This is a genomic window from Micromonospora sp. TSRI0369 (assembly GCF_001905625.1).
In the GTDB taxonomy this organism is placed as follows: Bacteria; Actinomycetota; Actinomycetes; order Mycobacteriales; family Micromonosporaceae; genus Micromonospora; species Micromonospora echinospora_A.
The window spans coordinates 493507-550851 of the sequence record NZ_LIVU01000003.1; the positions used below are offsets into that span (position 1 = coordinate 493507).

45 protein-coding genes and 2 riboswitches (1 of these 47 only partly in view) are annotated in these 57345 nt (G+C 74.0%); of the genes, 16 read left to right on the forward strand and 29 right to left on the reverse strand.

The window, feature by feature from the left end; genetic code table 11:
- The 5 genes from AMK25_RS11045 to AMK25_RS11065 all read left to right on the forward strand — a co-directional run.
- A protein-coding gene (locus tag AMK25_RS11045; protein WP_073828134.1) for a cellulose-binding domain-containing protein crosses the window boundary here: on the forward strand, positions 1-416 show its final stretch. Its footprint begins 1219 nt before the window's first position; 416 of the gene's 1635 nt are visible here — the last part of the coding sequence; its start codon lies off the left edge, out of view; its stop codon occupies positions 414-416.
- Between the two features lie 191 nt (positions 417-607).
- Positions 608-1417: an ABC transporter ATP-binding protein gene (locus tag AMK25_RS11050; protein ID WP_073828136.1), complete on the forward strand. Its 810-nt coding sequence runs from the start codon at positions 608-610 to the stop codon at positions 1415-1417.
- A 28-nt stretch (positions 1418-1445) separates the two neighbouring features.
- On the forward strand, positions 1446-2435 hold the full coding sequence (locus AMK25_RS11055) for an ABC transporter substrate-binding protein (RefSeq protein ID WP_073828138.1): 990 nt from the start codon (positions 1446-1448) through the stop codon (positions 2433-2435).
- 5 nt (positions 2436-2440) lie between these two features.
- Positions 2441-4543 carry an iron ABC transporter permease gene (locus tag AMK25_RS11060; protein WP_073828140.1) on the forward strand — a complete coding sequence of 701 codons (2103 nt, stop codon included), beginning with the start codon at positions 2441-2443 and terminating at the stop codon, positions 4541-4543.
- 45 nt (positions 4544-4588) lie between these two features.
- A complete protein-coding gene (locus AMK25_RS11065) occupies positions 4589-5491 on the forward strand; it encodes a siderophore-interacting protein (RefSeq protein ID WP_073828143.1) in 903 nt (300 codons plus the stop codon).
- Positions 5492-5544: 53 nt separating this feature from the next.
- On the opposite strand, the gene AMK25_RS11070 is transcribed toward AMK25_RS11065, so the two are convergent.
- From AMK25_RS11070 to AMK25_RS11085, 4 genes are read right to left on the reverse strand one after another with little or no spacing between them, the layout of a single operon-like run.
- Positions 5545-7329, reverse strand: a complete 1785-nt coding sequence (locus AMK25_RS11070; RefSeq protein ID WP_073828145.1) for an IucA/IucC family protein — start codon at positions 7327-7329, stop codon at positions 5545-5547.
- A complete protein-coding gene (locus AMK25_RS11075; RefSeq protein ID WP_073828148.1) occupies positions 7326-7922 on the reverse strand; it encodes a GNAT family N-acetyltransferase in 597 nt (198 codons plus the stop codon). The genes AMK25_RS11070 and AMK25_RS11075 overlap by 4 nt, the downstream gene beginning before the upstream one ends.
- The gene (locus AMK25_RS11080) at positions 7919-9205 is read right to left on the reverse strand and encodes a lysine N(6)-hydroxylase/L-ornithine N(5)-oxygenase family protein (protein ID WP_073828151.1); all 1287 of its coding nucleotides are present in this window, start codon (positions 9203-9205) and stop codon (positions 7919-7921) included. Before AMK25_RS11080 ends, AMK25_RS11075 begins: the two co-directional genes overlap by 4 nt.
- 26 nt (positions 9206-9231) lie before the next feature.
- On the reverse strand, positions 9232-10788 hold the full coding sequence (locus AMK25_RS11085) for a pyridoxal phosphate-dependent decarboxylase family protein (protein WP_073828153.1): 1557 nt from the start codon (positions 10786-10788) through the stop codon (positions 9232-9234).
- Between the two features lie 228 nt (positions 10789-11016).
- Here AMK25_RS11085 and AMK25_RS11090 point away from each other — a divergent pair, with 228 nt between their 5' ends.
- Complete coding sequence (locus tag AMK25_RS11090) at positions 11017-13053, forward strand: penicillin acylase family protein (protein WP_073828155.1); 2037 nt, start codon at positions 11017-11019, stop codon at positions 13051-13053.
- A complete protein-coding gene (locus AMK25_RS11095) occupies positions 13050-13607 on the forward strand; it encodes a GNAT family N-acetyltransferase (RefSeq protein ID WP_073828158.1) in 558 nt (185 codons plus the stop codon). Before AMK25_RS11090 ends, AMK25_RS11095 begins: the two co-directional genes overlap by 4 nt.
- 12 nt (positions 13608-13619) lie before the next feature.
- Here the strand turns inward: AMK25_RS11095 and AMK25_RS11100 are convergent, their stop codons facing one another.
- The gene (locus AMK25_RS11100) at positions 13620-15845 is read right to left on the reverse strand and encodes a hypothetical protein (RefSeq protein WP_073828161.1); all 2226 of its coding nucleotides are present in this window, start codon (positions 15843-15845) and stop codon (positions 13620-13622) included.
- Positions 15846-16009: 164 nt separating this feature from the next.
- Here AMK25_RS11100 and AMK25_RS11105 point away from each other — a divergent pair, with 164 nt between their 5' ends.
- Entirely contained in the window at positions 16010-16927 is a 918-nt protein-coding gene (locus AMK25_RS11105; RefSeq protein ID WP_073828163.1) for a redoxin, read from the forward strand.
- 22 nt (positions 16928-16949) lie between these two features.
- Positions 16950-18179: an epoxide hydrolase family protein gene (locus AMK25_RS11110; RefSeq protein WP_073828165.1), complete on the forward strand. Its 1230-nt coding sequence runs from the start codon at positions 16950-16952 to the stop codon at positions 18177-18179.
- Positions 18180-18234: 55 nt separating this feature from the next.
- Here AMK25_RS11110 and AMK25_RS11115 read toward each other — a convergent pair whose 3' ends face one another.
- Positions 18235-19200: a golvesin C-terminal-like domain-containing protein gene (locus AMK25_RS11115; protein ID WP_073828168.1), complete on the reverse strand. Its 966-nt coding sequence runs from the start codon at positions 19198-19200 to the stop codon at positions 18235-18237.
- Positions 19200-19352, reverse strand: coding sequence for a hypothetical protein (locus tag AMK25_RS32375; RefSeq protein ID WP_174533668.1), 153 nt, complete (start codon positions 19350-19352; stop codon positions 19200-19202). The genes AMK25_RS11115 and AMK25_RS32375 overlap by 1 nt, the downstream gene beginning before the upstream one ends.
- A gap of 209 nt (positions 19353-19561) precedes the next feature.
- Between AMK25_RS32375 and AMK25_RS11120 the strand changes: the two genes are divergently transcribed.
- On the forward strand, positions 19562-20821 hold the full coding sequence (locus tag AMK25_RS11120) for a glycoside hydrolase domain-containing protein (RefSeq protein ID WP_073828170.1): 1260 nt from the start codon (positions 19562-19564) through the stop codon (positions 20819-20821).
- Positions 20822-20875: 54 nt separating this feature from the next.
- Here AMK25_RS11120 and AMK25_RS11125 read toward each other — a convergent pair whose 3' ends face one another.
- Positions 20876-21766 (reverse strand): SGNH/GDSL hydrolase family protein, encoded by an 891-nt coding sequence (locus AMK25_RS11125; protein WP_073828173.1) that lies wholly within the window; start codon positions 21764-21766, stop codon positions 20876-20878.
- Positions 21767-22462: 696 nt separating this feature from the next.
- Here AMK25_RS11125 and AMK25_RS11130 point away from each other — a divergent pair.
- Positions 22463-23251, forward strand: a complete 789-nt coding sequence (locus tag AMK25_RS11130; protein ID WP_241826322.1) for a hypothetical protein — start codon at positions 22463-22465, stop codon at positions 23249-23251.
- Between the two features lie 63 nt (positions 23252-23314).
- On the opposite strand, the gene AMK25_RS11135 is transcribed toward AMK25_RS11130, so the two are convergent.
- The 13 genes from AMK25_RS11135 to AMK25_RS11195 all read right to left on the reverse strand — a co-directional run bounded on the left by AMK25_RS11135 (position 23315) and on the right by AMK25_RS11195 (position 38255).
- The gene (locus tag AMK25_RS11135; RefSeq protein WP_073828178.1) at positions 23315-25168 is read right to left on the reverse strand and encodes an AfsR/SARP family transcriptional regulator; all 1854 of its coding nucleotides are present in this window, start codon (positions 25166-25168) and stop codon (positions 23315-23317) included.
- A gap of 101 nt (positions 25169-25269) precedes the next feature.
- Positions 25270-26226 carry a Gfo/Idh/MocA family protein gene (locus tag AMK25_RS11140; protein WP_073828180.1) on the reverse strand — a complete coding sequence of 319 codons (957 nt, stop codon included), beginning with the start codon at positions 26224-26226 and terminating at the stop codon, positions 25270-25272.
- The gene (locus AMK25_RS11145; RefSeq protein ID WP_073828182.1) at positions 26210-27055 is read right to left on the reverse strand and encodes an inositol monophosphatase family protein; all 846 of its coding nucleotides are present in this window, start codon (positions 27053-27055) and stop codon (positions 26210-26212) included. Before AMK25_RS11145 ends, AMK25_RS11140 begins: the two co-directional genes overlap by 17 nt.
- The gene (locus tag AMK25_RS11150) at positions 27052-27585 is read right to left on the reverse strand and encodes a flavin reductase family protein (protein ID WP_073828184.1); all 534 of its coding nucleotides are present in this window, start codon (positions 27583-27585) and stop codon (positions 27052-27054) included. The genes AMK25_RS11145 and AMK25_RS11150 overlap by 4 nt, the downstream gene beginning before the upstream one ends.
- A complete protein-coding gene (locus AMK25_RS11155) occupies positions 27582-29075 on the reverse strand; it encodes an amino acid adenylation domain-containing protein (protein ID WP_073828186.1) in 1494 nt (497 codons plus the stop codon). The genes AMK25_RS11150 and AMK25_RS11155 overlap by 4 nt, the downstream gene beginning before the upstream one ends.
- Positions 29076-29141: 66 nt before the next feature.
- Positions 29142-30254 carry an acyl-CoA dehydrogenase family protein gene (locus tag AMK25_RS11160; protein ID WP_241826323.1) on the reverse strand — a complete coding sequence of 371 codons (1113 nt, stop codon included), beginning with the start codon at positions 30252-30254 and terminating at the stop codon, positions 29142-29144.
- A complete protein-coding gene (locus tag AMK25_RS11165) occupies positions 30247-31407 on the reverse strand; it encodes an acyl-CoA dehydrogenase family protein (RefSeq protein WP_073828192.1) in 1161 nt (386 codons plus the stop codon). Before AMK25_RS11165 ends, AMK25_RS11160 begins: the two co-directional genes overlap by 8 nt.
- The gene (locus tag AMK25_RS11170) at positions 31404-31658 is read right to left on the reverse strand and encodes a phosphopantetheine-binding protein (RefSeq protein WP_073828194.1); all 255 of its coding nucleotides are present in this window, start codon (positions 31656-31658) and stop codon (positions 31404-31406) included. The genes AMK25_RS11165 and AMK25_RS11170 overlap by 4 nt, the downstream gene beginning before the upstream one ends.
- A gap of 4 nt (positions 31659-31662) precedes the next feature.
- On the reverse strand, positions 31663-32910 hold the full coding sequence (locus AMK25_RS11175) for an alanine racemase (protein ID WP_073828197.1): 1248 nt from the start codon (positions 32908-32910) through the stop codon (positions 31663-31665).
- A complete protein-coding gene (locus AMK25_RS11180; RefSeq protein ID WP_073828200.1) occupies positions 32903-34402 on the reverse strand; it encodes a class I adenylate-forming enzyme family protein in 1500 nt (499 codons plus the stop codon). Before AMK25_RS11180 ends, AMK25_RS11175 begins: the two co-directional genes overlap by 8 nt.
- The gene (locus AMK25_RS11185) at positions 34399-35643 is read right to left on the reverse strand and encodes an acyl carrier protein (RefSeq protein WP_073828203.1); all 1245 of its coding nucleotides are present in this window, start codon (positions 35641-35643) and stop codon (positions 34399-34401) included. Before AMK25_RS11185 ends, AMK25_RS11180 begins: the two co-directional genes overlap by 4 nt.
- 77 nt (positions 35644-35720) lie before the next feature.
- Complete coding sequence (locus AMK25_RS11190; RefSeq protein ID WP_073828205.1) at positions 35721-36941, reverse strand: inositol-3-phosphate synthase; 1221 nt, start codon at positions 36939-36941, stop codon at positions 35721-35723.
- A gap of 39 nt (positions 36942-36980) precedes the next feature.
- Entirely contained in the window at positions 36981-38255 is a 1275-nt protein-coding gene (locus AMK25_RS11195; protein WP_241826324.1) for a DegT/DnrJ/EryC1/StrS family aminotransferase, read from the reverse strand.
- A 105-nt stretch (positions 38256-38360) separates the two neighbouring features.
- On the opposite strand from AMK25_RS11195, the gene AMK25_RS11200 reads away from it, so the two are divergent.
- From AMK25_RS11200 to AMK25_RS11210, 3 genes are read left to right on the forward strand one after another with little or no spacing between them, the layout of a single operon-like run.
- Entirely contained in the window at positions 38361-39476 is a 1116-nt protein-coding gene (locus tag AMK25_RS11200) for a glycosyltransferase (protein ID WP_241826325.1), read from the forward strand.
- A 10-nt stretch (positions 39477-39486) separates the two neighbouring features.
- Positions 39487-40926, forward strand: coding sequence for a condensation domain-containing protein (locus tag AMK25_RS11205; protein ID WP_073828209.1), 1440 nt, complete (start codon positions 39487-39489; stop codon positions 40924-40926).
- 37 nt (positions 40927-40963) lie between these two features.
- Positions 40964-42199: an MFS transporter gene (locus tag AMK25_RS11210; protein WP_073828212.1), complete on the forward strand. Its 1236-nt coding sequence runs from the start codon at positions 40964-40966 to the stop codon at positions 42197-42199.
- A 21-nt stretch (positions 42200-42220) separates the two neighbouring features.
- Here AMK25_RS11210 and AMK25_RS11215 read toward each other — a convergent pair whose 3' ends face one another.
- On the reverse strand, positions 42221-43249 hold the full coding sequence (locus tag AMK25_RS11215) for a ribonucleotide-diphosphate reductase subunit beta (protein WP_073828214.1): 1029 nt from the start codon (positions 43247-43249) through the stop codon (positions 42221-42223).
- Complete coding sequence (locus tag AMK25_RS11220) at positions 43240-45636, reverse strand: ribonucleoside-diphosphate reductase subunit alpha (RefSeq protein ID WP_073828216.1); 2397 nt, start codon at positions 45634-45636, stop codon at positions 43240-43242. Before AMK25_RS11220 ends, AMK25_RS11215 begins: the two co-directional genes overlap by 10 nt.
- Positions 45637-45751: 115 nt before the next feature.
- A riboswitch (cobalamin riboswitch) is annotated at positions 45752-45962 on the reverse strand.
- A 119-nt stretch (positions 45963-46081) separates the two neighbouring features.
- Here AMK25_RS11220 and AMK25_RS11225 point away from each other — a divergent pair.
- Positions 46082-46909 (forward strand): PrsW family intramembrane metalloprotease, encoded by an 828-nt coding sequence (locus AMK25_RS11225; RefSeq protein ID WP_073828219.1) that lies wholly within the window; start codon positions 46082-46084, stop codon positions 46907-46909.
- Between the two features lie 28 nt (positions 46910-46937).
- Here the strand turns inward: AMK25_RS11225 and AMK25_RS11230 are convergent, their stop codons facing one another.
- The 5 genes from AMK25_RS11230 to AMK25_RS11250 all read right to left on the reverse strand — a co-directional run bounded on the left by AMK25_RS11230 (position 46938) and on the right by AMK25_RS11250 (position 51001).
- A complete protein-coding gene (locus AMK25_RS11230) occupies positions 46938-47423 on the reverse strand; it encodes a LysE family translocator (RefSeq protein WP_241826326.1) in 486 nt (161 codons plus the stop codon).
- Between the two features lie 3 nt (positions 47424-47426).
- On the reverse strand, positions 47427-47939 hold the full coding sequence (locus AMK25_RS11235) for an acyl-CoA thioesterase (RefSeq protein WP_073828221.1): 513 nt from the start codon (positions 47937-47939) through the stop codon (positions 47427-47429).
- A gap of 130 nt (positions 47940-48069) precedes the next feature.
- A riboswitch (cobalamin riboswitch) is annotated at positions 48070-48277 on the reverse strand.
- 250 nt (positions 48278-48527) lie between these two features.
- Positions 48528-49166, reverse strand: a complete 639-nt coding sequence (locus AMK25_RS11240; protein ID WP_073828223.1) for a copper resistance CopC family protein — start codon at positions 49164-49166, stop codon at positions 48528-48530.
- 33 nt (positions 49167-49199) lie between these two features.
- Entirely contained in the window at positions 49200-50402 is a 1203-nt protein-coding gene (locus tag AMK25_RS11245) for a Dyp-type peroxidase (protein ID WP_073828637.1), read from the reverse strand.
- Positions 50403-50428: 26 nt separating this feature from the next.
- On the reverse strand, positions 50429-51001 hold the full coding sequence (locus tag AMK25_RS11250; protein WP_073828225.1) for a copper chaperone PCu(A)C: 573 nt from the start codon (positions 50999-51001) through the stop codon (positions 50429-50431).
- A 215-nt stretch (positions 51002-51216) separates the two neighbouring features.
- Here AMK25_RS11250 and AMK25_RS11255 point away from each other — a divergent pair, with 215 nt between their 5' ends.
- Positions 51217-51621: a Fur family transcriptional regulator gene (locus AMK25_RS11255; RefSeq protein WP_073828227.1), complete on the forward strand. Its 405-nt coding sequence runs from the start codon at positions 51217-51219 to the stop codon at positions 51619-51621.
- Between the two features lie 112 nt (positions 51622-51733).
- Here the strand turns inward: AMK25_RS11255 and AMK25_RS11260 are convergent, their stop codons facing one another.
- A complete protein-coding gene (locus AMK25_RS11260) occupies positions 51734-57193 on the reverse strand; it encodes an ATP-binding protein (protein ID WP_073828230.1) in 5460 nt (1819 codons plus the stop codon).
- Positions 57194-57345 lie beyond the last annotated feature (152 nt).

Here is a 57345-nt window from a genome sequence, read left to right on the forward strand (position 1 = left end):
TCAGCAACGGCACCCAGAACGGCAACGGCGACCGCAACGGCTTCAAGCTCGGCGGCGAGGACATCGCTGTCAACCACACCGTTCGGCGCACCATCGCGTACCGCAACGGCAAGCACGGCTTCACGTACAACCGGAACCCGGGCACCATGACGATCTCGAACAACCTGAGCATCGACAACACCGAACGCAACTTCTCGTTCGACGCCGGCACCTCGGTCTACCGGAACAACACCTCCTGCCGCTTCGCCGGCAGCGGGTCGAACGACAAGACGGTCGGCAACGTGGACGGCTCGAACCAGTTCTGGTCCGGCTCCAACGGCTCCCGGTGCGCCACGTACTCCGGCGCTCTGGCCTGGTCCTTCGCCTCCGACGGCCGCCTCACGGTGACCCTCGGCGGCCGCGCCGTCTCCCTCTGACAGTCCGCGCCCTCTCTGCGTCGATCATGAGGTTGGCGGCGGGATCGGAGATCGACAAGGCCGTCAACTTCATGATCGACCGGGTGGGGCGGGGTGGGTGGGGGAGCGCGGGGCCGGAGATCCGACCGAAGGACCGGCTTGACAGGATGATCGAGTCTTAGGTTAGCCTAACCTGCGTGACGAGCGAAGCGGTGCGGGCCGACGGCCTGACGGGCAGTGAGCTGCGGCTGGGCTACCACGGCAAGACGGTGGTGCACGACGCCGCCATCACGCTGCGGCCCGCGGCGGTGACCGCGCTGGTCGGCCCGAACGGCAGCGGCAAGTCGACGCTGCTGCGCGGGCTGGCCCGCCTGCACCCGCTGGAACACGGCGAGGTCGTGCTCGCCGACGGCACCCCGGCCCGGGCGCTGTCCGCCCGGGACTTCGCCCGCCGGGTCACGCTGCTGGCGCAGAGCCGCCCCACCCCGAGTGGGGTCACGGTGCGCGACGTGGTCGGCTACGGCCGGCACCCGTACCGGCAGCGGTGGCGCGCCAACGACACCGACGGGCCCGCGGCGATCGACCGGGCCATGAGCGTGACAGGTGTCGACGGCATGGCCGGCCGCCCGGTCGACGAGCTGTCCGGCGGCGAGCTGCAACGTGTCTGGCTGGCCACCTGCCTGGCCCAGGACACCGCGATCCTGCTGCTCGACGAGCCCACCACCTTCCTGGACCTGCGCTACCAGGTGGAGATCCTCGACCTGATGCGCGAGCTCGCGGACACCGCCGGCGTCGCCGTCGGTGTGGTGCTGCACGACCTCAACCAGGCCGCCGCCGTCGCCGACCAGGTCGTGCTCCTGCACGAAGGCCGGGTCCGCGGCACCGGCACGCCGCACGAGGTGTTCACCGAGGCGGCGCTCACCGAGGCGTACGGCATCCGCGTCGAGGTGATCGTCGACCCGGTCACCAACCTGCTCTCCACACGTCCCGTCGGCCGGCACACGACCCGCATCCCCGCCTGACCGATCCCTGCACACAGAAGAGAAACCGATGTTGCGTACCCGCCTGACCCTGCTCGCCGCCGCCGCGGCGAGCGCGCTGCTGATCGCCGGCTGCGGCACCACCGAGGAGCCCGCCGCCGCACCGTCCCCCTCCGACGCCGCGCCCACCGGCCCGGTCACCGTCACCGACAGCCGGGGCAAGACCATCACCCTCAAGAGCCCCGCCACCAAGGTCGTCGGCCTGGAGTGGGGCGAGGTCGAGATGCTCGTCGGCCTCGGCGTGATGCCGGTCGGCGTGGCCGACCCCAAGGGGTACGCCACCTGGGTGACCGCCGCCCCGCTCGACCCGAGCGTCAAGGACGTCGGCACCCGGGGTGAGCCGAGCGTCGACTCCATCGTCGCCCTCCAGCCGGACCTCGTGGTGATGGAGGCCGAGCGCGGCTCCGCCGTCGTCACCCAGCTGGAGAAGTACGTCCCGGTGCTGGTCACCAAGGGCAGCGACGCCTCCGACAACATCGGCCGGATGCGCTCGGACCTGAAGATGATCGCCACCGCCACCGGGCGCACCGCGCAGGCGGACAAGCTGCTCGCCGACTTCGACGCCGCGCTCGCCGACGGCAAGAAGAAGATCGCCGACGCCGGTGCGGCCGGTAAGCAGTTCGCCATCGCCGACGGCTGGAAGGAAGGCAGCACCGTCTCGATCCGGATGTTCGGCCAGGGCGCGCTCGTCTCCCAGCTCGGCATCCAGCTCGGCCTCAAGAACGCCTGGACCGGCAAGACCGACGAGATGTGGGGCCTGGGCCAGACCGACGTCGAGGGCATGAACGTCCTGAAGAGCCAGGACCTGCACTTCTTCTACAACGCCTCGGACGGCACCGACGTGTTCGCCGACGGCCTCGCCGGCAACGCGATCTGGCGCTCCCTGCCGTTCGTCCAGCAGAACAAGCTGCACAAGATGCCCAACGGCATCTGGACCTTCGGCGGCACGCTCTCCGCCAAGCAGTACATCGACGAGCTGGTCAAGGTCTACACGGCTTGAGCGCGATGACCGCCCCCGCCCCGCCGGGGCCGGCCACCCGGCCGGCCCCGGTCGGGCCGCCGCCCGCCCGGCGCCGCCGGGTCGCCGGCGCGTTCGCCCTCGCCGCGGCGCTGCTCGTCGCGATCACCGCGGTGCACGTCACCCAGGGCACGTCGTCGGTGGGGGCGCTGGACCTGCTCCGGCTGCTCACCGGTGGTGACGACGAGGCCGCCCGGATCCTTGTCGCCTCCCGCCTGCCCCGGCTGCTCACCGGCCTCGCCGTCGGCGTCGCGCTCGGTTTCGCCGGCGCCGCGCTGCAGTCGACCACCCGCAACCCGCTCGCCTCGCCGGACACGCTCGCGGTGAACGCGGGCGCGCACCTGGCGATCGTCTCCACCGCCGCGTTCGGGATCGCGCTGCCGGCGCTGCCCTCGGGCGGCCTGGCGTTCTGCGGCGGCCTCGCCGCCGCCTCCCTGGTCATGCTGCTCTCGGCCGGCGGCCAGGCCGCCACCACCCGGCTCATCCTCGCCGGCTCGGCCACCGCGATGGCGCTGGCCTCGGTGACCATGCTGCTCCTGCTGCTGTTCGAGCAGTCCACCATCGGCCTGTTCGCCTGGGGCAACGGCTCGCTCGTGCAGGGCGACCTGGTCGCGTTCACCCAGCTCGCCCCCGTGATCGGGATCGGCGCGCTGCTGCTCGTGGCGCTCGGGCACCGGCTGGACCTGCTCGCCCTCGGCGACGACACCGCCACGGTGCTCGGGCTCAACGTACGCCGCACCCGGCTGACAGTGGTGCTGCTCGCCGTGCTGCTCTCCGCCGCGGCGGTCACCATGGCCGGGCCGATCGGCTTCGTCGGCCTCGGCGCGCCGGTGATCGTCCGGCTGCTCGGCAAGTGGGTGCCCGAGGTGCACCGGCACCGGGTCCTGATGCCGCTGGCCGGCATCGTCGGCGTGGTCATCGTGCTCGGCTCCGACGTGCTGCTGCGGGCCGTGCTCGGCGGGCAGGCCGGCGTCGACGTGCCGACCGGCGTGGTGACGACGCTCTTCGGCGCGGTGCTGCTGATCTGGCTGGCCCGCCGCCACCGCGACGCCGGGCCGACCCGGCAGGCGCCGGGCGGTCACGCCGCCGTACGCTCCCGCGGCTTCGTCGCCACAGTCATCGCGGTCTGCGCGGTCGTCGTCACCGCCGCGCTGGTGCTCGGCATGCTCGCCGGTGACACCTGGGTGCTGCTCGGCGACATCGTCAACTGGGTGCAGGGCCGCACCGGACCGGCGTACACCTTCGTGCTGGACGCCCGCTGGCCGCGGGTCGCCGCGGCGCTGCTGGCCGGCGCCGCGCTGGCCCTGGCCGGCACCACAGTGCAGGCGGTCTGCCGCAACCCGCTCGCCGAGCCGGGCATCCTCGGCATCACCGGCGGCGCCGGCATCGGCGCGGTCTCGCTGCTGACGTTCGCGCCGATGGCCGGCGTGCTCGCGCTGTCCGGCGCCGCCGGTCTCGGCGCGGTCGCCGCGTTCGCGCTGGTCTACGGCCTGGCCCGGCGGCGGGGACTCAACTCCGACCGGCTCGTGCTGATCGGGTTCGCGGTCTGGCAGGGCGGTACGGCGATCATCACGTTCATCGTGGTGTCCTCCGACCCGTGGAACACCGGCAAGGCGCTGACCTGGCTGTCCGGCTCCACCTACGGGCGTACCGCCCCGCAGGTCCTGCCGGTGCTGATCGCGCTGCTGCTGGCGCTGCCGCTGGTGGCCGCCGTGCGCCGCGAGCTGGACCTGCTGGCGCTCGACGACGACACCCCCCGGGTGCTCGGCGTGCGCCTGGAACCGGCCCGGCTGGTCGCGCTCGGCCTGGCGGCGCTGCTCACCGCCACCGCCGTGTCGGCGGTCGGCGTGATCGGCTTCGTCGGCCTGGTCGCGCCGCACGCGGCCCGCGCGCTCGTCGGCGGGCGGCACACCCGCGTCCTGCCGGTCGCGGTGCTGCTCGGCGCCACCCTGGTCAGCCTCGCCGACACGCTCGGCCGCACCGTGATCGCGCCCGCCCAGATCCCCGCCGGACTGGTCACCGCGCTGATCGGCACTCCGTACTTCGTCTGGCTGCTGTGGCGTTCGCGCGCCGCCGCAGCCGCCCGTTAGCCCGTTCACCGACGCGCCGCCCGCCGGCCGTGAGAGGAATAACGCATGACCAGCACCCTGGCCGTCGCGCCCTGGCGCGTCTTCGCCGTCGAGGTCCGCGCGCTGCGCCGCCTCGGCCCGTCGTTCCTGCGCGTGACGCTCACCGGCCCGGACCTGGACCGGTTCGCCGACAACGGGTACGACCAGCGGATCAAGCTGGCCCTGCCGCCGGTCGACGGCGCGTCCGGGGAGCTGCCCGACGGGCCGGACTGGTTCCAGCGGTGGCGTGAGCTGCCGGACGGGCTGCGCAGCCCGATCCGCACCTACACGGTCCGCGCGGTCCGCCCCGAGGCGTACGAGGTGGACGTGGACATGGCGCTGCACGGCGACGGCGGCCCGGCCACCCGCTGGGCGCGGCGTGCACGCCTCGGCGACCGGATCGCTGTGGTCGGCCCCGATGCCGGGTGGGACGGCCCGCACGGCGGGGTCGAGTTCCAGCCGCCGGCCGGCGCGACGCTGCTGCTGGCCGGCGACGAGACCGCCGCGCCGGCGATCTGCGCGATCCTGGAGCGGCTGCCCGCCGACGTGCGCGGGCACGCGCTCGTGGAGGTGCCGGAGGCCGGCGACGAACTGCCCTGCCGGGCCCCGGCCGGCGTCACCGTGACCTGGCTGCCCCGGGCCGGCGCCCCGCACGGCAGCCGGCTCACCCAGGCCGTGACGAGCCTCGCCGGCCGGCTGGTGCCCGTACCGGTCGCGGCGGGCGCCGCGCCGCTGGCCGAGGTGGACGTGGACCGGGACATCCTCTGGGAGGTGCCGGAACGGCCCGACGGCGCGGCGGTCTACGCCTGGCTCGCCGGGGAGGCGGCGGTGATCCGCGGGCTGCGCCGGCACCTGGTCACCGAGCGGGGCATGGACCGGCGCGCGGTGGCGTTCATGGGCTACTGGCGGGCCGGTCGCGCGGAGAACTGATCGTCCCCACCGCCGTTGGAGCGGGCCGGCGCACGGCGCGCCGGCCCGCTTCGTCATCCGCGCGGCCCGTACGGGGCGAGCGGGTTGACCAGCGTGCCGGCGAACTGCAACGCGGCCGACGGGTCGGACAGGTCCACCATCTGCTGGTTGTTGCGCAACTGGAGCCGGTTGAGGCAGGACAGCGTGAACTCCGGCGCGAACAGGTCGTGCCGGCGCATCCGGTCGGCCAGGTGCGGCACGGTCTCGGCGTAGCCGGTGGCGCACGCGGCGACCGTACGCCAGAACTCGTCCTGGTCGAGCACGCCCTGGGTGTGCAGGGCGGCGCTGAGGTGCCGCAGGAAGCAGTCGAAAACGTCGGTGAAGATGGACAGGATCTTCTCGTCCTCCGGGATCGCGGCCTGGATCCGCCGTGCCCGCTCCGGCAGGTCCGCGTCCGGGTCCATCACCACGATCTCCTCGGCGATGTCCTTGAAGACGACCCGTTCGACCACGCCGTCGCGCAACACCAGGATGACGTTCTCGCCGTGCGGCATGAACGCCAGGTCGTAGGCGTACAGGCTGTGCAGCAGCGGCACCAGGTAGGCGTCCAGGTAGCGGCGCAGCCAGTCGGCCGGGGTCAGCCCGGACTCGTCGATCAGCGCGGCCGCGAGGGACCGCCCGTCGCGGTCCAGGTGCAGCAACGACGCCATGGTGGCCAGCCGCCGCCCCGGCTCCAGGGCCGGGACCGGGCTCTCCCGCCAGAGCGCCGCCAGCATCTTCCGGTACGGGGAGTACCTGTCGGTCGCCGCCTCGTACTGCCGGTGCCGGTAACCGATCGCGGCCCGCTCCCGGATGATCGACAGGCCGGTGCGCTTGAGCACCGGGTCGTTCTCGATCAGCCCGGCCAGCCAGTCGTTGATCGCGGGCGTCGCCTCCATGTACGCGGCGGACAGGCCGCGCATGAAGCCCATGTTCAGCACCGACAGCGCGGTCTTCACGTAGTGCTTGGCCGGGTCGCTGACGTTGAAGAAGGTGCGGATGGACTGCTGCGCGAGGTATTCGTCCGGGCCTTCGCCGAGGCAGACCAGCCGGCGCGCGGCCACCTCACCGGCGAACGTGACGGCGAGCTTGTTCCACCACTGCCACGGGTGCACCGGCACGAGCAGGTAGTCGGCCGGGTCCAGGCCCAGCCCGGTGAGCGTGGCGGTGAACCCGGCCAGCGTCTCCTCGCCCAGCTCGGCCCGCACCAGCGTGTCGTAGTCGAGGTCGTCGGCGCAGGTGAACGTGGTGTGGTCGCGGTGCGCGGCGAGCCAGAGCAGCCGTACCGGCGCGGCGGCCTCCGGGGCGTACGCGTGGTATTCGTGCACGCCGAAGCCGATGCGGCCGTTGTTCGCCACGAAGCAGGGATGACCCTCGGTCATGCCGGTCTCGATCGCCTGGAACCCGGCGGCGGCCAGCTCGGCGGCGCTCACCGCGGGCTTGGCCAGCTTGTACGCGGTCCCGGCCAGCGTGGAGGTGATCTCCTCCAGGTAGACCGGCAGGATCGCGTCGGTGAGGCCGAGCGCGGCGCGCAGCTCCACGCAGAGATCCACGGCGTCCGGCGGCAGGTCCGCGCCGTCGCGGCGGCGCACGATGCTGTCCGGGTCGATCTGCCAGTGGTCCAGCGCCAGCCGCCGCGCGGCGAACCGGTACTCGACGGCGCCGTCGTCGCTGCGGACGAGCCACTGGCCGGGGCCGCTGGGCTCGGGGGTGATCAGGCGTTCGTGGGCGAACTCGGCGAGCGCCTTGCGCACCAGCAGCCGGTTGGCCGTCGCCCACGCCTCGGGGGTCAGGTGGTCCACTGATGCGCTGGCGTTCACGCCGGTGCCCCTTCCTGGGTGGCGGGCGCGCCGGTGGCGGCCCGGAACTGGTCCCGGGTGCAGACGCTGAGCAGCGCCTCCTTCTCGGGCTTGCGGATCGGACCGACGACCGTGAAGCCGACGGCGGCGTTGAGCGCGTGCACTGCGGTGTTGCGCACGTCCGGCTCGACCACCACGCGGCGGGTGGCGGGGTCGGCGAACAGCCAGGCCATCACCGTGGTGATGACGGCGCGGGTGAAGCCGTGCACCGGCGTGTCGGCTGGTGCGCAGAGGAAGTGCATGCCGACGTCGCCGGGCTCCGGGTCGTACAGGCCGGCCAGCTCGACGTGGGCCGGGTCGTACCGTTCGGCCAGGAACGCCGGGGTGCCGCGCCACGACCCGAGGTACGCGTCGTGGTGCGGGTGGTCGGCGATGCGCCGGTACTCGGCGGCGACGGCGTCCACGTCGGCGTCCTGCATCAGCCAGAACGCGGACTTGGGATGGGTGACCCAGCGGTGCAGCAGCGCCGCGTCGGCGTCCGGGTCCAGCGGGCGCAGCGTGAACTCGCCCAGCGCGTCGTCGACGCGGGTGAAGGTGGTCGTGCGCTCGCTCATGCCGGCGCTCCGGCGGGCGCGCCGAACTCCTGGAACGCGATGGTCTTCTCCACCGGGTAGTGCTCCCGGCCGGTCATCTCCCGGATCAGCCACGAGTTGCGGTACGGGCCCATGCCCAGGTCGGGCGAGGTGATGCTGTGCGTGTGCGTGCCCCCGTTCTGCAGGAACACCCGGCGGCCGGTGTGGTCGACGCTGTAGTTGCGGGCCACGTCGAAGCGGCCGTGCGTGTCGAAGCGCAGCCGGTCGCGTACCGGCGCGAGGAACTCCGGCACCCGGTAGTGGTAGCCGGTGGCCAGCACCAGCCCTTCGGTCTCCAGCGTGAACGCGCGGTCCTGCTCGGTGTGGCGCAGTCCGAGCCGGTAGCGGCCGTCGGCGTACGCCGCCTCGACCAGCTCGGTGTTCGTCAGCAGGCGGGTCGGCGCCGGTCCGTGCAGGCTCTTGGCGTACAGCAGGTCGTAGATGTCGTTGATCAGGTCGGCGTTGATGCCCTTGAACAGCGGCTTCTGTGCGGCCTCCAGCGCGTAGCGGGTCGGCTCGGGCAGCGCGTGGAAGTAGTCCACGTAGTCCGGCGAGGTCATCTCCAGCGTCAGCTTGGTGTACTCCAGCGGGAAGAACCGCGGCGAGCGGGTAACCCAGGTGAGCTGGTAGCCGTACGTGTCGATGTCGCCGAGCAGGTCGTGGTAGATCTCGGCGGCGCTCTGGCCGCTGCCGACGATCGTGATGCTGTCCTTGGCCCGCAGCGCTTCCCGGTGCTCCAGGTAGCGCGAGTTGTGGATCAGGTCACCGCCGAGTCCGGCGCAGGCCGGCGGCAGGTACGGCGGCGTGCCGGTGCCGAGCACGAGGTGCCGGGCCCGGTGGGTGACCGGCCCGTCCGGCGTGTCGGCGCGCACCACGTACCGGTCGTCGGTCTCGTCGTACTCGACGGCGGTGACGGCGTGCCGGAAGCGCAGGTTCGGCAGCTTGGCGGCGGCCCAGCGGCAGTAGTCGTTGTACTCGGCGCGCAGCGGGAAGAAGCTCTCCCGGATGTAGAACGGGTAGAGCCGGCCGGTCTCCTTCAGGTAGCTGAGGAACGAGTACGGCGAGGTGGGGTCCGCGAGCGTCACCAGGTCGGCGATGAACGGCGTCTGGAGCCGGGTGGATTCCAGCAGCATGCCGGGATGCCAGTCGAAGCTGTCGCGGGCCTCCAGGAACAGCCCGTCGAGGTCGTTGATCGGTGCGGTGAGGCAGGCCAGGCCGAGGTTGTAGGGGCCCAGCCCGACGGCGATGAAGTCGTGGGTCGACATGGGGTTCTCGTTCTCCTCGACGGGGGTCAGCCGACCGGGCAGGACAGCTCGGCGGCGGTCGCGGTCCGGGCGTACCAGGCGGCGTGGTCGGCGATGAGGTCCAGCACGTGGGCGATGTCGTCCACAGTGGTCTCGGGGTTGAGCAGCGTGAGTTTCAGGTGGTGCGCGCCGTCGACCTTGGTGCCGGCGACCAGGGCGGCGCCGGAGGCGGCCAGCGCCTCGCGGGCGTGCAGGTTGGCCTCGTCGGCCAGGTCGGGGGCGAGCCCGGGTGGCCGGTAGCGGAAGACCACTGTGCTCAGCTGCGACGGCGCGGCCACCTCGAACCGGGGATCGGCGTCGAGGCGCCGCCACGCCTGCCCGGCGAGGTCGACGACCTGGTCGAACAGCGTGCCGACCGCGTCCGGCCCCATGATCCGCAGGGTCAGCCAGAGCTTGCAGGCGTCGAACCGGCGGGTCGTTTGGATGCTCTTGTCGACCTGGTTCGGGATGCCCTGCTCGACCGCGCGGGCCGGGTTGAGGTAGTCGGCGTGCCAGGTGGCGTGGCGCAGTGCCCGGCCGTCGCGTACCAGCAGCGCGCTGGAGCTGACCGGCTGGAAGAACGACTTGTGGTAGTCGACTGTCACCGAGGTGGCCCGCTCGATGCCGTCGAGCAGGTGCCGGCGGGTGGGGGAGACGAGCAGCCCGCAGCCGTACGCGGCGTCGACGTGCATCCAGACGCCCGCGTCGGCGCAGATGTCGGCGATCTCCGGCAGCGGGTCGATGCTGCCGAAGTCGGTGGTGCCGGCGGTGGCGACGACGGCCATCACCACCTCACCGTCGCGGTGGCAGCGGTCGATCGTGCGGGCCAGCTCGTCGGCGCGCATCCGGCGGGTGGCGTCGGTGGGCACGGTGAGCACCGCGTCGGCGGCCAGGCCGAGCAGCTTGGCGGCCTTCTGCACGCTGAAGTGCCCGGCCGCGGAGGTGATGACGCGCAGCCGGGACAGCACCTGCGGCCGGTCGGGCCGGGTGGCCGCGCCGCCCACCGCCCGGCGGTACGCCTCCTCCCGGGCGAGCAGCATGGCCTGGAGGTTCGACTGGGTGCCGCCGCTGGTGAACACGCCGTCGGCGGTCGGACCCAGCCCGATCCGCCCGGCCGTCCACTCGATCAGCCGCCGCTCCATCAGCGTGGCCCCCGCGCTCTGGTCCCAGGTGTCCAGTGAGGAGTTCACCGCGCTGAGCACCGCCTCGCCGAGCAGTGCCGGGATGACCACCGGGCAGTTGAGGTGGGCGAGGTAGCGCGGGTGGTGGAACCAGACCGCGTCGCGCAGCCACACGTCGTGCAGCTCGTCCAGAGCGGCGTCGGTGTCGCCCAGCGGCCGGTCGAGGTCGATGCCGCCGATGAGCGGCGCCAGCTCGTCGGGCGTGACGCCGGTGAACGGCGTGTCCACCTCACCGACCCGCCGGGCGATCCGGTCGACGCCGCGCGCCAGCACGTCCCGGTACCGCCCGAGCGAGCCGGCGTTGAACAGGTGGCCGCGGGCCGTGGCGGCGGCGCGGCCGGTGTCGGTGGGCGCGGCGCCGGTCGGGCTCCCGATCGAACTCATGCGACTTCCCAGCGGTCGTACGGACAGGGCGTGCGGCCAGAGCCGCGGCGATCAGGTTAGGTTAGGCTGACCTAACTAGCAAGCGCGACTCGGGATGCTTTGTCCCGGATGTACCGCCGGTTGGCGCTTCCCGCCTGTCGCGGTAAGGTCGCCGTCGGTTAGGGGAGGTTATCCTAAGTTGACTGTGGAACGGAATCGCCGCCCGGCGCGCCAGGGCGGGGCAAGACGGTGACGCGCGTGGATCGCGACAGGTGGGGCGTGCCCCAGCTGTGGGCCGGCGACGCCGACGCGCTGGCCCGCCTGCAGGGCCGGGTCGCCGCGACGGACCGGGCGTGGCAGATCAGCGTCGAACGATGGCGCGCCGAGGGCCGCCTGGCCGCCCACGTCGGCCCGTCCGAGCTGGCATGGGACCGGTTCGCCCGCCGCGTACGGCTGGACGACACCGCCCGGCGCTGCTACGAGCGGCTGGACCCGGACACCCGGCGATGGGCCGAGGCGTACGTCGACGGGGTCAACTCCGGACTCGCCGAGGGCGCCGCCGCCGCGCCCGAGTTCGCCGCCACCGGCAGCGCGCCCGAACCCTGGCGCCCCTGGTCGCCGCTCGGCGTGTTCCTCGTCCAGCACGTGCTCTTCTCCACCTTCCCGAACAAGCTCTGGCGCACGCACGTGGCCCGCACGCTCGGCCCCGAAGCGGCCGGACTGTTCGCCGTGGAGGGACCGGCGTCGGCGGGCAGCAACGCCTGGGCGCTGCCCGCCGACCCGGCCAGCGGGCGCGGCCCGCTGATCGCCGGGGACCCGCACCGGCTGCTCGAACTGCCCGGCGTCTACCAGCAGGTCCGGCTGGCCTGCCCGGAGTTCGACGTGGTCGGCCTCGCCTTCCCCGGTGTACCGGGCCTGCCGCACTTCGGCCACACCGGGCATGTGGCCTGGGCAGTCACCAACGCGATGGCCGACTACCAGGACCTCTACCGCGAGCGGCTGCGCCGCGACGGCGACCGGGTGCTGGCGCGCGACGTCGACGGCTGGACCCCGGTCTCGTACCACGTCGAGGAGATCGAGGTCCGCGGCGGCGACCCGGAGACGGTCGAGGTGATCGAGACGCCGCGCGGCCCGGTGATCGACCACGACCGGGTCACCGGCGAGGCGATCGCGCTTCGCGCCCCGAGCCGGGTGGAGGCCCGGCTCGGCTTCGAGGCGCTGCTGCCGCTGCTGCGCGCCCGGCGCGCCGGGGACGTCGCCGACGCGCTGCGCCACTGGGTCGAGCCGGTCAACAGCGTGCTCGTCGCCGACACCGAGGGCGGCGTCCGCCGGCTGGTCGCCGGGCTGGTCCCGGTACGCGACGAGCGGTGCCGCCGGGAGCCGGTGCCGGCCTGGGAGCCGGCCTACCGGTGGCGGGGCGACTACCTGCCGCCGGTGGACGAGCCGGTCGACGGCGTGACGGTGTGCGCCAACGACCGCCGCGACGACGTGGCCGCGCACGGCGACGACTTCGCCCCGCCGCACCGGGCGCGCCGGATCCGCGCGCTGCTCGCCGAGGGCGCCGAGGCGTCCGCAGTGCACACCGACGACCGGCTCCCGGCCGGACCGCTGTACCGGCTGCTCGACCGGCTCGACCCGGGCCGGCTCGACGAACCCGCCCGCGCGCTGCTGCGGCGGCTGCGCCGATGGGACCGCGCGATGGCGGCCGGATCGGCCGAGGCCGGCGCGTACGCGGCCTGGCGGGCGGCTCTGGCCCGGCGGCTGCGCGTACACCCGCTGTTGCGTGCCCTGGACGAGCCGTGCGGATTCGACGAGCTGTTCGCCCCCTGGACCGACCCGGCGGCCCGGATCGGCCTGGCGCTGGACCACCTCGCGGCCGGGTTCGACCTCGCGGAACCGGCGGCCGAGGCGCTGGCCGAGGTGGCCGCCGGTCCGGCGCCCGGCGCGTGGGGCAGCCGGCACCTGCTGCACCCGGTGCACCTGGGTGTCGCCCCGGCGGTCACCGACGCGGTGACCGCGATGCGGGAGGGGGTGGCGCTGTCCGGCGACACCGACTGCGTGCTGGCGACCTCCAGCGTGCCGGGCGTCTCCGACGCCTGCTGGCGCGGCCCGGTGGCCCGCTACGTGTGGGACCTGACCGACCGGGCGGCCAGCCGCTGGGTCGTCCCGTTCGGCGCGTCCGGGCGCCCCGGGGACCCGCACTTCGCCGACCAACTGACCCACTGGGCCGCCGGGACGTTGATCCCGGTGCCCGCCGGCCCACTGACGGGAGACGAGACGACGTGATCCACCTGGAGCGGATCCCCGGCCTCGGCGAGCTGGCGCTGGAGCCGGTCCGCCCCGACCGGGACGCCGAACTGCTGCACGGCTGGGTGATCCGGCCCCGCAACCGGTTCTGGGGCATGGGCTCGCACACAGTCGACCAGGTACGCGAGATCTACGCGTTCGTCGACGGGCTGGACACCCACCACGCGTACCTGATCCGGCTCGACGGCGAGCCGATCGGGCTGTTCCAGACCTACCAGCCGGAGGCGGACCCGGTCGGCGAGCGGTACCCGGCGCTTCCCGGCGACGTGGGCACGCACCTGCTGCTCGATCCGCCCCGGCGGTATCCGCGCGGCGTGACCAGCGCCGTCTTCCCGGCCCTGATGCGGTTCCTGCTGCGCGACCCGGCCGCGCGACGGATCGTGCTCGAACCGGACGTGCGAAACGACGCGATGCTGCGCCGGCTGCGGATCGAGGGCTTCACGCTCGGCGACGAGATCGACATGCCGGGCAAGCGGGCCCGGCTGGCGTTCCTGACCCGGGAACGGTTCGAGGCGGACCATCCGGCGCCGTGACCGGCGCGTCGGTCACGGCGCGGCGGCGCGCAGGCGGGCGGCCAGATCCCGCACCGCGGCGCCGTACGCCTGGTCGGACTCGGCCGGCCAGTGCCCCTTGATCGGCGGCGGGACGCTGTCCCCGGGCGGGGCGACCAGGCCGTCCGGATCCCGCAGCCGGCGGTCCACCGTGGCCGCCGGGCCGGTGACGCCCGCCGGTTCGTCGGCGCGGTGCGGGGAGAAGATCCATCCGCCCACCGCGTCGGTGTCCCGCCACAGGTTGAGCCAGCGCCAGCCGACCCGGCCGCCGATGCCGCACAGCATCTCGTCGCCGACGTAGGCGGGGAACAGCCGGGCGTAGAGCCGGCGCAACGGGGAGCTGTAGGTGAGCAGCGCGACCCGCGCGCTGATCTCGGCGGGCAGTTGCAGGACGGTGGCGGCGACCAGCACCGAGCCGTGGCTGTACCCGGCGAGCAGCACGCCGTTGCCGCTCTGCACCAGGAACGTGATGCGCCGGGCCAGCTCCGGCACGGCCCGCTCGGCGTAGCAGGGCGGCGCGAACGGGTGCGCGGACCGGGGCCAGAACGTCGCGAGGTCGAAGAGCACGCCGACGTGGCGCCGGAACCCGGGGCTGCGGTAGGCGAAGACAGCGGCGACCACCACGGCGAGCACCGCCGCCGAGAGCGCCACACCGCCCACCTCGATGCCGAACATGACCAGTTCGGCCGGTACGTGCGTCCGGCGTTGCAGCGCCTCACCCGGGTCGGGGCGAAGCAACGCCATCGCGGTGGTCGCCGCGCCCGCCCCGGCCATGATCGCGAACAGGACCGCCAACGGCACCAGCAGGTCGGTGAACCGGGCCCGGACGATCGCCGCCCGGACCTGCCGCAGCCGGGGCGCCGCCTCGGCCGGTGGCGCCGGGAAGTCGCGCTCCACCACCGCCTGGGCGGCCCGGAGCCGGCCGCGCCGGGACACCAGCGCCACCACGGCGGCGGCCACCAGCGTGACCAGTAACGCCCGGAAGAAGCCGTAGATCGCCCAGTCGTACGCGCGCGCCGGACCCGGCAGGGCGTCCGCCGGGGACCTGCCCCGGTCCAGCAGGTCGGCGACGCGCTGGACCAGTTCGGCGGAGTACGCGACAGCGAGCCCACCCGCCGCCGCCGCGACCACGAGCGCGCCGAGTCCGTTGGGCGGCTGGTGACCGCGTGCCCGCAGGCGGTGCCAGAGCAGCACGGCGCCCAGCGCGCCCAGCAGCACGGCGTGCGTCACCAGCAGCCAGGTCAGGATCGAGCCGTAACCGGGCAGGCCACCGTCGGCACGCCAGCGGGCAGGGGCGAACAGCAGGTGGCCGGCCACCGCGACGGTGAGGACGATCGCGGTGGCGCGCAGCGTCCGGGCGATCCGGTCGCGTCGCGGGTCGCCGGGCGCCCGGTCGACGAGCGGCGGCACGCAGACCAGGACCACGCAGGCGAGCAGGACCGCGCCGGTCACCGCCAGCAGCGCCGCCACGGCGGGCGGGACGCCCTGCGCGGCCCGGGCGGCGAGGAGGCTGCCGTCGAGGGTGGCGAAGGCCGCCGCGATGTGGATCGAACGCAGCCGGCCCATCAGCGGCTCGGTGTCCCACTGCCCGATCGTGCTCAACGGTGGCCCGGCGGACGCCCGCTCCGGCGCCCGGAACGCGGTGAACGAGCGGCCCGGCCGCCGGGCGCCCCACCAGAGCAGGCTCACCGCGGCGGACGGGACCAGCGCCAGCACCACGAGCCGCAGGCCCACCGGCCGGCCGCCCAGCCAGGACAGCCATTCGCGGTCGGACAGGCAGGCCGGGGAGGACAGGCACTGCCAGGCCACCAGGTCCAGCGCGACCCCGGCGCCGGCGAGCACGTACAGCGAGGTCAGGCTCAGCCCCAGCACCCGGCACAGCGCCCGTACCACCGCGCCGCCGAGCGCGTCCCCCGGCCGCATCCACACGGCCACGTTGATCAGCATGAACGGAAACAGGAACAGCAGCGACAGGGTCCGCAGCGCGGTGCCGGAGGGCAGGTCGCTCCACCGGTACGCCTCCAGCGTCACGCCGCCCGTGCCGCGCTCGTCGGACAGGCCGGGACGGGGACGGTAGAAGCCGGCGCTGCGGTCGCCCGCCACCTGCCGTACCAGCGGCCGGTCCAGCACCTCGGCGGCGCCGGCCGAGGAGACGCCGTGCACCCGCAGCTCCACCACCTCGCCCGACGGGGCCTGCGCTCGCCCTGGTCCAGCCGTCATCGACCCTCCGCGCCGCCCTCGCCGCCTGCACGGCCCGCCCTCGGGCGGCGCAGCGTCCTACCCGGCCGGGCCGTCGGCAAACGCCGCGCGGGTCCGGCGGGCGGCCGTTCGAAGCCGTGCCGTCCGGGTAACCGCCGACGGACCGCCGAGGAAGGGAGCCGCGCATGACCGGCGCATCGCGTGACGGCCCTGCCGTGGCGACCCGGCTGCCGCCGATCGACGTCCACCGGTGGGTGAACTCCGCGCCGTTGACACCGGAGGAGCTGCGCGGACGCGTGGTCCTGGTCGATGTCTGGGAGTACACCTGCGTGAACTGGATCCGCGCCGCCCCCTACGTGCGGGCGTGGCATCGTGACTACCGGGACGCGGGGCTCACGGTGATCGGCGCCCACGCGCCGGAGTTCGCGTTCGGCAGGCTTCCGGAGAATATCGACCGGGCGGTCCGCGACCACGGGCTCACCTACCCGGTCGCCATCGACGACGACTACACGTTCTGGCGCGCCCTGCGCAACGACGCCTGGCCGGTCAGGTACCTCTTCGACGCCGACGGGCGGCTGGCCGACCGCTGGGTCGGCGAGGGCGAGTACGACCGGACGGAGGCGGAGATCCGGCGGCTGATCGAGGCCGCCGCGCCCGGCGCCGCGCTGCCGCCGGTCACCCCGGAGGTGACCGCGTTCGTGACGAGCCCGCAGCCCACGTACGCGGGGATCACCCCGGAGACCTATCTGGGCGCCGACCGGGGTGTGCCCGGCACGTACGCGCTCACCGGCGACTGGCGGGTCGAGGGCGAGTACGTCGAGGTAGCGGGCGCCGACGCCGAACTGGTCCTGCCGTTCACCGCCGGTGAGGTGAACCTGGTGGCCGACCCCGGACCGGCGGGACCGGCCGGGGTTCGGGTGCTGCTGGACGGGAAACCGGCCGCTGACGCGCGCGGCGCCGACGTGGACCCGGACGGCCGGGTCGTCGCCGACCGGGCGGCCATGATCCGGCTGGTCGACGGCGCGCCGCCGGGGGAGCACCGGCTCACCCTGCGCGCCGAGCGGCCCGGTCTCCGCGCGTACGTCTTCACGTTCGGTCCCTGACCCGACCCGAGGAGGACAGCCCGTGGCCGTCAAGACCCTGACGCCGACGCGTACCGGCGCCGACATCCGCGAGTTCCGCGTCGACGTGCCGGAGGCGGACCTGCAGGACCTGCGGACCCGGCTCGCGGCCACCCGGTGGCCGGAGCGGCAGACAGTGGACGACCAGTCCCAGGGCGTGCCGCTGGAGACCAGCCAGGCGCTGGCCCGGTACTGGGCGACCGAGTACGACTGGCGCAAGGTCGAGACGCGGCTCAACGACCTGCCGAACTTCGTCACCGAGATCGACGGCCTGGACATCCACTTCATCCACGTCCGGTCCCGGCACGACGACGCGCTGCCGCTGATCGTCACCCACGGGTGGCCGGGGTCGGTGATCGAGCAGCTGAAGATCATCGGTCCGCTCACCGACCCGACCGCGCACGGCGGCCGCGCCTCGGACGCTTTCCACCTGGTCATCCCGTCGATGCCCGGCTACGGCTTCTCCGGCAAGCCGGACGGGCCCGGCTGGGACCCGCAGCACATCGCCCGCGCCTGGACCGAGCTGATGCGGCGGCTGGGCTACACCCGGTTCGTGGCCCAGGGCGGCGACTGGGGCGCGCTGATCACCGACATGCTCGGCGTGCAGGCGCCGCCGGAACTGGCCGGCATCCATACCAACATGCCCTGCGTGGTGCCGCCGGACATCGACGCGTTGCTGCAGCGCGGCATCACCGGCGTGAACAACCCCCTCGCGGAGCTGCCGGCCGGGCTCTCGGACGAGGAGCGGGCCGCCTGCGAGCGGATCGACTTCTTCTGGAAGCACTCCGCGTACGCGCTGATCATGACGACCCGTCCGGAGACGCTGACGGCGCTCGCCGACTCGCCGGCCGGGCTGGCGACGTTCATGCTCGACCACGACGCGGCCAGCCTGGACCTGATCTGCGCCGCCTTCGCCGGTCGCCCCGGCGGCCTGAGCCGCGACGACATCCTGGACAACGTCACGCTCTACTGGCTGACCAACACCGGCGTGTCCTCGGCCCGGCTGTACGCGCAGAACGCGCTGTCGTTCTTCGCCGCGAAGGGCGTGCAGGTGCCGGCCGCGGTGAGCCAGTTCCCGGAGGAGATCCTGCTCGCGCCGCGAAGCTGGGCGGAGCGGGCGTACCCGAACCTGATCCACTACAACCAGCTGGACCGGGGTGGGCACTTCGCCGCCTGGGAGCAGCCGGAGTTGTTCGCGCAGGAGATGCGGGCGGCCTTCCGGTCACTGCGCTGACCGACGACCGGACGCGGCCGGGTGGACGCCACCGGGCCGCGTCCGTACGCCCGGGTCAGACCTCGGTCAACCGGACCGCGTCGGCGATGACCAGGCCGGCGGCGGAGCTCCACCGGCTGACCGCCACCCGGTTGGCGTCCCCGGCCGGCAGCGTGAACGTGCCGAGCGAGCGCCACTGCCCGCCGGTCGCCCGCTGGTCGACGGTGACCGTCTTGTTGCCGGTGGTGGTGGCGACGATGTACGGCGTGGCCGCGTTGTAGCCCGCGTTCGCCGGCCACCACGCCTCGACCCGGTAGTTGCCGGTGCGGGGGACGTTGAACTTGTACCAGGCCGCGTCGCTCGCCGCGACCGGGTCCGCGTAGCGGTAGTCGGCGCCATAGCGCTGCCCGGAGTACGTCGAGGTGCCCCAGTTGGCGCTGGCGGTGAACCGGCCCGCCGTGGCGTTGTCCACTATCGACGTCCAGCCGGTGCCACCGCCGGCCATCTTGGCGGCCACGTCGGCGCGCATCGTGTTCAGGTCGATGAAGGACGGGTCGATCTTGCCGGTGGTGCTGGTCTCCCGGTGCCCGCGCGCGTAGCTGGAGTCCCGGCCGAGCCGCTTGAGCACGGCGGCGGTGGCCGCGATGCTCGCGTTGTACTGGGCGGTGGTCATCCGCTGGTCGACGCCGTTGTAGTCGATCTCCCACCCGATCATCAGGGTGTTGCCGTCGCCGGCCGGGATCGGGCCGCTGCCGCCGCTGGTGCCGGCGTGGTTGCACCGGCCGGCCGAGATCACGTGGAACACGCCGTGGTAGTCCACGAGCGCCTGGCAGAGCGGGCCGGGCAGGTCGGACCGGCCGTTGATGCAGATGTTGAGCGCCGGGTGCGGGTTGGTGGCGCTGGACGTGGCCGCGGTGTGGTGCCACAGCACGCCGATCGGGTCGAACGAGCCGGAGCGCATCCGGTTGAGCCAGTCGCCCTCGACCACCACCTGCACGCCGGCGGCCCGCAGCACGTCCACCAGCCAGGGAATGGTGGCCATCACTGCTCCCGGAGCAGGTCGGCGAGGCACTCGGCCTTCGGCGCCGCGTGCGCCGCGCCGGGACGGACGGCCACGGTGACCGCGGCGGCCACCAGGGCGGGTACGCCGAGCAGACCTCGGCGTCGCAGACGGGGGGATCGTGACGTGGGCATGGCGCTCCTCGGGTGACGGCGCTTCACTGATCGACGCATGTGAGTGTGGGCACGCTATCCCGGCGCCGGATGCTTGTCGATACCCTTCAATGATCGTTTCCATTGTGAAAACTTTCGCCACGACCATCTGTCGTCGTCCGTCGATGCGTGGTAGAAATCCTGCCCAGGTCTCGCCGTCCGGCGAGGAATCCTTCACAGGAGGGGCGCCGATGAGAGCGATCACCACGGCCCTGACGCTGCTCGCCGTGGTCGCGGCCGCGGCCGTCCCGGCTCCGGCCGTCCCGGCCCGCGCCGGGACGACAGCCACCGCCGAGCCGGCCGTCGCGGCAGCGGTCGGCCCGCAGCCCGGCACGTTCACCGGCAAGGGCTTCGACACCTGCACCGCGCCGTCCCAGACCGCGATGGACGCCTGGCTTGCCGCGTCGCCGTACCGCGCGGTCGGCGTCTACATCAGCGGTGGCAGCCGCACGTGCGCCCAGCCCAACCTGACCGCGACCTGGGTGGCCGAGCAGACCCGCAAGGGCTGGCGGCTCATCCCCATCGAGCTGGGCTACCAGGCGCCGTGCGGCACCCGTACGCCGAAGATGTCCGCCGACCCGGCCACCGCCCGCGGGCAGGGCAGGACCGCGGCGGACAGCGCGGTCGCCGCGGCGGCGGCGCTCGGTATCGGCGCCGGCAGCACGCTCTACAACGACATCGAGCAGTACCCGACGAACGCCTCCTGCCGGGCCGCGGTGCTCTCCTTCCTCTCCGGCTGGGTCGAGCGCCTGCACACGCGCGGCTACCTCGCCGGCATGTACTCCAGCGGCTCGTCCGGCATCAAGGACGTCTGCGACGCCTACGACGACACCCGCTACCTGCGCCTGGACCAGATCTGGATCGCCTGGTGGAACGGCGTCGCGGACACCGACGGGGGCACGTACTGCGCCGACGACCGCTACGCCGACCAGCAGCGCCTGCACCAGTACGCCGGGGACGTCACCGAGACGTGGGGCGGCGTGACCATGAAGATCGACCGCAACTACCTCGACGTCCGGGCCGGCACGGCGACGCCCGCGCCGTGGAGCGTGACAGTGGACAACGGCACGGCGGGCGGGTTCACCGCCGGCGCGGCGTGGGGCACCTCGGCGTACTCCGGGCAGCGGTACGGCACCGACTACCGCTTCGCCACGCCGACGGCGGCGAGCGACGTCGCCTGGTACCGGGCGACCCTGCCGGTGACCGGCAGCTACGAGGTCTCGGTGTGGTACCCGGCCGACAGCGGCTACAACGACCGCACCCCGTACCTGGTGGCCACCACGACCGGCAACCGGACGGTGGCTGTCGACCAGCGCGCCGGCGGCGGACGCTGGGTCTCGCTCGGCGTGTTCACGCTCGCCGCCGGGACCGGCGACAAGGTCGGGGTCAGCCGCTGGAGCGCCGGGACCGGGTACGTGGTCGCCGACGCGGTCCGCATCACCCGGGTCTGAGCCGCGGGACATGAGCCGGTCCCGCCGTGGCGGGACCGGCTCACCCGGGCCGGGTCAGTTCAGGTGCGCCAGCAGGGCGGTGGCCATGCCCTGCTCGCCCCGGGCGTTCGGGTGGAACGGCGCGGCGGAGTTCTGCGGCACCAGCCCCTCCACCCAGCGGGTGCCGCTGCTCTTGCACGCGTCCCGGCCGATCGACGGGGTGTAGACGTCGGCGTAGCTCGCCCCGCCCGCCGCCGCGGTGTCGGCGAGCATCGTGTTGAGCGCCTTCTGGACGCCACGCAGGTACGGCACGTCCTGGTAGGCGATCGGCACCACCGGCCAGCAGCCGTACCCGCTGTCGGGCAGGATCGCCGGGTAGCCGAGCACCACCACGCGCGCGTTCGGCGCGGCCTGGCGGACCGCCCGCAGGACCGCTGTCACCTTCGGCGCGGTGGCGGCGACCCGGGCCCGCAACTGGTCGGTGCCGCCCGCGGTGAACCGGTCCTTGCAGGGCGAGCCGAGGGGACTGCTCACGCTCGCCTCGGCGCAGTCGCCGATGATGCCGGAGAAGCCGATGTCGTTGCCGCCGATCTGGACCGTGACCAGCGCCGCGCCGGCGGTGACCGCGTTGACCTGCGGCGGCAGCGCGATCCCCAGCGCGCCGTCGCCGCCGTACAGGATGTCCTCGGTGGTGGCCCCGGAGCAGCTCACGTCGGCGAACGACGACGAGCCGGCGGACGCCGCGACCAGGGACGGGTAGTTGCGGTTGGAGCGCAGGCAGTTCAGGTCGATCTGGGTGGGCACGAGCGGGGCGGAGGTGTAGGAGTCGCCGAGCGCCACGTACCGCCCGGTGGGCGCGGCGGCGACGGCGGGTGCGGTGACCGCGAGCAGCACGCCGGCGGTGGCCGCGGCGACCGCGGCGAGTCGGGTGGCGGTCCGTATCAGCGGCAGACGGGGACGGTTCATGGGGCCCTCCCGGAGGGGTCCTGGTGGTGGTGCTGGGATTCTGTCCACGCCTGTGACGTACGTCAATATAGACAGGGCTCATTAAAAGGTGTCCCGGGATGTGGTCCGGCGCCGCCCGGCGAGGGGTCGGGCACGCGGCTGCCGATGTTGCGTACGTCACACTTTTCGGCGGGTTCGGAGCCGGGTGGGAAGAGCGTGCCCATGGGTCGATTCGTTGCGGCGCAACGCTCCCCGGCGCCGTCACCCCTGGTGGGCGGGCCGGGGCCGGATTCGCGAAGGCACGCACCGGAGCCACCCCGGCACGGCTGGTGAACGACCGATCGAATGTCGGCGATCCTGGATTTGCAGCCGTCATTACGCTGCGAAGTGGTTGATCGCCGGAACCACGGACGACAGGTGGAAGAACCTCAGATGAGTGACAATCACCCTCCCTACGGAGGCTATCCGGACCCGAACGCCGGAGCGTGGGGCAACCAGCCCGACCCGAACGCCCCGTACGGCGCCCAGCCGGCCTCCGGCGCGCCCTACGGTTCGCCACCGGCGTCAGGTGCGCCCTACGGCTCGCCACCGGCGTCAGGTGCGCCCTACGGATCACAGCCGGCCTCCGGCGCGCCGTACGGCGCCCAGCCCGCTTCCGGCGCACCCTACGGATCACAGCCCGCCTCCGGTGCGCCGTACGGGGCGCCGCAGCCCGCGGTGTCGTACCCGGGGCAGGCCGGCTTCCCGCCGCCGGCCGCGCCCTACGCGCCCGGCACGCCGCAGGGCGGCGGCGGCAAGAGCAAAGGGCTGATCGTCGGCCTCGCCGCCGGCGCGGTCACGCTGACCCTGCTCTGCTGCGGCGGCGGCCTCGCCTACGTCGCCTTCAACGGCGACGAGGAGGACCCGAAGCCGGTGGCCTCGGGCAGTGCCACCCCCGGCCCGGACGGCAGTCCGTCCGCGACCCCCAGCGCGGACGGGCCGGAGTCGCCCGGGCCGGACGGACCCACCAACAACGACGCGATCACCGCGCGGTACGCCAGCGAGATGTCGGCGGTCTGCGACGGGGGACCGATCCTCAACGCCGCCCCGTACACCGCGCCGGCGGGCTCGAAGGCGTACGTCTTCTCCAACTCCCCGGACCGGCCGACGTTCTGGTCGCAGAAGACGGTCAGCTCGGCCAAGCCGTACTACGCCAAGTCGGCGGACTTCGCCACCGTGTCCGTCATCGGCTGCCTGAAAATGGTCGAGGGCAGCGAGGGCACGCCGAAGAAGTGCCAGTACAAGAACAGCGAGGACAAGGTCGTCACCGTCGACTACATCTCCTCGCGGTACACGCTGACGTTCCACGCCGCCAAGACCGCCGAGAAGGTCGGTGACGGCGGCACGGTGAACGCTCCGGCCGCCCGCTGCCCGAGCTTCATCTCCTACAACAAGGTGACGATGAAGTCGTACGCGTCGCCGGACAGCGGCACCATCGAGGCCGCGCTGGACCGCTTCCTCAAGTGAGGAGACCCGGATCGGGGTGTGCGCGTCGGCTGACCCGCACACCCCGATCCGGCTTCCGGCGGGTCAGGTGGCCGGCAGCGGGCGGCCGTGCGCGTCCACACACTCGCGGGCGAAGAGCCGCAGCAGCTCCGGCAGGTGGAAGTGCTGGCCCGGATCGTCCGAGTCGACGGGCAGCAGCAGATTGTGCTGGACCAGGTGCTCCACCATCCGGTTGGCCTGCTGCCGGGGCAGGCGCAGGATCTCCACCGCGCTGGCCGGGGTGATGAACGAGCCGGCGCGGGCAAGCGCGCGCAGCGCCCGGCGGGCGTCGACGTCCAGCGCCTGGTAGCTGACCGAGAGGCTGCCGCGCACCGAGATGTCCCCGACGGCCAGCTCGGACAGCCGGTTCTCCTCGTCCTCCAGGTGCGCGGCGAAGCCGGGCAGGGCGACGTCGGGCTGGGTGACGAGCCGGCTGCCGACGATCCGCAGCGCCAGTGGCAGCCGGTCGCAGGCCGCGGCGATCCGGCCGAACACCTCCGGTTGCTCACGTACCCGGCGCTCACCGGCGATCGTGGCCAGCAGCTCCACCGCGTCGGCGCGGTCGAGCGCGCCGAGCGTCAACCGCCAGCCGACGTCCAGGTCCAGCAGGCGCTGCCGGCTGTTGATCAGCACCAGGCTGCGGCCCGCCCCGGGCAGCAGCGGGCGCACCTGCTGCGCGCAGTCGACGTCGTCGATGATGAGCAGCAGCCGCCGGCCGGCGAGCGCGCACCGCAGCGCGGCGGAGCGCTCCCGGATGTCCTCGGACACGCCGGCCAGCGGTACACCCAGCTCGACGAGCAGCTCCCTGATCAGTTCCCCGCTGCCGCGGGGTGGCTCGTCGCCGCTGTCGAAGCTGACGAAGAGCTGACCGTCGGGAAAGAGGTCGGCCAGGTCGTACCCGCTGGACACCGAGAACGACGACTTGCCGACGCCCGGCGCGCCGGACACGAGCACGACCCCGGCGTGCTCGTCGGCGCCGGCCGGGTCGGCGATCCCCTCGGCGATGGTGCGGAGCTGGCTGGCCGTGGTGTCCCGGCCGACCAGGGACGGCGGCTTCATCGGCAGGGCCTGCGGGCTCGGCGGCGGGCCGGGCGGCGCCGCGGCCCCGGCGCCCAGGGCCGCCGGCCAGCCGGACGGTGGTCGGACCTCGGCGGAGTCTCCGTCCAGCGCGGCCTGGAGGGCGCCCTGGAGGGTGGGACCGGGGTCGACGCCGAGCTCGTCGACGATGCCGCGCCGGGCCTGCTGGTACACGGCCAGCGCCTCGGCCACACGCCCCTCCAGCGTCAGCGCGGTCACCAGCTGCGCCTGCCAGCGTTCGTCGAGCGGCTCCTCGGCCACCATCCGGCGCAGCGACGGGATGACCCGGGCCGGCTGCCCCAGTCGCAGGCGCAGGTCGAACAGCTCGGTCGTGATCTCCCGGTGCTGCTCCCGCAGTGCCGTGACGTTCGCGCCCAGGTCGGTGCCGGGATCCGCCAGGTCCTCCAGGGGGTGCCCGCCCCACAGCTCGACCGCCCGGTCGAACAGCTCGGCGGCGGCCTCCGGCCGGTCGCCCCGCGCGGCCCGGCGGGCCTCCTCGGTGAGACGCCGGAACCGCAGCAGGTCCAGCTCGTCCTCGTCGACCCGCAGGTGGTAGCCGGTGCCGTCGTGGACCAGCCGGTCGGCCGAGTCGCCGCCGCGGTCCAGCGCCTGCCGCAGCCGGTGTACGTACGTCCGCAGGTTGCGTACCGCCGACGCGGGCGGCGAGTCCGGCCACAGGCCGTCGACCAGCCGGGAGGTGGCGACCGTGCGCCCCGGGCTCAGCAGCAGCACGGCGAGCAGGAGGCGGGGCTTGGTGCCGGTGAGCGTGACCGGGCGATCGTCCACGTGAAGGGCCAGCGGACCGAGGACGCTGAATCGCATCGATGTATTCCCCCGCTCCGCAGTACCGTCCACAGTGTGGTGTACGGCTGGATTTCCCACCTTCGGCTGGGGAATACCTCGATCCCAGATGGTGCAAGTAGTCACCGAACGGGGTGTAACTCGTGACCCCGGGTGAGTTGCGCGGTCGCCCGGTGCGCCGCGTCGAGCACCGCCACCGCGTCCGCCACCCCGGCGCCCGCCGACCGCCCCGCGCGGACCAGCTCGGCGAAGTCCTCCGCCTGGCGAGCCAGGGCCGCGTACATGGTGGCGTCCCCGTCGGCCGGGTCGAGGAAGGTCAGCCGCTCGTGGTCCCGGGTGCCGAACACCTCCACCGTCGCCATGTCGCCGCCCCGGTGGTGCCGGCCGAGCGAGACCAGCGCGGTACCGCCGCCGGACAGGCCGAGCAACGCCTGCGCGCTGTCCACGTCCCGGCCGCGTACCGCCGGGTCGGTGACCGGACCGGCCGGCTGCGCGGCGACCCGGTCGATCTCCTGCCCGGTCAGCCACCGGATCTGGTCGAACTCGTGCACGCCCATGTCCACGAAGATCCCGCCGCTGCCGGTGCGGAACGCCGCCGCCGGCGGCTCGCCGTCCCACTGCGACGCGGCCACGAACAGGACCTCGCCGAGCGCGCCGCTGGCGATCCGCTCGCGCAGCCGGCGCAGCTGCGGGACGAACCGCCGCCAGTAGGCGACCTGGAACGGGATCCCGGCGGCGGCGGCCACCCGCCCCGCCTGCGCCGCCTCGGCCGGGTCGAGCCCGGCCGGCTTCTCGCACAGCACCGGCAGCCCGGCCTCGGCAGCGGCCGCGACCAGCTCGCCGTGCCGGCCGGTGGGCGCGGTCACCAGGAGACCGTCCGGCACGGCGTCCGCGAGCAGGTCCGCCACGCTCGGGTACGCGGGCAGCCCGGCCGCGGCGACCTCCGCCCGTGCCGCCGGAACCGGGTCGACGACGTGCCGGATCCGGACCGTCCGGTGGTCCGCCAGGGCGCGCAGGTGGTGGCGGCCCATCCGGCCCGCTCCCACAAGTGCCAGCCGGAACTCATCGCTGCCTGTCATCGTCGGTTCCCTTCTTCTCGTCGGCGCCGTCCGTACGGTCCGGGCTCAGCCAGCCGGCCAGCGCGTCCACGACGGCCGGCGCGCCGGTGGCCAGGACCGCCAGTCCGTCGTGGCGCCACCGCCGGCTCACCCCGCCGGCGGCCTCGACCAGCGCGGTGCCGGCCGCGACGTCCCACGGCGCGGGGTCGAAGCTGACGAACGCGTCCAGTTCCCCCCGGGCCACCGCCGCCAGGTCGCAGACCGTGGAGCCGGAGTTGCGCAGGTCGGCGACGAGCGGCGCGACGCCGACGAGCGACTGGTACGCCCGCCGCCGCGGCCCGGGCGCGTTCGGCACCGCGAACGCCACCAGGGCGTGCCCCGGCGCGGCCTCCCGGTCGACGGTGACCGGGACGTCGCCGTCGAGCGCGCCGTCGCCGTCGAGCACCAGGCAGGCGCCGGTGGCCGGTTGCAGGATGGTGGCGGCGACCACCTGACCGTCGCCGTCGTCGCAGCCGGTCGCCACCGCGACGCTCACCGCGTAGCGGCTCGCCCCGTGGCTGAAGTTCAGCGTGCCGTCGAGCGGGTCGACGATCCAGCGCAGGCCGGAGCAGCCGGCGCTGAGTCCGGACTCCTCGGCCAGGACGGCGTCCTGCGGCCGGTCGCGGGCGAGCAGGTCGAGGATGGCCCGTTCGCTGGCGTGGTCGGCGGTGGTCACCGGGTCCTGTGCCGCCCCGCCCTTGTGCATGGTCCGGAAGCCCTGGCTCCGCGCCTCGCGGATCGCGTCCGCCCCGGCCCGCGCGGCGCGCAGGCTCAGGTAGCGCAGGTCGCCGGGAGCGGCGCCGATGCTCATCGCGCCACCTGCGCTTCCGCCGGTGCGGCGACCCGCGCGTAGTGGCCGTCCACGAACAGCAGCGGCGGGGTCGGCCGGAGCAGGCCGGCGGAGCGGACCGCGCCGATCAGCACGGCGTGGTCACCGGCCGGGTCGGCGGAGACGGCCTCGCAGCCGAAGTACGCCACCCCGTCGGTCAGGCGTGGGCAGCCGGTCGCCCGCTCCGCGTCGTAGGTGACGCCGGTGAAGCCGTCGGCGCCGCTGGGCCGTCCCCGGCTGGCGAACCAGGCCGCCTCCGCGCGCTGGTCGTCGGCGAGCACTGTCACCGCGAAGCGCCCGGTACGCCGGACCGCGCCGAGCAGCCGGCAGTCCCGCCGCAGGCAGACCAGCAGCATCCGGGGCGACAGCGACACGGTGGTGAAGGAGTTCACAGTCATGCCCACCGGGCCGTCGGGTCCGACGGCCGTCGCCACCGCCACTCCGGTGGCGAACCGCCCGGCCACCGAACGGAACGCCCCTTCCTGCTCGTGTCCGTTTCCTGTCCCGGTCATCGTCGTTCTCCTCTCGTCGCGCTGCCGACCAGGTCGGCGGTCCGGCGTCGGTCGGTCTTGCCGTTGGCGTTCGTGGGAAGCGCGGCCACGTGGTGGATCCGGGCCGGCACCATGTAGCCGGGCAGCCGGTCCGCGCACCGGCGGGTCAACTCGGCGGTGATTCCGGCGGCGCCGGTGTAGACGGCTCGCAGGGCGACGTCGTCGCCCGCGCCGAACGCCAGCACCACCGCGTCCTGCACCTCCGGGTGGCCGCGCAGGACCATTTCGATCTCGCCGAGCTCGATCCGGTAGCCGCGCAGCTTCACCTGGTCGTCCAGGCGGCCGTGGTGCACGAACGTGCCGTGCTCGCGGCGGACCCGGTCCCCGGTGCGGTAGTACCGGCGGCCGGCGTACGGGACGAACCGGTCCTCGTCGTCGGCCGGGTCGAGGTAGCCGTCGAACCGCTGCGGCCCGTGCACGCACAGCTCGCCGTCGTCACCGCCGATGGTGCCGTCCTCGCCGCGCAGGATCGCGTCCAGCCCGGGGTGCGCGTCACCGATCGGCACGGTGCCGTTCGAGGTGGCCGGCCAGGCCGCCGGATCCGCCGGCAGCCGGTGACCGGTGCACGTCACGGTCAGCTCGGTGGGCCCGTAGAGGTTCTCCACCCCGCTGCCCGGCGCCGCCGCCGCCCACGCCCGCGCCTGCTCCAGCGTCAGCGCCTCGCCGGCGAAGAGGCTGTGCCGCAGACCCGGCATGGCGCCGGGGGAGAGCATCCGCATCCGGCGGGCCAGCGAGACCACCGAGGGCACCGAGAACCAGTGCGTGATCCGTCGTTCGTTGACGAACCGCACCGGCGTCAGCACCTCGTCGGGCTGCGGCACCACGAGCGTGGCGCCGCCGCCCCAGGCGACGAACATGTCGAAGACGGACGGGTCGAAGGTCAGGTCGAAGGTCTGCGACAGCCGGTCGCCCGGGCCGACGGGGTAGCGGTCCCGGCAGTACGTGAGGAACGCGTCGACGTTGCGGTGCCGGATCGGCACGCCCTTGGGCCGCCCGGTCGACCCGGAGGTGAACAGCAGGTACGCCACGTCGTCCGCCGCCACCGGGGCGGTCGGCGGCGGGACGCCCGGCGCGCCGTCGAGGCGTACCGTCACGGCGCCGCCCGCGACCTGCGCCGCCGTCGCGGCGCCGGCGTCGTCGACCACCAGCGCGTCCACCCCCGCGTCCCGGCACAGCCGGGCGGTGCGGGCCGGCGGGAAGGCCGGGTTGAGCGGCACCACCACCGCTCCGGCGCGCAGCGCGGCCAGATAACCGGCGTACGCGGGCAGGCTGCGGGCGGCCAGCAGGCCGACCGCGCGGGGGCGTCGGCCCACCTCGGCGTGGATCCGGCCGGCGAGGCCGTCGGCGAGCTCGCGCAGCCGGCGGTAGGTCACCGACTCCCCGCCGACCTCCAGCGCGACCGCCTCCGGCACTCGCGCCACGGTTCGCTCGAACCACTGGTAGAGACTCACGGCGTTGCTCCCTTCGCTGTGCTGTCGTCGATCGGCGTCCCGCCGCCACCGGGCGCGGGACGCCCGTCAGGTCACCGCGCCGGTCAGCTCGTCGGCGTGGTCGGCGATGCCGGCGAGCATCGCTCCGGTGGCTCCACCGGCGATGCCGAACATGGCCGCCTCGGTGCGTAGCTGAGCCTCCCCGCCGTCGCGGAACGCGTCCGCGCCGCGTAGGCGCACCGCCTCGGCGGCGACCCGGTCCACGGTCTCGGCGGCGCTGACCTTCAGCAGCATCCCGGCGACCGCGGACGGGACGGCCGCCGGCGCGTCCAGCAGCGGCGCGCACAGCGCGTCGAGCTGGTGCACGGCGACCAGGCACCGGGCGTACCGCTCGCGGACCGCGGGGCGGTCCCACAGCGTGCCCGCCCCGGCCGGCCGCCGTCGCAGCCAGTCGCGCAGGCCCGCCAGCATCCGGTGGCACATCGCCCGGGCCCACAGCGCCCCGGCGACCCGTTCGACGCCGACCTGCCGGGCGAACCCGGCCAGCGCCCGGCCGGGGCGGCCCAGCACGGCGTCCGGGCCCAGCGCCACGCCGGCGAAGCGCAGGTGGCCCACGCCGGACCCGGCGAACGCCCGGCCGGCGGATCCGACTGTCACGCCGGGCGCCTCGGCCGGCACCAGCACCCAGCAGAAGCTGGTGAAGTGCCGCGCCTCGCGGTGCCGGGCCAGCACCAGCGCCGCGTCACAGCTCGTCGCGTTGGTGATCCAGTCCTTGCCGCCGTCCAGCACGGCGCCGTCGTCGCCCAGCTTCACCCGGGTCGCGGCGTCGAGCAGGTCCGATCCCGACCCGGCGGCGTCGGTGACGGCCAGCGCCACCACGGTCTCGCCGCGCAGCATCCCGCGCCGCACGCGCTCCGCCGGCCCGGTCGCGCCGGCCAGCAGCGGCAGCACCGTGGCGACCTGGACGCAGACCGACAGCGTCACGCCCAGCGGGCACCGGGTGTCCAGCTCGGTGAGCAGGGCCGACAGCCGCCGGGGGTCGGGCTGGGCGCCGTCGCGGTAGAGCGCCTCGACGATCCCGGCGGCGCCCAGCGCGCGCCAGACGGCGCCGGGATCGGCGAGGTCCACTCCGGACAGCGCGGCGCCCACCGGGGCGGCGTGGTCCCCGGCCGGCGTCGGTGTCGGTGTCGGCTCAGGCAAGACGCACCCCCGGGTCGCGCAGTGACAGCGCCCCGTTCGCCAGGCGCAGCCGGTCGTTCGCGTAGTTCAGCGAGGCCGAGCGCAGATCCCGGAACGTGCGCTCCAGCGCCAGCGGCGAGTCGGTCAGGTAGCCGTGGCGCAGGCCCGCCAGCTCGACCAGTTCGTGCGCGGCGGCGAAGGACTCCTCGGCCGCGCGGATCTTCAGCGTGTTGAGCAGCATCTGCACCGGCGCCGCCGACATGTCCGGCGCGTCGGTGACCACCGAGACGGTGTGCCGCAGCAGCGCGTGCGCCGCGTCCAGCCGGGCCCGGATCCCGGCCAGCCGCAGCAGCACCAGCTCGGAGGAGGGGGCGAACTGCCGCCGTCCCGCCTCGCTGCGGGCGTGCCGCAGCACCCGGGCGTACGCGCCGGCCGCCGCCCCGATCCAGGCCGCCGCCCAGCCGACGTGCGCCAGCGGTGCGAAGACAGTGGTGGCGATCTCCCGGAACCCGCCGTGTTCGCCGATCACCTGCCACTGCGGCACCGCGCCGCGCAGCCGCATCGGGACGCTGTGCGTGGCCCGCATGCCCAGCGGACGCCACCCGCCGGTCACCTCGACCTCCACCTGGTCCCGGTCGGCGTAGACCAGGTCCACCTGGGCCGCCGAGTCGGCACCCGGGGCGCGGGTGGTGATCAGGAAGGCGTCCGCGTACGGGCCGCCGGTGACGATCGGGGCCTGCCGGTCGACGCGCAGCATCTCGCCGTCGTGCTCCAGCGCCGACTCGGCGGTCAGCAGGTGACCGCCCTTGCCGGCCTCGGTGGTGACCGAGCCGAGATACCGCTCGCCCCGGGCCACCGACGGCAGCACCTCGGCGCGCAGCTTCTCCCCGCCGTACGCGGTGATCGCGGCGACCTGCTGGCAGTGCATGGCGAAGACCATCGCCACCGACATGTCCACCCGGCCCAGCGCCAGCGTGACGTCGACCAGGTCCGGCAGCGTCCCGCCGGCGCCGCCCTCGGCGACCGGGACCAGCAGCCCCAGCAGCCCGCTACGACGCATGGCGGCCAGCGCCTCGGTGGGGAAGGCCGCGGTCTCGTCGGCCTCCCGGGCGTGCTCCGCCGCGATCTCGGCGACGGTCTCGACGGCCGGGGCGTACCCGGCGACTGCCGTCATCGGGAACCACCGCCGACCGGCGTGCGCAGCTCCTCGACCACGCCCCACAGCCCGCCGGCGGTGGCGAACGTGGAGTCGACCAGCTTGTCGTCGGGCACGGCGACCCCGAACGTCTCCTCGATGGCGAACAGCAGCTCGATCTCGCGCATGGAGTCCAGGCCGAGGTCGCGCAGCCGGGCGTCCTCGGTGATCTCGTCCGGGCCGGCGAACTTGAGGAACGGCCGGAGCAGTTCGGTGAATTCGGCGTTCATGGCGTCACCTTTCTTCTCGTGGTTCGTCAGTGGCTCCCGGCGTGTCGACCGGGTGCCGTGTCAGGGTCAGCCGGGACGTCTCGACGACGCGGTCGCCGTCGCAGACGACCTCGGCCGGCGCCGGGTGGCCGAGGAAGGCCAGCAGGCTCGCCGAGAGCCCGTACGCCCCGACGTTCGGCACGGCGAGCACGTCGCCGGGCCGTACGTCGGGCAGGCTCGCGGCGCGGGCCCAGGTGTCCAGCGGGGTGCACAGCGGTCCGGCGACGATCGCGGCCTCGAGCGGCGCGCCGTCGCGGTCGTCGGCGGCGTGCAGGGTGGGCACGAGCGGCGGTAGCCGGCGCAGGCCGGACATCCCGCCGAGGTGGTTGATGCCGGACTCCAGCACCACCACCGGCGTGCCCTGCGACCGCTTGACGTCCAGCACCCGGGTCAGCAGCGTGCCGGCGGTGGCGGTGAGGAACCGTCCCGACTCGAAGGCGACTTCCGGCGCGCCGTCGCGCCAGCCGGGGAAGAGCCCGTCCAGGGCCGGGCCGACCCGGTCGGCGAGACCGGTCAGGTCCGCGTTGTGGCCGGGCCGGGCGAACGGCGCGCCGAAGCCGCCGCCGAGGTCGAGCAGGGTCAGGTCGATGTCGAGCAGGTCCCGCAGCCGCCGGGCGGTACGCGCCGCGGCGGTGAACTGGGCGACCAGCGCGTCCACCGAGTCGACGTTGCTGCCGGTGTAGAGGTGGAACCCGCGGACCGGGGCCGACGGGCGGGAGCGGAACCGCTGCGGTTCCTGCTCGATCCAGTCGACGTCGGCGCCGAATTGGGACGCGACGCCGGTCATGGTGAGCCCCTGACCCGGGTTGGGCACCCGGTCGTTGACCCGCAGCAGGCACCGCAGTTCCACGCCGTGCGCGACGGCGATCCGGTCGGCCTGGTCCAGGCCCTCGGGGGAGTCGACGGAGAACCAGCGGACACCGGCGCGTACCGCCTCGGCCACCTCGGCGTCGCGCTTGCCGGGTCCGGTGTAGAGCATGCGGTCGCCCGGCACGCCGGCCCGCAGCGCCGCCGCCAGTTCGCCCGGGGAGCAGATCTCCGCGTCGCAGCCGGCGGTGTGCAGCGCCGCCACCAGTGCCGGGTGCGGGTTGGCCTTGAGCGAGTAGAACAGCCGGCTCGGCGCGGGCAGCGCGGCGACCAGGGTGGCGTGGTTGGCGCGTACCCGGGCCAGGTCGTAGCGGTAGGCCGGGGTGTCGAAGGGCAGGTCAGCCATTGTGCTCACCCGCCAGCCGGGCCAGCGCCCGCCGGTCCACCTTGCCGTTGCCGGTGAGCGGCAGGTCGGGCAGCACGACGCAGCGCGCCGGCACTTTCATCTCCTCCAACTGCTCCCGCAGCCGGCGCAGCACGTCGGCGGGGGTGAGCGCGGCCACCACGAACAGCGTCGCGCCGTCGTGGCCGTCGGCCGGCGGCAGCACCCCGGCCGCGGCCACGCCGTCGACCCGGTACGCGGCGGCCTCCACCTCGGTGGCGCTGACCCGGGTGCCCTTCTCCTTGTAGACGTCGTCGCGCCGGCCGGCGAAGTGGACGTACCCGTCGTCGTCCACGTGGCCGTGATCGCCGGTGTGCAGCTGCGGGAAGAGCCCTTGTGCGCGCCGGAACCGCTGTGCGGTCAGCTCCGGCCGCCGCCAGTAGCCGGCCATCACGTGCGGGCCGCGTACCACCAGCTCGCCGGGGACGCCCGGTGGTTGACGCCGCCCCTCGGCGTCCACTGTGAAGATCTCGGTGCCGGGTAGCGCCCGCCCGCAGGCGCCGGGCCGGCGCAGGTCGGCGTCCGGCGGCATGATCGCCGCGCGTTTGCACTCGGTTAGACCGAACATCAGTTGGACGGCCAGGCCGGGCAGCAGCCGGCGCAGGCCGGCCAGCACCTCCGGCGGCATGGCGGCGCCGGTGTTCGTGAGCAGGCGCAGCGGCGGGCGCGGCGCGCCCGCCCGGCCGAGCAGCCGCAGCAGGTTGATCGCCAGCGACGGCACGCAGGGCAGCACCGTGGCGCCGGACTCGACAAGGCTCACCAGCAGGCGGCCACCGGTCTCCGCGCTGTCGCCCAGGCGCAGCCGGGCGCCGGCCACGGTGCTCAGGAAGATCTGGTAGAGGCCGTAGTCGAACGAGGGCGGCAGCAGGACGTGCACCACGTCGTCGGGCCGGTAGCGCAGCTCCGACTGGATCGCCCGGACCGCGAACGTGACCTGGGCGTGCGTGGAGACCACGGCCTTCGGCATTCCGGTGCTGCCGGAGGTGTAGATCAGGCAGACCGGGTCGACGGCCAGCGGGCCCGGCCCGGCCGGCGCGTCGCCGCCGGCCACGGCGGATGCCGCGCGCCGCAGCGCGGCGGCGTCGCGCACCGGGACGCCACGGGCGTGGCACAGGTCGGTGAGCACCCGGTCGTCGGTGAGGACCAGGACCGGTTCCGCGTCGTCCAGCACGTGGGCGAGGGCGACCTCGGGGGCCGGCGTCCGGAGGACGACGAAGACCGCGCCGGTACGGGCGACCGCGTACAGCAGCGCCGGCAGTGTCGCGTCGGCGGGCAGCGCCACCAGCACCCGGTCCCCGCGCCGGACGCCCTGCCCACGCAGCCAGCCGGCCAGGCGCAGGCTGTCGGCCCGCACCTGGCGGTACGTGCGCCCGACGGTCCCGTCCCCGACGGCGGGCGCGTCGGGGCGCGCGCCGGCGGTGCGGTCCAGCAGGTCGTGCAGGAGTTCGGTACTCATCGGGCACCTCCGGTGGCGGCGCCGAACATGGCGCACAGGGAGCCGACGTCGCGCAGGTCGGCCGCGGAGAGCGCGGTGGCCGGAACCTCGACGCCGAGCCGCCGCTCGACCCGGTCGATGACGTCGACCAGCCGGAACGAGTCGAAGCCGGGAAGCTCCCGGAGCACGTCGGTGGTGCGCAGCGTCGAGCCGTCCAGGTCCAGGGTGTCGCCCAGCGCGCCGAACACCGCCGCGCGTACGCCGTCCCCACCTGCCGGGTCCGGCGCGGGCGGCACGGCGTCGTGGCCGGGCGTGGCGGCCGGTCCGGCGATCGACTCCAGCGCGGCGAGGTGGTCGGAGATCAGCGCGCCGAGCGCGTCCACCAGCTCCGGCGCGGCCGGCCGGCCCGCCTGGGCCCGCCGCAGCGCCACGTAGCTGCGCGTGGCGAGCTGCTGCCAGCGGGCTGCCTGCCCGGCCAGCGCGGCGACGGCCTCGGGCCGGACCGCTGCCAGCCAGCGCTCGTGCAGGTCGCGTGCGCGCGCCAGCAGCCAGACGTCGAGCACGAAGCGGTGCAGCCCGGCCACGGTGTCCAGGGCGGCGCCGGTGCGGTCCAGGTAGCGGGCGATCTCCGGGCGGGCCCGGCGGGCCCGGGCGGCGTTGCCGGCGAGCATGGCGGGTACGTCGATCGCCGGCGCCGGGTGTGCCGTCACCGCCAGCGTGTGCGCGCCTCCGCCCAGCGCCGCGTCGAACGTGGCGGTGGGCAGCCGCCACACGCCGGGACGCGCGGGGCCCCAGGCGGTGTCGTTGTGGTAGGCGTCGACCACTGTGACCTGATCCGGTCCGGCGTCGGTGACGAGGAAGCTGTGCCGCATGTGCTCGTGCCCGTGGTAGGGACACCACGGCAGGTCGTACGCGTCGGCGGTGACGTAGAGCGGCTGGCCCGGGGCGCACAGCCGGCGGACCTGCGGGCCGTCGAGCTGCATCCACCGGCCCTCGACCCGCAGGCCCAGCAGGTCGACCGCTTCGGCGGCCCGGTCGTCCGAGGTCGCCTCGACGGAGATCAGAGCGTCCTGATCCCGGGTGCGGAACCCGTACCGGGCGCCGAGGGCGAGGTGGCTGCCGGACCCGTTGGCGTAGTCGGCGAGCAGAGCGAAGCTCGTCTGGAGACAGTCCAGCGCGGTCGCGTGCAGACCGGTCAGGATCGGCGTCCACACCGGATCCGTGCTCGGCCGGTCCGGCGCGTTCGGGACGTGTGGGGACATGGGAGGCTCCTCGATGCGGATACGTGGGGCGGGGCCGCCGGCGCGGGAGTCGCCGCGCCGGCGGCCGGTGAAGAAGGTCAGCTGTCGCCGCGGCCGTCCAGCCCGTTGGCCCAGGCGGCGAGCGCGTGCGCCTGCTCGGCCAGCGCGTGCTCGTCGGTGCCGATCGGGTCCTTGAAGAAGAACCCCAGCTCCTCGATCGGGCCGACGTGCCCGGCGCGGTGCGCCGCGGCGGTCAGCCGGGCCAGGTCGAGCACGAGCGGGGCGGCCAGCGTGGAGTCCACCCCGCTCCAGGTGAGCTGCATGGACATCCGGACGCCGAGGAAGCCCTCGAACGAGACGTGGTCCCAGGCGGTCTTGTGGTCGCCGAGGTCCGGCACGTTGTCGATGTGCAGCGGGGCGGTGACGTCCTCACCGAGCAGCGCGGGCAGCACACCCGACTTCGAGCTGAGCTTGCTGCGGGCGTTGCGCGGGTCCTCCAGCGTCGCGCCGTCACCGCCGCCGAGCAGGTTCACCCCGGCCCAGGAGAGCACATGCAGGGCGCGGCTGGTGAACATCGGCGCCAGGGCGGTGCGCAGCAGCGTCTCCCCGGTCTTGCCGTCGGAGCCGGCGAACGGCACCCGCTCCCGCTGTGCCAGCATCTCCAGCGCGGGCAGCCGGGCCCCGGTGGACGGGGTGAAGTCGACGAAGCCGCAGCCGGCCCGGAACGCCGCGTACGCGACCACCGAGCTGGCCGGCAGCGCCTTGTCGTCCGGGTCGGCCAGGGCGCGGGTCAGCGCGTCCAGGTCGTCGTGCTCGGGCCGGTGGTCGGCCGGCGGCTCGGTCGAGGACACGTTGATGACGACGACCCGGGACAGCCCGTTGCGGGTGCGGAACTCCTCGATGTCGCCGGCCAGCCGCTCGACCACCTCGGCCAGCGGCCCGGTCTCGGTACGCGCGTCGTAGCCGGTGCGCAGGTTCTGCTCGACCTCGGGCAGGCTGCCTCGCACGGCGGCCAGCACCGGTGCCGGGATGACGCCGGAGTCGACGAGCGACTCGGCCTTCTTCTCCAGCGGCGTGTCGACGATGTCGTGCCCGCCGACCACCAGGTCGGTCCAGCTCGCCAGCGGCGCGTCGCGCAGCATGCCGGTGTCGGTGACGCAGCCGGTCGAGTCGGCCATGCCGGCGCGCAGCGCCAGCAGACCGGTGATCGCCGTGGTGGCGACCGAACCGCGGGCGCCGTTGAGCCACACGCCGACGGGTGCGTCCGTGTCGGGGGACGGGGTCGAGGCGTGCGAGGTCTCGTGATGGGTGACGGTCACGGGAAGTTCCCTTCTCTGGTGCGCCGGCGATGGCGCGGATCAGCGGGCGAGCACCTTGGCGACGGCGGCGGCGACGTCGTGCATGTCCTGCTCGGTGCCGAGGAAGGTGCTGTGGTGCGTCTGGACGGTGTGTGCGGCGAGCCATTCGGTGTTCGGGTACGTCCGGTCCCGGTGGATCGCCGCGAAGCGTTCGGCCAGCGGCGCGAGCAGCGGCTTGGTCCACGGCTGCAGCAGCCGGCTGCGGTGCAGCGGCTCGTCGGTGCAGTAGAACCGCCGGCCCAGCTCGGCGGTGAGCGCGGCGGCCACCGCGGCGTTGTCCAGGCCGGCCGGCAGCTCGTCGACGACGATCGTGCCCTCGTAGATCGAGATGCGGGTCTGCTCCGGCGCGGGTTGCAGCAGCCGTACGCCGTCGACTCCGTCGAGCAGGTCGGCGAGCAGCCGGTAGTTGTGGTTGCGCACGTCGTGCTGGTCGTCCAGGACGGCCAGTTGCGCGCAGGCCACGGCGGCGGAGAACTCGTCCAGGCAGAAGTTGGCCCCCTGCACGCCGGCGCTCTCCTCCAGGTCCAGTTCGCCCGGGGGCGTCCGGTCGCCGCGGTAGCGGCGCGAATCGGCCCGCAGCTCCTCGAGCACCGGCGCGAGCGTGTCGTCGTCGGTGACGACGGCCCCGCCCTCACCGCAGGTGAGGACCTTGCCGTGCTGGAAGCTGAAGCAGCCGAGCCGGCCGAGTGAGCCGGCCTGGCGGCCCTGCCAGGTGGCGCCGTGGGCCTGTGCGCAGTCCTCCACGACGGAGATGCCGCGCGGCCGGGTGACCGCGTCGAGTGCCGGCACGTCGGCCATGTTGGAGGCCCAGTGCACGGCGACCACGGCCCGCGGGTCCACGGACAGGTCGAGGTCGTCCGGCCCGACGCAGCCGGTGTCGCGGTCGACGTCGACGAGCACCGGAACCAGGCCGGCGCGCAGCGCGGCGGTGGCGGAGGCGGTCCAGGTCAGCGCCGGTACGAGCACCGTGTCGCCGTAGCCGAGGCCGAGTGATTCCAGGGCCACCACCAGGGCGCTGGACCCGTGGTCGACGGGTACGCAGTGGCGGGTGCCGACGTAGCGGGCGAAGTCGGCGGCGAAGCGGCGCTCGAACAGGACGCCGTCGCCGACGGACGGGCTGCTGATCGCCCACCGGCCGCCGGTCAGCACCGCGGACAGGTTGGCGGCGGCGTCCGGCGCGGGGGTCGGCCAGCGTGGCCATGGGCGGTCCGGCGGGCGGACCGGCCGGCCGCCGTCCACGGCGAGCCGCCGGTCGATGGGGATGGAGGTCGTCATGCCTTCGACCTTGATGCTCATCGATACATCAGCGGTACACACGCGATGTCCGGGGCGGGCGGCGCCGTGTATCGGCGTTGTATCCCGGTGGTCGACTCTCGGTGCATGAGCCGATCCGCATCGCCCGTGGGCGAACCGACCGAACCCCGCGCCGTCACGCGCGGCGTCTCCGTGGTCATCCCGGTCAAGGACCGGGTGGCGGAGATGCGCCGCCAGCTGCGCAGCCTGCGCGACGCCGCCCCGAACTGCCCGGAGCCGGTGGAGGTGGTGGTCGTCGACGACTCGGCACCCGCCGCGGCCGCCGCCCACCGCGCGGCCTGCGCCGAGTACGGCGCCCGCTACGTGCGCGGACCCCGGCACGTCGGGGCCAAACGCAACCTGGGCGTCCGGCACGCCCGCCACGACCTGGTGCTGTTCACCGACTCCGACTGCCGGGTGCCCGCCGACCTGATCACCCGGTACGCGGCCCGGCTGCGCGCCTCGGGCGCCGAGGTCGCCGGCGTCACCGGTCCGGTGCTCGTGGAGCCTGGCGACAGCGCGTTCTTCCGCGTGATGCGCCGCTCCTACCTGCTGCTCGGCGACCTGACCCGGCCGCTGCACTACGAGCGCGTGTCCTGGGGCGCCGGGGCGAACATGGCCGTGAAGCGCGCTGTCTTCGAGGCGGTCGGCGGATTCCCGGAGGATTCCCCGATGCCGCTGGGCGGGGAGGACCTGCACCTCGGGCTGCTCCTCACCGACGCCGGCTACGTGCTGCTCACCGACCCGGACGGCGTGGTCACCCACGACACCGGCGTCGCGGACACGTTCCGCGCGGTCGCCTACCGGTTCACCACGTACGGGCGCTCCGAGCAGTGGCTCTGCCTGGCCCACCCGCACCGGCGCCGGTTCGTGCTCAACACCGCCAGCACGCTCGCCGTGACCGCGCTGGCCGGGCTGCTGACCGCCCGGCGCAGCGGTGGGCGCAGCCTGCTCGCGGTGCCGGCCGTCGCGGCCGCCGTGATCGCCGCGAAGACGCCCGGCCGGCTCGGCGGTGACCGGGGACCGCGCGCGGTGGCCGAGTCGGCGGCCTGCGCGGCCATCGAGACGCTCTTCGACGGGGCCGCGTTCGTCACCTCGCTGCGGCTCGGTCGCCCGGACCTGCTCTTCACCGGCTTCCGCGCACCGGACGAGGCGGACTACCAGCCGATCCAGCCGGTGGCGGCGCCGCCGGTGGCGGCCTGAGGGGGCGGCCGTGGCGACGACGCTGCCGCTGGCCCCCGGCCAGCAGATGATGTGGGAGTTCATGACCGCGCTCGACCCGGCCCACCCCGGCGCCGCCCGGCTCGTGGTGGTGGAGTTCCGCCGGTTGCGGGGCACGCTTCGGGTCGACGTGCTGCGGCAGGCGATGCAGGACGTGGTGGACCGGCACGACGCGCTGCGGATGCGGTTCGACCGCATCGGCGTGGAGCCGGCGGTGCGGATCCTGCCGCACGTGGAGTCCCCGCTGGAGTACGTCGACCTGTCCGGCCTGCCGCCGGCCGAGCAGCAGGCCCGCGTGGAGCGGATCGCGTACGCGCACCGCAACGACGCGTTCGACCCCGGCCGGGCGCCGCTGTGGCGGGCCGCGCTGGTCCGGCTCTCCGCGACCGAGCACGTGCTCGCGCTCTGCTTCTTCCACATGGTCTCCGACGGCTGGTCGTGCCGGGTCGTGGTGGAGGACCTGTGCCACGCGTACACGGCCCGGCTCGGTGAGGCCGACCCGCAGCCGCCGCTCGGCGTGGACTTCACCGCGCTCGCCGCGCTCCAGGAGACGGAGCAGGCCGGGAACGGCGTCGACGCCGCCGCCCGGGCCGCGTACTGGCGGGACCGGCTGCGGCCGGTGGAGCCGTACCAGCTCTTCCCGGCCTCGCCACCGGCGCCGGACGTCGCGCTCAGCGCCGAGGTGGCCACCCGCTTCGCGTTCCCGGCCGAGGTCACCGCGCGGCTGCGACCGGCCGCCCGGCGGGCCCGCACCAGCCCGTACGTGCTGCTGCTCGCCGCGTACCTGGTGCTGCTGGCGCGGCGGGCCGGACGGTCCCGGGTGGTGCTGGGCACCACGACGCTGGGCCGGGAGAGCCCGCTGTCCCGCCGGCTCGTCGGTCAGTTCACGAACAACGTCTACCTGCCGGTCACCGTCGAGCCGGACGCGCCGATGCGCGCGGTGGTCCAGGCCGCGCACGCCTCGCTGGCCGAGGCCGTCGCGCACGCCACCGCGTTCCACCGGGTGGCCCGGTCGGTCCGCCCCGACTTCCCGGCGATCCGCCCCTGGCCGGACAACCACCTGTTCGACGCCTGGTTCCAGTCCGCCGCGTCGGCGTCGCCGGTGCTGCACTGCCCGGACCTGCGGGTGGAGCCGGTCGACATCACCGCCCGGCCCGCGCCCGGCACCCCGCCGCCGGTGGTCGCCGCCGACGTGCCGTCCGAGTGCCTGCCCGTCTGGGTGAAGCGGGGCTCACCGATCGTCGTGGTGGACGACGACCGGGCCGGGGGCGTGGTGATCCGCAACCGGGGCGTCTTCGGCGACGACCTCGTCCGCGGGCTGATCGACGACTACGTCGCTGTGGTGTCGGCACTCGTCACCACTCCCGACCTTCCCCCGGGGCAGGTGCGCCTGCCTGACGGTGCGTGCTTCCTCGACCACGCGATCGGGTAGGAGAGGGACCGGACCGCTCCCAGAGAGGTACGACGATATGACGGACACCTCGACGAACCAGCACACGACGGAGCCGCCCGCGCCGCCCGTGCCACGCGCGGCCGTACGGGCCCGCTGGTCGGTGGTGCTGCTCTTCGTCATCATGGGTCTGGCCATCGGCGGCTGGTCGGCCCGCGTGCCGGACGTCCGCGACGCGGTAGGGGTCGGCAACACCGGCTGGGGCCTGGCGAACATCGCCACGAACGCCGGGGAACTGGTCTCCCTGGTCGTGGTGGCGGTGCTGATCAGCCGGATCAACACCCGCCGGCTGGCGCTGGCCGGGGCGGCGCTGATCCTTGTCAACGCGCCGGTGCTGGCCGCGTCCAGCACAGTGGTGGCGCTGGTCGGCGGCCTCGCGGTCTGGGGCTTCGCGGCCAACCTGCTGGCCACGCCGATGAACGCCCAGTCGGTGGAGGTGCAGAAGCGGTACGGGCGGCCCATCCTGTCCACGTTCCACGCGGGCTTCAGCATCGGCATGCTGGTCGGCGGCCTCTGCGGCACCGGCGCCGCGGCGATCGGGATGTCTCCGTCGGCGCAGATGGCCGTCACCAGCGTCCTGCTGGGCGCGCTGCTGGTCGGCACGCACCGCTGGCTGCCCGACACGCCCCGCCAGGAGACGAAGGACGGCGAGGCGCGGCGCCGGCTGCGTGACCGGTTCACCCCGCAACTGCTGCTGCTAGCGGTGATCGCCTTCCTCGCCTCGTTCATCGAGATGGCCGGCGCCCAGTGGAGCGCGCTGTACGCGACCGAGGTGGCCGGCGCCACGGCGGTGCTCGCCGCGGCCACGTACACCTGTCTCTCGCTGGCTGCGACCGTCGCCCGGCTGTTCGGCGACCGGCTGGCCGGCCGGGTCGGGCGGATCCGCTTCGTCCGGCTGTCCGCGCTCGTCGCGACCGTCGGCGTGGCGCTGCCGGTGGCGTACCCCCATCCGGCGGCGGTGATGGCCGGTTTCGGACTGCTCGGGTTCGGCCTGGCGTGCGTGACCCCGACGGTGCTCGGCTTCGCCGGTGAGCAGCCGGGCCTCACGTCCGGCGAGGGCGTCTCCGTGGTGGCGATGGGCCAGTGGCCGGGCGCGCTGCTCGCGGCGCCGGTGATCGGTCTGCTCGCCGGCGCGCTGGACCTGCGTACCGCGTTCGTGGTGGTGGCCGTGCTGGCGCTCGCCGTCGTGGCGTTGATCGGGCGGGTCCGGGCGGCGGCGCTGCCCGGCGAGAGCCCGGCCCCGCCCCGGCCGTGACGGCCGGGGCGGGGGCGACGGTCAGAAGTCGTCGTCGAACGTGACGCTGCCGGTCACCCCGACCTGGTACGCCGACACCCGCCGCTCGAAGAAGTTCGACAGCTCCTGCACGTCCTGCAACTCCATGAACGCGAACGGGTTGCCGCTGCCGTACATCGGGGCGATGCCGAGCACGGCGAGGCGGCGGTCGGCCACGTGCTGGAGATACTCGCGCATGTCCGCCAGCGACATCCCCGGCACGCCCTGGCCCAGCAGGTCCTCGGCGAAGCTCACCTCGCACTCCACCGCCTCGGCCAGCATCTCCTTCACCTGCCGCTCCATCTCGGCGTCGAACAGGTCCGGCTCCTCGGCCCGTACGGTCTCCACCACGTCGAACGCGAACGCCATGTGCATCGACTCGTCCCGGAACACCCAGTTGGTGCCGGAGGCCAGCCCGTTGAGCAGGCCCCGGGAGCGCAGGAAGTAGACGTAGGCGAACGCGCCGTAGAAGAACAGGCCCTCGATGCAGGCGGCGAAGCAGATCAGGTTGAGCAGGAACGCCCGCCGGTCGTCGCGGGTCCGGAGTTCCCGCAGCTCGAAGATCGAGTCGATCCACCGGAAGCAGAACTCCGCCTTGCGGGCGATCGACGGGATGTTCTCCACCGCCGCGAACGCGGCGAACCGCTCCTTCTCGTCCGGCACGTACGTGTCCAGCAGGTTCAGGTAGAACTGGACGTGCACCGCCTCCTCGAACAGCTGCCGGGACAGGTAGAGCCGGCCCTCCGGGGAGTTGACGTGCTGGTAGAGGTTGAGCACCAGGTTGTTGGCCACGATCGTGTCGCCGGTGGCGAAGAACGCCACGAGCCGCGACACCAGATGCCGTTCGGCCGCCGACAGCTTCGCCAGGTCGGCCAGGTCCGAGTGCAGGTCCACCTCCTCCACCGTCCAGGTGTTCTTGATCGCGTCCTTGAACCGGTCGAAGAAGCGCGGGTAGCGCATCGGCCGCAGGGTCAGGTCCATGCCGGGGTCGAGCAGCATGTGCCGGGTCGGCGCGGTGGTGGTCACTGGCATGCCTCGCAGCTCTCGGGGTTCTCCAGGGAACAGGCCAGCGCCTCGTCGTCACTCACGGCGGAAACCACGCCGGAGACCGGGGCGAGCACCGGCGCGACGGTGGCCTGCTGGATGCGGGTGGCGGGACGGGATCGCAGGTAGTACGTGGTCTTCAGCCCGGCCTTCCAGGCGTACAGGTACATCGAGGAGAGCTTGCCGATGGTCGGCGCGCTCAGGAACAGGTTCAGCGACTGGGACTGGTCGACGAACGGCGCCCGCGCGGCGGCCAGGTCGATCAGCGCCCGCTGCGGCAGCTCCCAGGCGGTGCGGAACAGCTCCCGCACCGGCGCGGGCAGCTCGGTGATGTCCTGCACCGAGCCCTCGGCCCGCTTGATCCGGTCGCGGACCTGCGGCGTCCACAGCCCGCGGGCCTTCAGCTCCCGCACCAGGTACGTGTTGACCTGGAGGAACTCCCCGGACATGGTCTCGCGCTTGAACAGGTTGGACACCTGCGGCTCGACACACTCGTAGCAGCCGGCGATGGAGGCGATGGTGGCGGTCGGCGCGATCGCCACCAGCAGCGAGTTGCGCAGCCCGTGCGCGGCGATCCGCTCCCGCAGCGCCGCCCACCGCCCGGCCTGCGCCGGCTCCGCGCCCCACAGGTCCGGGTGCAGGTCACCCTTGGCGGCCCGGGTTTGCGGGTACGCCGGATGCGGCCCGAACCGCTCGGCCAGCCCGGCGGAGGTCTCCAGCGCGGTCAGCAGGATCTCCTCCTGCACCCGGGTGGACAGCTCCTTCGCCTCGGCGGAGTCGAACGGCAGGCGCAGCGTGAAGAACGCGTCCTGCAGGCCCATCAGGCCGAGCCCGACCGGCCGCCAGCGCGGGTTGGACGCCGCCGCCTGCTCGGCCGGGTAGTAGTTGATGTCGATCACCCGATCGAGGAAGACCACTGCCGTGCGTACCGTGGCGCGCAGCCGCTCCCAGTCCACGCCGTCGGCGGTGACGTGCGCGCCGAGATTCACCGAGCCGAGGTTGCACACGGCGGTCTCGGCGTCGTCGTTGACCTCCAGGATCTCCGTGCACAGGTTGGACAGGTGGATGACGTTGCCCGGCTCACCGGTCTGGTTGGACAGCCGGTTCGCGGCGTCCTTGAACGTCATCCAGCCGTTGCCGGTCTGCGCCAGCGTGCGCATCATCCGCCCGTACAGGTCCCGGGCCCGTACCGTGCGCACCGCGTTCTTCTCGGCCGCCCGGTACGCGGCGTCGAACGCCTCCCCGTACAGGTCGGGCAGCTCCGGGGCGTCCGACGGGTCGACCAGCGACCACTCGCCGTCGGCCTCGACCCGGCGCATGAACTCGTCCGGGATCCAGTTGGCCAGGTTGAGGTTGTGCGTACGCCGCGACTCCTCGCCGGTGTTGTCCCGCAGCTCCAGGAACTCCTCCACGTCCGGGTGCCACGGCTCCAGGTAGACGCAGGCCGCGCCCTTGCGCCGGCCGCCCTGGTTGACCGCCGCCACCCCGGCGTCGAGCGTCTTGAGGAACGGCACGATGCCGTTGGAGCGCCCGTTGGTGCCCCGGATCAGCGCGCCCCGGCCGCGCACCCGCGACCAGGAGATGCCGATGCCGCCGGAGAACTTCGACAGCTTCGCCACCTGGTGGTAACGCTCGTAGATCGAGTCCAGCTCGTCGCGCGGCGAGTCGACCAGGAAGCACGACGACATCTGGGTGTGCCGGGTGCCGGAGTTGAACAGCGTGGGGGAGCTGGGCAGATAGGCCAGGCTGGACATCAGCCGGTAGAAGCCGACCGCCTCGCCCGGGGTGCGGGACAGCCCGCAGGCCACCCGCAGCAGCCAGTACTGCGGCGTCTCCACCACCAGCCGGGACTGCGGGTGCCGCAGCAGGTAGCGGTCCGCCACCGTCCGCAGCCCGAAGTACTCGAACCGGAGGTCACCGGCCGGGTCCACGGCGTCGTCGAGCTTGCGGGCGTGGCGCGAGACGAACGCGGCGGTCTCGTCGCCGATCAGGCCCAGCCCGTGCGCGTACGCGATCGACTGGCTGAAGCTCGCCACCTGCTGCCCGCGTACCTCCTTGTCCACGTACGCGGCCAGCAGCCGCGCCGCGAGCTTCGAGTACTGCGGCTCCTCGCCGATCAGCTCCGCCGCCGTCTGGATCGACAACCGGTCCAGCTCCGCGGTGCTCGCCCCGTCGTAGAGGCCGCTGATCGTCTTCGTGGCCACCCGCAGCGGGTCCACCTCGTCCAGGTCCGCGACCCAGCGCTCGACCGCCCGGACGATCTTGTTGACGTCCACCGGCTCGGTGTCGCCGTCCCGCTTGCGTACCCGCATCGCCAGCCGGCGGGGCTCGGACCCGCCGGCGGTGGACGGGGGATGTTCCTGCACGACAGTCATGACCTCTCCTCGCTGTCACCGTCTGGAGACGGCGGGAGACGCCAACGGGCGCGGCGCACGGCCGGCCCGGCTGCTGGCGTCGGTCGTCCCGCGCGACCTCCGACCGCCGTACGCGGAGGCGCACGGCGCGCTGGCAGGTCTTCGGACTCGCGGGCACGACACGAGGTCGCCTACTGGCCGTCGCTTCCCAGGCCGGTGGCCCAGTGCTGTTGACGGCGGTCGTTCCCACTCACCGCTGCGGGGCAGTCCCGGATTCCCACCGGGTTCCCTCTTGCCTCGGCCCTGCCCGGGAGGGCTCGGCCGAACCAGCTGCGGCACCACCATATATGGCGGTGGGCGATGTCTGGCAACACCAGATGTCGTGTCGGCGTGTCGGATGAATCTCACCGTCCACAGTGCCTACCCCCGATGCCGTCGCTCCCCGCCGGGCGCGATACTGGGCGCTATGGGGAATACCGGACGCCGCTGGGCGTGGGTGGCGGTCCTGCTCGTCGGCGTCGGGCTTCACCTGCTGGTGCTGGAGACGCTGGCCGGCACCGGGACCGTCACGTTCGTGCCGACGCTCATCGTGCTCGGCGCGTCAGTCGCCCCGGCCACGTTCCTGGCCTTCACCCAGGGGCGGCCCGGCCACCGCCGGGTGCCGGGCCCGGTCGTCGGCGTCGCCGCGTTCCTCGGTGGAGTGATCGGCGTCGTCGCCGCCGGCTGGCTGGAGTACGGCACGCTGCACCGGCTCGGAGTCCTGCCGATGGCGTTCGTCGGCCTGGCCGAGGAGGCCGCGAAGCTGATCGTGCCGGCCGGCATCCTGCTGCTCTGGCGGCGGCACCGGTCACCGGCGCAGGGCCTGGTGATCGGGGTGGCCTCCGGCGCCGGGTTCGCCGCGCTGGAGACCATGGGGTACGCGTTCGCCGCGTTCGTCGGGTCGCAGGGCAGCCTCGGCGCGGTCGAGCGGACGCTGCTGGTACGCGGTCTCACCGCGCCCGCCGCGCACCTGGCCTGGACCGGGCTGACCGCCGCCGCGTTGTTCACCTTCGCCGCCGCGCCCGGCGGCCGGAAGCTGGCGGCGTTCCTGCTCACCTTTGCCGCCGCCGTCACGCTGCACACCTGCTGGGACACGTTCGGCACGCAGCCCGCGTACCTGTTCATCGGCGGCGTGTCGCTGGGCTGGGTGCTGCTGCGCCTGCACCTGGACCGCGAGCGGCCGGCCGCCCCGCCCCGGGCGCCGGAGCATGATCCTCACCAGCTCGCCGAGGTGGCGGGGTCGGAGCCCTCCTGATGCCGCCACCCCAGCGTGCTGAAGTCGATCAAGCGGCCTGACCCGTCCCGCCGAGCAGCAACAATTGTGCCGCGACCGGGCCCGCGTCGGGCCGGACGAACTGCGGCAGGAACGCCACGCTGAACAGGATCATCTTCGGGCTGAGCAGGTTCGTGAGCAGCCCGCGCCGGAACGCCCGCCCGGCGCCGCCGTCCGGCCCACCGCCCGCCGGACCGGTACGGCCCCTGCCGCGCAGCGCCCGCACCCCGAGCACGATCAGGTACGCCGCCCCGGCCCACCGGATCGCGGTGAACAGCACCGGGGACGCGGCGATCACCGTGGCGAGCCCGGCCACCACGGCGGCGACGTGCACCGCCTCCCCGGCGGCGACCCCGAGCGCCGCCACCGCCCCGGCCCGCGCGCCGTACCTGGTGGCGTTGGCGAGCACGAACATCATGTCCGGCCCGGGGGTGAGCATGAGCACCACGATCGCGGCCAGGTAACCCGCGAGCGTGGTGGCCGACAGTCCGAGCACGCCTCAGCCCTCCTCGACGCCGTCGAGCAGCGCCCGGCGCAGCGCCAGCCGGTGTTCGCGCCGGATCTGCGCCTCCCGGTAGCGCCGCCGGTCGCCGTCGGTGCCGGGCAGCAGCGGCGGCACCGGCCGGGGCTGGCCCTCGTCGTCCACCGCCACCATCACCAGGTGCGCTGTCGCCACGTCCACCGGTGGCACCGCACGGTCCCAGCGGTCCGCGCTGACCTTCACGGCCACCTCCATCGAGCTGCGGCCGGCCCAGGTGATCCGGGCGTCCACGTGGACCACGTCGCCGACGCGTACCGCGCGCAGGAAGGCCGTCTCGTCGATCGCGGCGGTGACGGCCGGTCCGTCGGAGTGGCGGGCGGCGACCACCCCGGCGACCGAGTCGATCAGGTTGAGGATCCGGCCGCCGTGCACCGTACCCATGAGGTTGGTGTGGTGCTGGTCCATGATCTGCGACAGGGTCAGGTGCGAGGCCGACGGTGGTCGGCCGGTGAGGGTGATGGCATCGGTCATCGTGCGGTTCCGTCCTACGCAGAAGCGGACCGCCGACCGGACGGGGTGTGCACGTCGAGGCACGCCGACGGCTCCCGCCCGGCGTGTCACCCGCCCGACCCACCCGCGAGGTCGACGGCAGCGCGCACCGGTGGTACGCGCGACGCGGGCAGGTCTTCGGACTCGCGGGCCTGACACGAGGTCGCCTACTGGCCGTCGCTTCCCAGGCCGGTGGCCCAGTGCTGTTGACGGCGGTCGTTCCCACTCACCGCTGCGGGGCAGTCCCGGACTTCCACCGGGTTCCCTCTTACGACACCCGGCCGTCGCCGACCGGGTGAACCAGCGCTGCCGGCAGCCTAACCCAGCCCCGACCCGCCCTCGCCGGGACCCGCGTTCCGCCCTGCCCCGCAGTGCCCCCGCCCGTCCCACTCCGGCGCACCCGTTGCCGGCCCGCAGGCGCAGTCCGCATAGCAGGACGGCTCTCTCGCCTGTCAGGAAGGCCCGAGATCTTGGAAGGAATGCGCCCCTATGGGGGCCGTTTCGTACCAAGATCTCCGGGCGGACCAGCGTAAGCGGGTGACGGGTCAGCCCGCGTCGGCGGGTGATGCGTCAGGAAGGGCGGCGACGGCGCAGCAACAGTGCGACCACGGCGGCTGCTGCCACCGCGGCGGCCGCTCCGCCGACCAGGAGTCCCACCGGCAGACCGCCGTCGTCGGCGCCCGTCGAGGCGTCGGCGCTCGCCGGAGAGGCGTCCGCACCTGCCGAAGCGCCTGCCGGAGCGCCCGCCGAAGCGCCTGCCGACGTGCCAGCCGGAGCGGATGTGCCCGCCGAAGCGTCTGCGGTCGGTGACGGGACGGCCGCCGGGGGAGCGGCCGGGTCGGCGACAGTGAAGCGGTACGAGCCCTGGACCGGGTGGCCGTCGCGGGAGACCACCCGGTAGGCGACCGTGTAGGTGCCGTTGCCCAGCGGCTCCTCGATCGTCACCGTGCCGGTGGCGCCGTCCACGGCGGGCGCGCTGGCGGGCACCGGACGCTCGGCGGCGTCGCGCAGCGTGATGGTGGTGAAGGCCGGGTTCAGCCGTTGCATGAACCGCAGCGTCACCTGCGTGGGCGCGGTGGTGAGCCGGGCGTCGCGCGCCGGTGTGGCCTCCTGCAGCGAGTTGTGCGCCGCGGCGGGCGTGGCCGGGACCAGCAGCAGCGCCGCGGTGAACAGCGCGGCGAGGAGTGCGGGGACGGTACGGGTACGCATGGCGCGCCTTCCTGGTCGTGGTCAGCGTCGTGGTCAGCCGAGCAACTGCTGGCCGATCCAGCCGCCCTCGGGGCAGCCGGGCGGTACGGCGAACGCGGCGGAGCCGATCGGGGTGGTCCACTCGTTGAGCAGGTCCTGTTCGGCCAGCCGCCGCTGGATGGGCAGGAACTGCCGGGCGATGTCGGCCTGGTACGCGGCGAAGACGAGCCCGCTGTCCGCGTGTCCCTCGGCGGTCGGCGCGCCGTCGTAGTTGTAGGGCCGGCGCAGGATCTTCTGCCGGTCGTCGGTGACGCGTGCCCGGGTCAGGTGCGAGAAGTCGGGGATCACGGTGAGCCCGTCCGGCCCGAGCGCGGCGAAGTCCGGCTCGTCGTGCTCCGCCTGGCCGGTGAGAGGCGCGCCGGTGTCGAGGCGCCGCCCCACCGCGAGTTCCCGGTCGGCGCGGCCGAGCAGGTCCCAGGTCTCCAGGTTCATGCTGATCCGGCGTACCACCAGGGCGGTGGAGTCGCGCAGCCAGTCCGGTCCGTCGCTCACCCAGACGGCGGTGTCGGCCGGTGCGCCGGGCTTCGGGTTGGCGGTGCCGTCGAGCTGGCCGAACAGGTTGCGCTGGGTGCGCCCCGGTTCGGCGCCGGCGGCCCGGCGGAAGCCCTGCTGCACCCAGCGGACGGTGGCGAACGGGCGGCTGTCCTTGGTCAGGACCCGCTGGGCGTGGGCGACGGTGAGCGGGTCGTCGGCGCAGATCTGCAGCAGCAGGTCCCCGCCGGACCAGCGCGGCTGCAACCGGTCGATGCGGAACGCCGGCAGGTCCGCCACCGACGCGGGCCGCCGGTCGTCGAGCCCGGCGGCGGTGTAGAGCCCGGGACCGAAGCCGAACGTGACCGTCAGCCGGGCCGGGAGCAGGCCCAGTTCCGGTTCGGTGTCGGCGAGCGCCGGGCGGCCCTGGGTGAGGCGGGCGGCGTCGTCGGAGAGCAGCCGCAGCATCCGGCCGAGCGCGGCCCGGTCGGTGCCCGGGCGCAGCGTGAACGCGACGAACGCGGCGTGTGCCTGCGGCTCGGTGGTGACACCCGACTGGCGCGCGCCGTGGAACGGCTCGACAGCGCTGCCGACGTGGGCCACCGGAGCGGGTTCGGCTGCGCGTACCCCGGGATCGCCGGAACGGGCGGCGGCGAGCGCGCCGGCGCCGGCCAGTGCGCCCCCGGCGGCGACCGCGCCGCCGGTGAGCAGGCCACGCCGGCTCATCCGGCGGGCGGGTGCGGTGGTCTCGGTCATGACGCTTCAGTGGCGCCGTGTCCGGGCGCGTACGACTCCTGGGCGCCGGTGAACGGCTTCGCCACGGCGGTGAACGTCTGGGTGCGGCCGTCGGCGAAGGTGAGCGTGATGTCGAGCTGGTCACCGGGGCGCACGGGCCGGGTCAGGTCCATCAGCATGAGGTGGTCGCCGCCGGGCTCCAGAGCGGCCTGGGAGCGGGCCTTGACCACGACGCCGCCCTGCTTGGCCTGCATGACCATCTTCCCGTTCTTCATCGCCATCTCGTGCAGCTCGGCCCGGGAGACGTCGGTGCTCACGCCGGTGATAGTGACGTCGGTGTCGCTGTCGTTGACGAGCGTGCCGAAGGCGGCGGTCATGCCCTTGTCGGCGGCCTTCACCCACGGGTCGCGGATCGTGAGCACGCCCGCCGCCGCGCTCGCCGGGGCAGGCGCCGACGCCGACGGCGTGGCAGTGGGCGTGGCCGTGGGCGTGGCGTCGGCGGAGCCGCAGGCGGCGACGGACGCGGCCAGCACGGCGGCGCCGATCAGGGCCGCCGGGCGCAGGAACCGGCGGCTGGTGGTGCTGGGCATGACGTCGTCCCCTCGAAGATCCGGTGTTCGTACCGTTGGTCGGGGCGGTACGGCGGATAGTTCCGGCCGGGGGAGTCGGTCGTGTCACACGCCGTCCGGGATCACGGCGGCCGGGGACCGGGGTGCGCGCGGAAGGCATAATGGTTCCGGGTGTCACGTGGCGCGCCGGGCGCGGCCGTGGCCGGAGAGGGCGCCCGGACGAGGGAGGGCGGACGGTGACCCAGGCGACGACCGGGGCGACCCGCAACACCCGCCAGCGCGCCGAGGTGCTGGCGCTGCTACGGGAGCTGGACGGCTTCCACAGCGCGCAGCAGCTGCACCAGATGCTCGTGCAGCGGCAGGCGAAGGTGGGCCTGACAACCGTCTACCGGACGTTGCAGCTGCTTGTCGACAACGGCGAGATCGACTCGGCGCGGCTGCCCGGCGGCGAGCACCTGTACCGGCGGTGCAGCCAGAGCCGCCATCACCACCACCTGGTCTGCCGCCGCTGCGGCCGGGCGGTGGAGGTGGCCGGCCCGGCCGTGGAGCGGTGGGCAGACCAGGTCGCCGCGCAGCACGGCTTCACCGACGTCGGGCACACCCTGGAGATCTTCGGCACCTGCGACCGCTGCGCCGCCTGACCCGCATCGGGCGAACACGGTTTCCATTATCAAACAGGCGTCCCGCCCCACCGGGGGACGCGAAACGGCGGACGGACCCGAAGGCCCGCCCGCCGTCCATGTGTGGAACGTGTCAGCGCAGGTGCGCCTCGATCGCCTCGATGACCCGGGGTCGCAGCTCGGCGGCGCGGATCACCGCGTCGACCGAGCCGACCTCGACCGCCCGCTGGATGCTGTGCACCCGGTCGAACTCGGCGGCCACCTCGCCCAGCTTCTCCGCCCGCACCGATGCGCGCAGCTCGTCCAGCTCCGCGCTGAGCGTGGCCCGCCCGGTGCCGGTGGCGGACGCGACCCGGCCCTCCAGCTCGCGTACCCGGGGATCGGCAGCGGTACGGGCGGCGACCTCACCGGCGAAGACCACGGCGGCGGCCGGCGCGCCGCCCAGCACCGAGGCGTACGACCCCTCGATCGCCAGCACTGTCATGTCCGGGTTGAGCGCCTTGGAGAAGACCACGAACGCGCCGCCGTGATAGCGCGAGATCACGCAGAACACGATCGGGCCGCGGAAGTTGACGATCGCCCGGCCGATCTCCGCGCCGTACTCCAGTTGCAGCTTGCGCATCGACTCCGGTGAGCCGTCGAAGCCGGAGAGGTTCGCGAGCACGACGAGCGGCCGGTTGCCGCTGGCCGCGTTGATCGCCCGCGCGGCCTTCTTCGACGAGCGCGGGAACAGCGTGCCCGCGGTGTAGGTGTCCGGGCCGTCGGTGGGCGGGAAGCCGTGCCGGGGCACCGAGCGGGACTCGATGCCGAGCAGGCACACCGGGATGCCGCCGAGGTGCACGTCCTGCACCACAGCCGTCTCCGCGTCGGCCATGCCGGCCCACCGCTCCAGCACCGGGTGGTCCTGGTCCGCGAGGGCCCGCATCACGGTACGGATGTCGAACGGCTTCTTGCGGTCCGGGTTCGCGGTGGCGGAGAAGACCTCGCCCACCGTGGCGAAGTCGCTGCCGGCCACCGCGTGCGGGTAGCCGCAGATGTCCCGGTCCACCGGGTCCATGGTGACCGTCCGGCGCGGCGCGTGCTCGCCCGGCACGACGTACGTGTGGTCGTAGTGCGCCATCAGCACGTCCCGCGCGCCCGGCAGGTCCGGCGCCCAGTACTGCGCCTGCCCGTTCGGGCCCATCACCCGGTCGTAGCCGCCGATGCCGAAGTTGTCCTCGGCGGACACGCCGCCGGAGAAGTCGAGCGACTGCTTGCCGGTGAGCACCATCGCCGAGTCGGGCGTCATGACCAGCACGCCCTTGGTGTGCATGAGCATCGTCGCCTCGGCGTTCCAGTACGGCTGGGCGCCGACGTTGATGCCCGCGACCACGATGTTGATCTCGCCGCCGTCCTGGGTGAACTCGACGATGCGCTTGAGTGCCGCGGCCACCCAGTCCATGTTCTCGGTGCCGGAGGTCATCGAGATGCGGGCGCCGGCGCTCAGCGCGTACCACTCCAGCGGCACGCCCATCCGCTGCGCCAGGTCCAGCGCGGCGATCACCCGCCGGCACTCCGGCTCGGACAGCGCGCCCAGCGACTTGGTCGGGTCCCCGAGCAGCACCACCCGGGTCACGCCCTGCGGGTGCCGGGGCGTCGGGGTGGTGACCACGCCGGCCACGATCGCCGCGCTGTTGCGGCCCTTGGGCCGGTCCACCGGCACCAACCGGTGGTCGGCGTCCAGGTCGTGCTCGACGAAGTCGCCCAGCAGCCCGGTCAGCTCGTACGGGTAGACGGTGTTGCGGCTGGCCGCCCGCAGAACCTTCAGCCGGTACTCGTCCAGCGGCTCGACCGGCTCGCTCGGCGGCTCACCCATGTCGAGCCGGGCGCGCCCGGTGACGTCGAAGGTGATCCGCACGCCGACCTTGGTCAGCTCGCCGGTACGGCGGTCGCGCTGGCGCGCGATGAACAGGATCTCCTCCAGCTCCGCGCCGACAGTGGTGGGGCGTACCCGCCCGGCGATCAGCTCCATCTCCTCGCGGGTCAGCTCGCTCGGCGGCCACACGTAGATGACGATCCGGTTGGTCGGGAACCGTGCCTTCGACGGCCGCCGCGACTGCGCCCGGCGGATCGAGTCGATGCAGGCCGCCACCGTGTCCTCGGTGGTCGGCAGCGAGACCAGGCGGCCGTCCTGCTCGCGCAGCCCGGTCAGGTCGCGTACCTGCGCGAGCGCGACCAGCCGCTGGTCGGCCGGGTTCTGCCGGGCCACCGCCTGGAACAGGTAGACCTCCTCGTCCAGCGACGGCAGGCGGGTCAGGTCGAACTCGCGCAGCCGTTCCAGCTGCATCCGCTGCGCGATGTACGGGTGCAGGCCGCGGATCAGGCGCTCCTCGGCCATCCCGTCCTCGCCGGGACGGAACGTGAAGTGGTGGTGCATCACCGCGCCGCCGCGCCCGGCGACGGTGGTGGTGATCCGGCGTACGCCCGCCGGCAGCGGGTGCGCGTTCAGCACGTCGAGCAGCGCGGCGGCGGTGGCGTCGAAGTCCTCGGGCTGGTTCTCCCAGGACAGGTAGACGTCGGCGTCGACGGCGTCGCGGTCTCCGGCCACCTCGGCCAGCCCGCGCAGCGCGTCGCCGAGCGCGTCGAACCGCACCGCCGCGGACACGACGCTCGACCCGTCCCGCCCGGCCACCACGAACGTGCAGCCACCGGCGGTACGGGTGCTGACCTCGTGGAGCGCCTTGTTGCCGTAGTACCGGCGGGTCAGCACCTCCAGCATCGTCGCGTTGTCCAGGTCGTCGCGGACCAGGCGCTGCCCGAGCAGCCGGACCAGCGGCTCGGTGCTGCGTACCATCTCGGCGACCCGCTCGGCGCGGTCCGGCGCGTCCGGGTGCGCGTCGAGGTGCCGCAGGTTCGCGCGGACCCGCGCGTAGACCCGGGCCCGGTTGCGGCGCAGCAGCGGCTGGGCGAACCAGGCGAACACCACGCCCCGGGCCAGGTCGGCGACGACCGGGAAGCGCACCTGGGTGGCCGCGACGAGGCGCTCCAGGGTGAGGCCGGCGGGCTCGCGCAGCGCCTCGTCCGGCGGCGGCTCGCGCAGCCACGAGCGCAGCAGCGCGGCGATCACCGTGGCGTCCACGGCGGCCCGCTGCTGGGCCAGGAAGATCCGGAAGACCGCGGCCTCCAGCTCGGGGGAGCGGTCCAGTTCGGTGACGCCGTAGTGGGCGAGCGCCTTCGACAGCCGGGCCCGGAACGACTCCGGGGAACCGGCCCGCTCGACGTCGAGACTCTGCAGGTAGGTGTGAAAGTACTCGCGTGCGCTGTGCACGTGCCCGGCCGGCCCGTCGTCGCCGGGGCGGTTGCGGCTCAGCTCGGCCAGGTCGGCGAAGACGCCGACCAGCTCCAGCTCCTCGGCCAGCGGCCGGTGTCCCGCCTCGGTGGCGGCGCGCCGCGCGTCCAGGTAGTCGTCGAGCACCCGGCGCTCGTCGTGCGGGTCGACGTCGTACCCGAGCAGCAGCGCGCACAGGTCCTCCTGGCCGCGCTCGGCCCGGGACCGCGCCGGCACGTCCGCCGGGGCCACCGGCAGGTCCAGCTCGACAGCGGGACCGGCCGGGCCGTCGGCCGCCTCGGCGCCGGACTCCGCGAGCGGCTCCAGGCGCAGCAGCGGCGCGCCCGCCTCCACCTGGGTGCCGACCTGAACCGACGACTCCTTGAGGCGGGCCCGGAACGGCGCGCGCAGCACCGTCTCCATCTTCATCGCCTCCAGCACCAGCACCGGCGCGCCGGCCTCGACCTCCGCGCCGACCGCAAGTGGCGTGGCGACCACCAGCGCCGGCATGGGGGAGCGCACCACGCCGCCCTCGTCGCGGCTGATCCGGTGCGTCACGCCGTCGACCTCGACCAGGTGCACCGGGCCGTGGGTGTCGGTGAGCAGGCGGAACCGGGCGCCGTTGACGGCGATCTGGCCGGTGTGCCGGTCGAAGCGGTCCAGCTCGACGTCGGCGGTGCGCACGTCGCCTGCGGCCTCGACGCCGACCCGGAACCGGTGCGCGCCGACCCGGGCCACCCGCATCCGGTAGGTCACGCCGCGCAGCTTCAGGTCCAGCGGCCGGCCGCTGCGGTGCTGCACCTGCGGGCGTCCACCGGCGGCGGTGGACAGCAGCCGCTGCCGTTCGGCGGTCTCGTCCTCCTCGTACGCCTCGATCGCGGCGGCGGCGAGCGCGACGGCGGAGTGCCGGTGCGCGATCAGCCGGCCCTCGCCGCGTACCCGGTCGATCCAGCCGGTGTCCGCGCTGGCGTCGATGACCTCGGGCTGGTCGAGCAGGTCGAGCACGAAGCTCTTGTTCGTGGCGCCACCGGCGATGACCACAGTGGTGTTCGCCATCGCCCGGCGCAGGCGCCCCAGCGCCTCGTCCCGGTCCCGGCCGTACGCGATGATCTTGGCGATCATGGAGTCGAAGTCGGCCGGGATGGTGTCGCCCTCGCTGACCCCGGTGTCCACCCGGATACCCGGCCCGGCGGGCAGGTCCAGCCGGGTGATCCGGCCGGGGGAGGGCGCGAAGTCGCGGTCCGGGTCCTCGGCGTTGAGCCGCGCCTCGATCGCGTGCCCGCGCTCGACCGGCGGCTCACCGGTGAGCCGGCCGCCGCCGGCCACGTGCAACTGCGCCTTGACCAGGTCGAACCCGGTGGTCGCCTCGGTGATCGGGTGCTCGACCTGGAGGCGCGTGTTCACTTCCAGGAAGGCGAACAGCCGGTCGCCCGGGTGGTAGAGGAACTCGACAGTCGCCGCGCCCCGGTAGGCGACCGCCACCGCCAGGCGCTCCGCCGACGTCTTCAGCTCCGCCGCCTGCTCCGGGGCGAGCACCGGTGACGCGGACTCCTCGATCACCTTCTGGTTGCGCCGCTGGACCGAGCAGTCCCGTACCCCGAGCGCCCAGGCGGTGCCCTGACCGTCGGCGATCACCTGCACCTCGACGTGCCGGGCGCCGGTCACCAGGCGCTCCAGGAACACCACGCCGCTGCCGAACGCCCGCGCCGCCTCCTGGCTGGTGCGCTCGTAGGCGTCGGCCAGCTCGGCGTCGCTGCGGATCACCCGGATGCCGCGCCCGCCGCCACCCGCCGTGGCCTTGAGCATCAGCGGGTAGCCGATCGAGGCCGCCGCGCGCAGCGCGTCCTCCAGGCTCTCCACCGCGCCGCGGCTCCACGGCGCGACCGGCACGCCGACCTCCTCGGCGATCAGCTTCGCGCCGATCTTGTCGCCGAGCTTGCGCATGGCGTCCGGGCTGGGCCCGACGAACGTCACGCCGATCTTCTCGCACAGCTCGGCGAACGCCGGGTCCTCGGCCACGAAGCCCCAGCCCACCCAGGCGGCGTCCGCGCCGGTCTCCACCAGCGCGCGCTCCAGCGCCTTGAGATCGAGGTACGGGCGGGCGGACGCGGGGCCCAGGTCGTAGGCGACGTCCGCCTCGCGGACGAAGGTGGCGGTGCGGTCGACGTCGGTGTAGAGCGCGACGGTCTCGATCCAGGTGCCGGTCTCCGCGGCCAGTTCCCGGACCGCGTGGATGAGCCGCATCGCGGCCTCACCACGGTTGACGATGGCGACACGGCTGAACACGTGACCGTCCCCTTCGGTAGACCCACTGTGGCGCGCCGGGCGCGACGATGCCCCCGGCTTGCCTCACCCTTCCGCCTGTGCGCGAGTGGCGCCATGTCGTAAAGGCCGAAGCCTGAGCGGGAGCCGTTGTAGGAACCGAACAAAACTTTTTA

What these genes read in the sequence shown, in the direction of transcription:
- AMK25_RS32375 (WP_174533668.1), bottom strand. Translation starts at nt 19,352, where the DNA reads ATGCCCACGTCACGATCCCCCCGTCTGCGACGCCGAGGTCTGCTCGGC.
- AMK25_RS11180 (WP_073828200.1), bottom strand. Translation starts at nt 34,402, where the DNA reads ATGAGTACCGAACTCCTGCACGACCTGCTGGACCGCACCGCCGGCGCG.
- AMK25_RS11240 (WP_073828223.1), bottom strand. Translation starts at nt 49,166, where the DNA reads ATGCGTACCCGTACCGTCCCCGCACTCCTCGCCGCGCTGTTCACCGCG.
- AMK25_RS11085 (WP_073828153.1), bottom strand. Translation starts at nt 10,788, where the DNA reads ATGAGTTCGATCGGGAGCCCGACCGGCGCCGCGCCCACCGACACCGGC.
- AMK25_RS11145 (WP_073828182.1), bottom strand. Translation starts at nt 27,055, where the DNA reads ATGAGCATCGGCGCCGCTCCCGGCGACCTGCGCTACCTGAGCCTGCGC.
- AMK25_RS11100 (WP_073828161.1), bottom strand. Translation starts at nt 15,845, where the DNA reads ATGACGGCTGGACCAGGGCGAGCGCAGGCCCCGTCGGGCGAGGTGGTG.
- AMK25_RS11220 (WP_073828216.1), bottom strand. Translation starts at nt 45,636, where the DNA reads ATGACTGTCGTGCAGGAACATCCCCCGTCCACCGCCGGCGGGTCCGAG.
- AMK25_RS11175 (WP_073828197.1), bottom strand. Translation starts at nt 32,910, where the DNA reads ATGGCTGACCTGCCCTTCGACACCCCGGCCTACCGCTACGACCTGGCC.
- AMK25_RS11055 (WP_073828138.1), top strand. Translation starts at nt 1,446, where the DNA reads ATGTTGCGTACCCGCCTGACCCTGCTCGCCGCCGCCGCGGCGAGCGCG.
- AMK25_RS11135 (WP_073828178.1), bottom strand. Translation starts at nt 25,168, where the DNA reads ATGCGATTCAGCGTCCTCGGTCCGCTGGCCCTTCACGTGGACGATCGC.
- AMK25_RS11120 (WP_073828170.1), top strand. Translation starts at nt 19,562, where the DNA reads ATGAGAGCGATCACCACGGCCCTGACGCTGCTCGCCGTGGTCGCGGCC.
- AMK25_RS11185 (WP_073828203.1), bottom strand. Translation starts at nt 35,643, where the DNA reads ATGTCCCCACACGTCCCGAACGCGCCGGACCGGCCGAGCACGGATCCG.
- AMK25_RS11075 (WP_073828148.1), bottom strand. Translation starts at nt 7,922, where the DNA reads ATGAGCGAGCGCACGACCACCTTCACCCGCGTCGACGACGCGCTGGGC.
- AMK25_RS11105 (WP_073828163.1), top strand. Translation starts at nt 16,010, where the DNA reads ATGACCGGCGCATCGCGTGACGGCCCTGCCGTGGCGACCCGGCTGCCG.
- AMK25_RS11195 (WP_241826324.1), bottom strand. Translation starts at nt 38,255, where the DNA reads ATGACGACCTCCATCCCCATCGACCGGCGGCTCGCCGTGGACGGCGGC.
- AMK25_RS11165 (WP_073828192.1), bottom strand. Translation starts at nt 31,407, where the DNA reads ATGACGGCAGTCGCCGGGTACGCCCCGGCCGTCGAGACCGTCGCCGAG.
- AMK25_RS11170 (WP_073828194.1), bottom strand. Translation starts at nt 31,658, where the DNA reads ATGAACGCCGAATTCACCGAACTGCTCCGGCCGTTCCTCAAGTTCGCC.
- AMK25_RS11060 (WP_073828140.1), top strand. Translation starts at nt 2,441, where the DNA reads ATGACCGCCCCCGCCCCGCCGGGGCCGGCCACCCGGCCGGCCCCGGTC.
- AMK25_RS11150 (WP_073828184.1), bottom strand. Translation starts at nt 27,585, where the DNA reads ATGACCGGGACAGGAAACGGACACGAGCAGGAAGGGGCGTTCCGTTCG.
- AMK25_RS11065 (WP_073828143.1), top strand. Translation starts at nt 4,589, where the DNA reads ATGACCAGCACCCTGGCCGTCGCGCCCTGGCGCGTCTTCGCCGTCGAG.
- AMK25_RS11245 (WP_073828637.1), bottom strand. Translation starts at nt 50,402, where the DNA reads ATGAGCCGGCGTGGCCTGCTCACCGGCGGCGCGGTCGCCGCCGGGGGC.
- AMK25_RS11200 (WP_241826325.1), top strand. Translation starts at nt 38,361, where the DNA reads ATGAGCCGATCCGCATCGCCCGTGGGCGAACCGACCGAACCCCGCGCC.
- AMK25_RS11215 (WP_073828214.1), bottom strand. Translation starts at nt 43,249, where the DNA reads ATGCCAGTGACCACCACCGCGCCGACCCGGCACATGCTGCTCGACCCC.
- AMK25_RS11080 (WP_073828151.1), bottom strand. Translation starts at nt 9,205, where the DNA reads ATGTCGACCCACGACTTCATCGCCGTCGGGCTGGGCCCCTACAACCTC.
- AMK25_RS11140 (WP_073828180.1), bottom strand. Translation starts at nt 26,226, where the DNA reads ATGACAGGCAGCGATGAGTTCCGGCTGGCACTTGTGGGAGCGGGCCGG.
- AMK25_RS11250 (WP_073828225.1), bottom strand. Translation starts at nt 51,001, where the DNA reads ATGCCCAGCACCACCAGCCGCCGGTTCCTGCGCCCGGCGGCCCTGATC.
- AMK25_RS11125 (WP_073828173.1), bottom strand. Translation starts at nt 21,766, where the DNA reads ATGAACCGTCCCCGTCTGCCGCTGATACGGACCGCCACCCGACTCGCC.
- AMK25_RS11235 (WP_073828221.1), bottom strand. Translation starts at nt 47,939, where the DNA reads ATGACCGATGCCATCACCCTCACCGGCCGACCACCGTCGGCCTCGCAC.
- AMK25_RS11225 (WP_073828219.1), top strand. Translation starts at nt 46,082, where the DNA reads ATGGGGAATACCGGACGCCGCTGGGCGTGGGTGGCGGTCCTGCTCGTC.
- AMK25_RS11210 (WP_073828212.1), top strand. Translation starts at nt 40,964, where the DNA reads ATGACGGACACCTCGACGAACCAGCACACGACGGAGCCGCCCGCGCCG.
- AMK25_RS11115 (WP_073828168.1), bottom strand. Translation starts at nt 19,200, where the DNA reads ATGGCCACCATTCCCTGGCTGGTGGACGTGCTGCGGGCCGCCGGCGTG.